59 protein-coding genes and 1 pseudogene (2 of these 60 running past the window's edge) are annotated in these 54,515 nt (G+C 63.0%); 21 read left to right on the top strand and 39 right to left on the bottom strand.

What is annotated here, in order from left to right; translation table 11 throughout:
• The 5 genes from KVP10_RS02225 to KVP10_RS02245 all read right to left on the bottom strand — a co-directional run.
• On the bottom strand, positions 1-752 hold the 5' end (the start) of the coding sequence (locus KVP10_RS02225; RefSeq protein ID WP_217962827.1) for an ABC-F family ATPase. The gene continues 847 nt to the left of window position 1, outside the view; 752 of the gene's 1,599 nt are visible here — the first part of the coding sequence; it begins with the start codon at positions 750-752; its stop codon lies beyond the left edge, outside the window.
• Between the two features lie 523 nt (positions 753-1,275).
• Positions 1,276-2,232: an LD-carboxypeptidase gene (locus KVP10_RS02230; RefSeq protein WP_217962828.1), complete on the bottom strand. Its 957-nt coding sequence runs from the start codon at positions 2,230-2,232 to the stop codon at positions 1,276-1,278.
• A 77-nt stretch (positions 2,233-2,309) separates the two neighbouring features.
• Positions 2,310-2,867 (bottom strand): tRNA adenosine(34) deaminase TadA, encoded by a 558-nt coding sequence (gene tadA, locus KVP10_RS02235; RefSeq protein WP_376810917.1) that lies wholly within the window; start codon positions 2,865-2,867, stop codon positions 2,310-2,312.
• Between the two features lie 50 nt (positions 2,868-2,917).
• The gene (locus KVP10_RS02240) at positions 2,918-3,766 is read right to left on the bottom strand and encodes an HAD family hydrolase (protein ID WP_217962829.1); all 849 of its coding nucleotides are present in this window, start codon (positions 3,764-3,766) and stop codon (positions 2,918-2,920) included.
• A gap of 73 nt (positions 3,767-3,839) precedes the next feature.
• Positions 3,840-5,333 (bottom strand): NAD(P)H-hydrate dehydratase, encoded by a 1,494-nt coding sequence (locus tag KVP10_RS02245; protein WP_217962830.1) that lies wholly within the window; start codon positions 5,331-5,333, stop codon positions 3,840-3,842.
• 321 nt (positions 5,334-5,654) lie between these two features.
• On the opposite strand from KVP10_RS02245, the gene KVP10_RS02250 reads away from it, so the two are divergent.
• The 3 genes from KVP10_RS02250 (at position 5,655) to KVP10_RS02260 (ending at position 8,796) form a co-directional block, all read left to right on the top strand.
• Positions 5,655-7,001 (top strand): MFS transporter, encoded by a 1,347-nt coding sequence (locus KVP10_RS02250; protein WP_217962831.1) that lies wholly within the window; start codon positions 5,655-5,657, stop codon positions 6,999-7,001.
• 110 nt (positions 7,002-7,111) lie between these two features.
• Positions 7,112-8,038 carry an ABC transporter ATP-binding protein gene (locus KVP10_RS02255; protein WP_217962832.1) on the top strand — a complete coding sequence of 309 codons (927 nt, stop codon included), beginning with the start codon at positions 7,112-7,114 and terminating at the stop codon, positions 8,036-8,038.
• A complete protein-coding gene (locus KVP10_RS02260; protein WP_217962833.1) occupies positions 8,035-8,796 on the top strand; it encodes an ABC transporter permease in 762 nt (253 codons plus the stop codon). The genes KVP10_RS02255 and KVP10_RS02260 overlap by 4 nt, the downstream gene beginning before the upstream one ends.
• Before the next feature lie 108 nt (positions 8,797-8,904).
• Here the strand turns inward: KVP10_RS02260 and KVP10_RS02265 are convergent, their stop codons facing one another.
• On the bottom strand, positions 8,905-9,387 hold the full coding sequence (locus KVP10_RS02265) for a YajQ family cyclic di-GMP-binding protein (RefSeq protein WP_217962834.1): 483 nt from the start codon (positions 9,385-9,387) through the stop codon (positions 8,905-8,907).
• Positions 9,388-9,488: 101 nt separating this feature from the next.
• Positions 9,489-10,319: an oxidoreductase gene (locus KVP10_RS02270; RefSeq protein WP_217962835.1), complete on the bottom strand. Its 831-nt coding sequence runs from the start codon at positions 10,317-10,319 to the stop codon at positions 9,489-9,491.
• A gap of 77 nt (positions 10,320-10,396) precedes the next feature.
• Here KVP10_RS02270 and KVP10_RS02275 point away from each other — a divergent pair, with 77 nt between their 5' ends.
• Both KVP10_RS02275 and KVP10_RS02280 read left to right on the top strand, forming a co-directional pair.
• Complete coding sequence (locus KVP10_RS02275) at positions 10,397-11,080, top strand: FadR/GntR family transcriptional regulator (RefSeq protein ID WP_217962836.1); 684 nt, start codon at positions 10,397-10,399, stop codon at positions 11,078-11,080.
• A 71-nt stretch (positions 11,081-11,151) separates the two neighbouring features.
• Entirely contained in the window at positions 11,152-12,408 is a 1,257-nt protein-coding gene (locus KVP10_RS02280) for a CynX/NimT family MFS transporter (RefSeq protein WP_217962837.1), read from the top strand.
• On the opposite strand, the gene KVP10_RS02285 is transcribed toward KVP10_RS02280, so the two are convergent.
• Entirely contained in the window at positions 12,405-13,028 is a 624-nt protein-coding gene (locus KVP10_RS02285) for a TetR/AcrR family transcriptional regulator (RefSeq protein WP_217962838.1), read from the bottom strand. The genes KVP10_RS02280 and KVP10_RS02285 overlap by 4 nt on opposite strands.
• 370 nt (positions 13,029-13,398) lie before the next feature.
• On the opposite strand from KVP10_RS02285, the gene soxC reads away from it, so the two are divergent.
• The 3 genes from soxC (at position 13,399) to KVP10_RS02300 (ending at position 16,017) form a co-directional block, all read left to right on the top strand.
• Positions 13,399-14,622 (top strand): sulfite dehydrogenase, encoded by a 1,224-nt coding sequence (soxC, locus tag KVP10_RS02290; RefSeq protein WP_246600290.1) that lies wholly within the window; start codon positions 13,399-13,401, stop codon positions 14,620-14,622.
• Positions 14,609-15,214 (top strand): c-type cytochrome, encoded by a 606-nt coding sequence (locus KVP10_RS02295; RefSeq protein WP_217962840.1) that lies wholly within the window; start codon positions 14,609-14,611, stop codon positions 15,212-15,214. Before soxC ends, KVP10_RS02295 begins: the two co-directional genes overlap by 14 nt.
• A 122-nt stretch (positions 15,215-15,336) precedes the next feature.
• Positions 15,337-16,017, top strand: coding sequence for a cytochrome b/b6 domain-containing protein (locus tag KVP10_RS02300; RefSeq protein ID WP_217962841.1), 681 nt, complete (start codon positions 15,337-15,339; stop codon positions 16,015-16,017).
• Positions 16,018-16,045: 28 nt separating this feature from the next.
• On the opposite strand, the gene KVP10_RS02305 is transcribed toward KVP10_RS02300, so the two are convergent.
• The 3 genes from KVP10_RS02305 to fabG all read right to left on the bottom strand — a co-directional run bounded on the left by KVP10_RS02305 (position 16,046) and on the right by fabG (position 18,352).
• The gene (locus tag KVP10_RS02305) at positions 16,046-16,507 is read right to left on the bottom strand and encodes a CHRD domain-containing protein (RefSeq protein WP_217962842.1); all 462 of its coding nucleotides are present in this window, start codon (positions 16,505-16,507) and stop codon (positions 16,046-16,048) included.
• Positions 16,508-16,812: 305 nt separating this feature from the next.
• Positions 16,813-17,559 (bottom strand): SDR family NAD(P)-dependent oxidoreductase, encoded by a 747-nt coding sequence (locus KVP10_RS02310; protein WP_217962843.1) that lies wholly within the window; start codon positions 17,557-17,559, stop codon positions 16,813-16,815.
• A 52-nt stretch (positions 17,560-17,611) separates the two neighbouring features.
• Positions 17,612-18,352, bottom strand: a complete 741-nt coding sequence (gene fabG, locus KVP10_RS02315) for a 3-oxoacyl-ACP reductase FabG (protein ID WP_217963069.1) — start codon at positions 18,350-18,352, stop codon at positions 17,612-17,614.
• A gap of 33 nt (positions 18,353-18,385) precedes the next feature.
• Here fabG and KVP10_RS02320 point away from each other — a divergent pair, with 33 nt between their 5' ends.
• Positions 18,386-18,625, top strand: a complete 240-nt coding sequence (locus KVP10_RS02320) for a hypothetical protein (RefSeq protein WP_217962844.1) — start codon at positions 18,386-18,388, stop codon at positions 18,623-18,625.
• A gap of 83 nt (positions 18,626-18,708) precedes the next feature.
• On the opposite strand, the gene KVP10_RS02325 is transcribed toward KVP10_RS02320, so the two are convergent.
• From KVP10_RS02325 to KVP10_RS02335, 3 genes are all read right to left on the bottom strand, one after another.
• The gene (locus KVP10_RS02325) at positions 18,709-20,073 is read right to left on the bottom strand and encodes an aspartate aminotransferase family protein (protein ID WP_217962845.1); all 1,365 of its coding nucleotides are present in this window, start codon (positions 20,071-20,073) and stop codon (positions 18,709-18,711) included.
• A 47-nt stretch (positions 20,074-20,120) separates the two neighbouring features.
• Positions 20,121-21,668 (bottom strand): acetolactate synthase large subunit, encoded by a 1,548-nt coding sequence (locus tag KVP10_RS02330; RefSeq protein ID WP_217962846.1) that lies wholly within the window; start codon positions 21,666-21,668, stop codon positions 20,121-20,123.
• A gap of 176 nt (positions 21,669-21,844) precedes the next feature.
• Positions 21,845-22,813 carry a Bug family tripartite tricarboxylate transporter substrate binding protein gene (locus KVP10_RS02335; RefSeq protein WP_217962847.1) on the bottom strand — a complete coding sequence of 323 codons (969 nt, stop codon included), beginning with the start codon at positions 22,811-22,813 and terminating at the stop codon, positions 21,845-21,847.
• A 107-nt stretch (positions 22,814-22,920) separates the two neighbouring features.
• On the opposite strand from KVP10_RS02335, the gene KVP10_RS02340 reads away from it, so the two are divergent.
• A complete protein-coding gene (locus tag KVP10_RS02340; protein ID WP_217962848.1) occupies positions 22,921-23,760 on the top strand; it encodes an IclR family transcriptional regulator in 840 nt (279 codons plus the stop codon).
• Positions 23,761-23,764: 4 nt separating this feature from the next.
• Here the strand turns inward: KVP10_RS02340 and KVP10_RS02345 are convergent, their stop codons facing one another.
• The gene (locus KVP10_RS02345) at positions 23,765-24,973 is read right to left on the bottom strand and encodes a diaminopropionate ammonia-lyase (RefSeq protein ID WP_217962849.1); all 1,209 of its coding nucleotides are present in this window, start codon (positions 24,971-24,973) and stop codon (positions 23,765-23,767) included.
• Positions 24,967-26,241, bottom strand: coding sequence for a Zn-dependent hydrolase (locus KVP10_RS02350; RefSeq protein WP_217962850.1), 1,275 nt, complete (start codon positions 26,239-26,241; stop codon positions 24,967-24,969). The genes KVP10_RS02345 and KVP10_RS02350 overlap by 7 nt, the downstream gene beginning before the upstream one ends.
• Before the next feature lie 202 nt (positions 26,242-26,443).
• Here KVP10_RS02350 and KVP10_RS02355 point away from each other — a divergent pair, with 202 nt between their 5' ends.
• Positions 26,444-26,926, top strand: a complete 483-nt coding sequence (locus tag KVP10_RS02355) for an Lrp/AsnC family transcriptional regulator (RefSeq protein ID WP_217962851.1) — start codon at positions 26,444-26,446, stop codon at positions 26,924-26,926.
• Positions 26,927-26,968: 42 nt separating this feature from the next.
• Here the strand turns inward: KVP10_RS02355 and alkB are convergent, their stop codons facing one another.
• Both alkB and KVP10_RS02365 read right to left on the bottom strand, forming a co-directional pair.
• Entirely contained in the window at positions 26,969-27,619 is a 651-nt protein-coding gene (gene alkB, locus KVP10_RS02360; protein WP_217962852.1) for a DNA oxidative demethylase AlkB, read from the bottom strand.
• On the bottom strand, positions 27,606-29,306 hold the full coding sequence (locus KVP10_RS02365; RefSeq protein WP_217962853.1) for an FUSC family protein: 1,701 nt from the start codon (positions 29,304-29,306) through the stop codon (positions 27,606-27,608). Before KVP10_RS02365 ends, alkB begins: the two co-directional genes overlap by 14 nt.
• A 443-nt stretch (positions 29,307-29,749) precedes the next feature.
• On the opposite strand from KVP10_RS02365, the gene KVP10_RS02370 reads away from it, so the two are divergent.
• A complete protein-coding gene (locus KVP10_RS02370; RefSeq protein ID WP_217962854.1) occupies positions 29,750-30,661 on the top strand; it encodes a ketopantoate reductase family protein in 912 nt (303 codons plus the stop codon).
• Positions 30,662-30,786: 125 nt separating this feature from the next.
• Here KVP10_RS02370 and KVP10_RS02375 read toward each other — a convergent pair whose 3' ends face one another.
• Complete coding sequence (locus tag KVP10_RS02375; RefSeq protein WP_246600246.1) at positions 30,787-31,485, bottom strand: CDGSH iron-sulfur domain-containing protein; 699 nt, start codon at positions 31,483-31,485, stop codon at positions 30,787-30,789.
• Positions 31,486-31,876: 391 nt separating this feature from the next.
• Here KVP10_RS02375 and KVP10_RS02380 point away from each other — a divergent pair, with 391 nt between their 5' ends.
• Complete coding sequence (locus KVP10_RS02380) at positions 31,877-32,455, top strand: HdeD family acid-resistance protein (RefSeq protein ID WP_217962855.1); 579 nt, start codon at positions 31,877-31,879, stop codon at positions 32,453-32,455.
• A gap of 56 nt (positions 32,456-32,511) precedes the next feature.
• On the opposite strand, the gene KVP10_RS02385 is transcribed toward KVP10_RS02380, so the two are convergent.
• Both KVP10_RS02385 and KVP10_RS02390 read right to left on the bottom strand, forming a co-directional pair.
• Entirely contained in the window at positions 32,512-32,925 is a 414-nt protein-coding gene (locus KVP10_RS02385; RefSeq protein ID WP_217962856.1) for an OsmC family protein, read from the bottom strand.
• 280 nt (positions 32,926-33,205) lie between these two features.
• Positions 33,206-33,922 carry an SDR family oxidoreductase gene (locus tag KVP10_RS02390; protein WP_217962857.1) on the bottom strand — a complete coding sequence of 239 codons (717 nt, stop codon included), beginning with the start codon at positions 33,920-33,922 and terminating at the stop codon, positions 33,206-33,208.
• Between the two features lie 224 nt (positions 33,923-34,146).
• Here KVP10_RS02390 and KVP10_RS02395 point away from each other — a divergent pair, with 224 nt between their 5' ends.
• On the top strand, positions 34,147-35,388 hold the full coding sequence (locus tag KVP10_RS02395) for an MFS transporter (RefSeq protein ID WP_217962858.1): 1,242 nt from the start codon (positions 34,147-34,149) through the stop codon (positions 35,386-35,388).
• Between the two features lie 417 nt (positions 35,389-35,805).
• Here the strand turns inward: KVP10_RS02395 and KVP10_RS02400 are convergent, their stop codons facing one another.
• From KVP10_RS02400 to KVP10_RS02420, 5 genes and pseudogenes are all read right to left on the bottom strand, one after another.
• On the bottom strand, positions 35,806-36,117 hold the full coding sequence (locus KVP10_RS02400; RefSeq protein WP_217962859.1) for a DUF1634 domain-containing protein: 312 nt from the start codon (positions 36,115-36,117) through the stop codon (positions 35,806-35,808).
• A gap of 11 nt (positions 36,118-36,128) precedes the next feature.
• Positions 36,129-36,998 (bottom strand): sulfite exporter TauE/SafE family protein, encoded by an 870-nt coding sequence (locus KVP10_RS02405; RefSeq protein ID WP_217962860.1) that lies wholly within the window; start codon positions 36,996-36,998, stop codon positions 36,129-36,131.
• Complete coding sequence (locus tag KVP10_RS02410) at positions 36,995-37,741, bottom strand: GntR family transcriptional regulator (RefSeq protein ID WP_246600247.1); 747 nt, start codon at positions 37,739-37,741, stop codon at positions 36,995-36,997. Before KVP10_RS02410 ends, KVP10_RS02405 begins: the two co-directional genes overlap by 4 nt.
• A 97-nt stretch (positions 37,742-37,838) precedes the next feature.
• Positions 37,839-38,120, bottom strand: a pseudogene (locus KVP10_RS02415) (aldo/keto reductase); the annotation flags it as partial.
• Positions 38,121-38,134: 14 nt separating this feature from the next.
• Positions 38,135-39,025: an EamA family transporter gene (locus KVP10_RS02420; RefSeq protein WP_217962862.1), complete on the bottom strand. Its 891-nt coding sequence runs from the start codon at positions 39,023-39,025 to the stop codon at positions 38,135-38,137.
• A gap of 125 nt (positions 39,026-39,150) precedes the next feature.
• Between KVP10_RS02420 and KVP10_RS02425 the strand changes: the two genes are divergently transcribed.
• Positions 39,151-39,591, top strand: a complete 441-nt coding sequence (locus KVP10_RS02425) for an Lrp/AsnC family transcriptional regulator (protein WP_217962863.1) — start codon at positions 39,151-39,153, stop codon at positions 39,589-39,591.
• Between the two features lie 628 nt (positions 39,592-40,219).
• Here the strand turns inward: KVP10_RS02425 and KVP10_RS02430 are convergent.
• Both KVP10_RS02430 and KVP10_RS02435 read right to left on the bottom strand, forming a co-directional pair.
• The gene (locus KVP10_RS02430; RefSeq protein ID WP_217962864.1) at positions 40,220-40,444 is read right to left on the bottom strand and encodes a hypothetical protein; all 225 of its coding nucleotides are present in this window, start codon (positions 40,442-40,444) and stop codon (positions 40,220-40,222) included.
• Positions 40,441-41,178: a recombinase family protein gene (locus tag KVP10_RS02435; protein ID WP_217962865.1), complete on the bottom strand. Its 738-nt coding sequence runs from the start codon at positions 41,176-41,178 to the stop codon at positions 40,441-40,443. The genes KVP10_RS02430 and KVP10_RS02435 overlap by 4 nt, the downstream gene beginning before the upstream one ends.
• Positions 41,179-41,325: 147 nt before the next feature.
• Here KVP10_RS02435 and KVP10_RS02440 point away from each other — a divergent pair, with 147 nt between their 5' ends.
• From KVP10_RS02440 to KVP10_RS02460, 5 genes are all read left to right on the top strand, one after another.
• The gene (locus tag KVP10_RS02440) at positions 41,326-41,658 is read left to right on the top strand and encodes an ArsR/SmtB family transcription factor (protein WP_000447876.1); all 333 of its coding nucleotides are present in this window, start codon (positions 41,326-41,328) and stop codon (positions 41,656-41,658) included.
• Positions 41,655-42,422 (top strand): arsenical resistance protein ArsH, encoded by a 768-nt coding sequence (gene arsH / locus KVP10_RS02445; RefSeq protein ID WP_001239389.1) that lies wholly within the window; start codon positions 41,655-41,657, stop codon positions 42,420-42,422. Before KVP10_RS02440 ends, arsH begins: the two co-directional genes overlap by 4 nt.
• A complete protein-coding gene (locus tag KVP10_RS02450; RefSeq protein WP_000140066.1) occupies positions 42,419-42,925 on the top strand; it encodes an arsenate reductase ArsC in 507 nt (168 codons plus the stop codon). Before arsH ends, KVP10_RS02450 begins: the two co-directional genes overlap by 4 nt.
• On the top strand, positions 42,922-43,989 hold the full coding sequence (arsB, locus tag KVP10_RS02455) for an ACR3 family arsenite efflux transporter (RefSeq protein ID WP_001272375.1): 1,068 nt from the start codon (positions 42,922-42,924) through the stop codon (positions 43,987-43,989). Before KVP10_RS02450 ends, arsB begins: the two co-directional genes overlap by 4 nt.
• Positions 43,990-44,103: 114 nt before the next feature.
• A complete protein-coding gene (locus KVP10_RS02460) occupies positions 44,104-44,307 on the top strand; it encodes a hypothetical protein (RefSeq protein ID WP_000131871.1) in 204 nt (67 codons plus the stop codon).
• 36 nt (positions 44,308-44,343) lie between these two features.
• Here the strand turns inward: KVP10_RS02460 and KVP10_RS02465 are convergent, their stop codons facing one another.
• The 11 genes from KVP10_RS02465 to guaA form a co-directional block, all read right to left on the bottom strand.
• Positions 44,344-44,568, bottom strand: coding sequence for a type I toxin-antitoxin system ptaRNA1 family toxin (locus KVP10_RS02465; protein ID WP_000211355.1), 225 nt, complete (start codon positions 44,566-44,568; stop codon positions 44,344-44,346).
• 63 nt (positions 44,569-44,631) lie between these two features.
• Positions 44,632-44,880, bottom strand: coding sequence for a hypothetical protein (locus KVP10_RS02470; protein WP_000213809.1), 249 nt, complete (start codon positions 44,878-44,880; stop codon positions 44,632-44,634).
• Positions 44,881-44,884: 4 nt separating this feature from the next.
• Positions 44,885-46,312, bottom strand: a complete 1,428-nt coding sequence (trbL, locus tag KVP10_RS02475) for a P-type conjugative transfer protein TrbL (protein ID WP_001405816.1) — start codon at positions 46,310-46,312, stop codon at positions 44,885-44,887.
• Positions 46,313-46,322: 10 nt separating this feature from the next.
• Complete coding sequence (gene trbK, locus KVP10_RS02480; RefSeq protein WP_000718002.1) at positions 46,323-46,559, bottom strand: entry exclusion lipoprotein TrbK; 237 nt, start codon at positions 46,557-46,559, stop codon at positions 46,323-46,325.
• Positions 46,560-46,571: 12 nt separating this feature from the next.
• Positions 46,572-47,351, bottom strand: coding sequence for a P-type conjugative transfer protein TrbJ (gene trbJ / locus KVP10_RS02485; protein WP_000836966.1), 780 nt, complete (start codon positions 47,349-47,351; stop codon positions 46,572-46,574).
• Positions 47,352-47,491: 140 nt separating this feature from the next.
• Positions 47,492-47,680 (bottom strand): FitA-like ribbon-helix-helix domain-containing protein, encoded by a 189-nt coding sequence (locus KVP10_RS02490; RefSeq protein ID WP_000024442.1) that lies wholly within the window; start codon positions 47,678-47,680, stop codon positions 47,492-47,494.
• Positions 47,681-48,712: 1,032 nt separating this feature from the next.
• Positions 48,713-49,594: a replication protein C, IncQ-type gene (gene repC / locus KVP10_RS02495; RefSeq protein WP_000743064.1), complete on the bottom strand. Its 882-nt coding sequence runs from the start codon at positions 49,592-49,594 to the stop codon at positions 48,713-48,715.
• Positions 49,581-50,408, bottom strand: a complete 828-nt coding sequence (locus KVP10_RS02500) for a helicase RepA family protein (RefSeq protein ID WP_001162384.1) — start codon at positions 50,406-50,408, stop codon at positions 49,581-49,583. The genes repC and KVP10_RS02500 overlap by 14 nt, the downstream gene beginning before the upstream one ends.
• Positions 50,409-50,412: 4 nt before the next feature.
• Entirely contained in the window at positions 50,413-50,634 is a 222-nt protein-coding gene (locus KVP10_RS02505) for a helix-turn-helix transcriptional regulator (protein ID WP_001179606.1), read from the bottom strand.
• Between the two features lie 147 nt (positions 50,635-50,781).
• Positions 50,782-51,984 carry a tyrosine-type recombinase/integrase gene (locus tag KVP10_RS02510; RefSeq protein WP_000954590.1) on the bottom strand — a complete coding sequence of 401 codons (1,203 nt, stop codon included), beginning with the start codon at positions 51,982-51,984 and terminating at the stop codon, positions 50,782-50,784.
• Positions 51,985-52,287: 303 nt separating this feature from the next.
• The gene (guaA, locus tag KVP10_RS02515) at positions 52,288-53,874 is read right to left on the bottom strand and encodes a glutamine-hydrolyzing GMP synthase (protein WP_217962866.1); all 1,587 of its coding nucleotides are present in this window, start codon (positions 53,872-53,874) and stop codon (positions 52,288-52,290) included.
• A 149-nt stretch (positions 53,875-54,023) separates the two neighbouring features.
• On the opposite strand from guaA, the gene KVP10_RS02520 reads away from it, so the two are divergent.
• Positions 54,024-54,515, top strand: partial view of an alpha/beta fold hydrolase gene (locus tag KVP10_RS02520; protein ID WP_217962867.1) — the 5' portion only. 237 nt of this gene lie beyond the right edge of the window; 492 of the gene's 729 nt are visible here — the first part of the coding sequence; its start codon is at positions 54,024-54,026; the stop codon falls past the right edge of the window.

Consider the following 54,515-nt stretch of genomic DNA (forward strand, 5'->3'; position numbering starts at 1 on the left):
ACGCGCTCGCGCGCCTGTGTGGAGGCCAGCATATAGTCGTCGTAATTGCCCGGATAAATGCGCAGTTCGCCGTAATCCATGTCGGCCATGTGAGTGCAGACCTGGTTCAGGAAGTGGCGGTCGTGGCTGATGATGATCATGGTGCTCTGGTAGCCGTTGAGCACATCCTCCAGCCAGCGGATGGTATTGATGTCCAGGTTGTTGGTGGGCTCGTCCAGCAGCAGCACATCGGGGTTGGAGAACAGCGCCTGCGCCAGCAGCACCCGCAGCTTCCAGCCCGGGGCGACCTCGCTCATCTGCAACTGGTGCTGCTCCACGCCGATTTCCAGCCCCAGCAAAAGTTCGCCGGCACGCGCTTCGGCCGTGTAGCCGCCGAATTCGGCGAACCTGGCCTCGAGGTCGGCGGCATGCATGTAGTCTTCTTCCGTCGCGTCCGGGTTGGCATAGATGGCATCGCGGTCGGTCATCGCCTGCCACATTTCCGCATGGCCCATCATCACCACGTCCAGCACGCGCAGATCCTCGAACGCGAACTGGTCCTGGCGCAGCTTGCCCAGGCGCACGCCCGGCTCCAGCGTCACATTGCCGCTGGTGGGCTCCAGGTCTCCGCCTATGATCTTCATGAAAGTAGTCTTGCCCGAGCCGTTGGCCCCGATCAGACCATACCGGTTGCCCTCGCCGAACTTGGCGTTGACATTCTCGAACAAAGGCTTGGGGCCGAACTGGATCGTTAGATTGGAGGTGGAAATCACTGGGAAAGTCGCAAGAAAAAATAGATAAGGGAAATACTGGAAAACTTGTTAGTTTAACAAGCGCCCATTCCTAGGCTTGCAGGCTCATATATAGATTCATATATAGGTAGGCTTGCAGGCTCATAATAGGCTTGCAGGCACATATATAAGAGCTTACAGGCTCATGTACATACAGCTGCACTCTCGGACCAGAGACGTAGACAAGACACTCCCGACAGAAACCAGCACGTCCGCCCCACACGCCACCGTCCAGCGCCGCGGGCGGCTGGGGCTGGTCAGGCTCGTCCGAGCCCGCCGCCACCGCAGGGCGTTTTGGGGGATGCAAGGGAGGCACTGTTTGAGCCCGACGGGTGCGCACCAGCTGGGGGCTGGTGCGCCGGGCGAGTTTGCCGACCGCCCCCAAAACGTCCGGAGGTCAAGGGCAGCCCCGGCTCAGCCGGGGCCGGGCGAGCGAGCCTGACCAGCCCCAGCCGCCCGCGGCGCGGGTAAAGAACCCCAAAAACTCAATACTCAAGCTCAAAGCTCAATGCTCATGCTCATCCAGCACCAGATGCGCCATGCCGTCCTCGGTAGCGATACCCACCTTCCTTCCTACCGGCAAAGTCGCCTTGACCTTGACATGCCCATACGGCAGCCCCGTAATCACCGGCACCTTCACCGTAGCCCGCAGCCAGCGCAGCACCGAAGGCATGTCGAAGCCATTGTCATGAGGCGCCAGCCTGTAGTCCGTGAAACTCCCCAGCACAATCGCCTTCTGGCGCCCCAGCACGCCCGCCTGCCACAACTGCGCCAGCATGCGCTCGACGCGGAAAGGATGCTCGCCCACATCCTCCAGAAACAATATGCCGCCGCGGATACGCGGCATATAAGGCGTCCCCAGCAGCGAAACCACTATCGCCAGATTGCCGCCCCACAGTATGCCGCGCGCATCGACCGCGTCGGAACCGGGCGACTCGAAACTCAAGATCTCCAGCTCGCCGCGCATCGCCTCCGCGAACAAATCCGCCGTGAGATCATCCATCGACTCGCCGCCGAAATCGAAGACCGCCGTCGGCCCCGCATAACTGCATGCCCCGGTGCGCGCCAGCAGCGCCAGGCTGAACGCCGTGAAATCGCTCTGGCCGATGAAAACCTTGCCGCTGTCGGCCACCGCCTGCCAGTCTATGGCCGGCAGCAGGCGGCTCAGCCCATAACTGCCGCGCGTGGCCATCACGATGGGCTGCTTCTGCTTCAACGCACGGGAAATCGCCGCCAGGCGCTGCTTGTCCGTGCCGGCGAAACGCTCGTGCACCGCCAGCGCGGCGCGATCGACCACGGTCTTGAAACCCAAAGCCCCCAAGCGGGCAGCGGCCCTTTCCAGGGAGCCGGGATCGGCCACCGCGCCCGAGGGCGAAATCAGATAAATGCCGCCGGCTTCGTGGCGATGGTGGTGGTGATGTCCGGTATGGCTCATGGCGTCAAGGTCTGTAGGGTTGGGCATATAAGGCCGGGTGCAGGCCGTAGTATAAAAGCGCCGGGCGCCGGCGGCAGGCCGCCTTCGGCCCGTAAAGCAGGCCGCTAGCCTGCCGCGGGCTTGGGCCGCGCGCGGCGCTCGCGGAAAAAAGCGCGCAGCAACTCGCCGCATTCATCCTGCAGCACGCCCCCCAGCACCTGCGTCTGGTGGTTGATGCGCGGATGCGTATGAAAATCCAGCACACTGCCGCAGGCGCCGGTCTTGGGATCGCTGGCGCCGTACACCACCCGCGCCAGCCGCGCGTGCAGCATCGCCCCCAGGCACATGGCGCAGGGCTCCAGCGTCACGTACAGGCTCATGCCAGGCAAACGATAATTGCCCACGGCGGCAGCCGCCGCGCGCAAGGCCACGATTTCGGCATGCGCAGTAGGGTCGCTGCCGGAAATGGTGCGATTGAAACCGCTGCCCAGCACCCGGCCCGAGGCGTCCAACACCACCGCGCCCACCGGCACCTCGCCCTCCGCGCGCGCCAACAGGGCTTGCTGCAGCGCCAGCCGCATCGCGGCGGCATCGTCGGGCAATGCCGCGCCGGCCGCCCCTGCGGCCTCGCCCCCGGCACGCTCGGGCGTATCGGCACCCGCGGGCGTTCCTTGCCCGGGCATATCCGCCTGCCTGGGCATATCAGCATCCATGGGCTTTCCCGGCATGGCGATCAGCCCCGATAAATACGGGCTTGCAGGGCAATGCGGCCGGCCAGGCTTTCCACCGCCTCTTCCAGCCACTGGTACAGTTCCGCGTCCTCGCCGTAGCGCGCCTGGTTCAGGTTCGAGACGCGGCCCTCCTGGATAAAGCCCCAGGCCCGGCTGCGCATTTCGCGGTGCTTGGGATTCCACACGCCGAAAGCCACCCCGCCCGACTTGCGTATCAGCGAGAAGCACGGAATATCGGTATAGCCGTCTCCGACGAAGATCATCTGCTCGAACGGCACGCGCAGCTTGTCCTCGGGAACCTTGCGGTTGACCTCGAAAGGCTTGTTGCGCGAGCTTGTCCCGACGATGCCCTTCTGGATGTGGAACAGGTAGCGGGTCTTGTCGGTGAAGCTGACGATGCGGCGCGGGAAGTGGATGCCGCCCTGCTCGTCGTAGATGAATTCGGACGCCCAGATATCGGTGAACTCCTTGGCGATGGGCGTGCTGCGCACCACGTCGCCTATGCCGCTGGTGATCAGGTAGAACTCCAGTTGCACCCTGGGGTGCTTCTCGCGCACCAGCGCCCGCAAGCGCCCGAAGAAAGATTCCACCCCCTCGTGCAGCGGCAGCCGCGCGCCCCATTCGGTCAGGCGCTCGCGCGTGATCAGGCCGTGGCGCCGCGACTTGGAGAGTTCGATCATGCAATACAGATAGGCCGGCACCGGGTCCCAGTCCTGCTCGGACAATAGCGGGCCGACGCGCCGCGACCAGAAATCGCCGATATCGACGCCGATATCGGCCAGGAAACCCGAAGTGCTGTCCGGAGCCAGCGTATCGTCGAAATCGAAAACCAGTGCGATGACATCGGACATAGGCGACCTTAGCAATACTGTCTGTTCCCGCCGGGAACGAGGCTGCCAGTGTAACGCGGGCGCCGGGGCCGGCTCAGGCGTCCGGCCCGGCGGCTGGAGCCTGCATGGCGGACTTGAGCGCGCGCAGCACCGGCGGCAGCGTGTGCACCAGGTCTTCGGCGATCAGGCCGGGGCCGAAAGCGCGCGCCGTCTCGCCGTGCAGCCAGGCCGCAGCGGCAGCGGCGAGAAACGCGTCCATGCCCTGGGCCATGAGGCCCGCGATGAGCCCGGACAAAACATCGCCCGTACCGGCGGTGGCCAGGTCGGCGACGCCATTGGTGTTGATCACGGCGCGGCCGTCCGGCGCGGCGATGACGGTGTCGGCCCCCTTGAGCAGCACCACCGCGCCGCTTTCGCGGGCGGCATAGCGCGCCCGCATCAGCTTGCTGCCCTCGCAGGGAAAAATGCGCGAGAACTCGCCCTCGTGCGGGGTAAGCACGCAAGGGCCGGTGATCGCCGAGAACAACAACTGCGGATCGCGCGCGAAACAAGTGATCGCGTCCGCGTCCAGCACCGTCTTGCGCTGCGTGGCCAGCACCTCCAGTACATTCTTGCGGGTGGTGTCGGACACGCCCGCGCCGGGCCCTGCGACGATGGCGTTCTTGCGCGCATCGGCCAATAATTGCACCAGGCTGTCCGGCCCCTGCAGGGGCTGCACCATGACGCTGGTCAATGCCGCCGCGTATACCGCCCATACCGGCTGCGGCGCGGCCACCGTGACCAGCCCCGCCCCGACCCGAGCGGCGGCTGTCGCGGCCAGGCGCGCCGCGCCGGTCAGCGCCGCCCCGCCCAGCACCAGCACATGGCCCCGATGGTATTTATTGGCTTGCGCCCCCGGCCAGGGATACTGCGCCTGCCACAGCCGCGGCGCATTCTCGTGGCAGCGTGGCGGGGCCTGCCGCAGCACTGCGCCGGGTATGCCGATATCGGCCACCAGCACTTCGCCGCAGAGCCTGCGGCCCGGCATCAGGCAGTGCCCGGGTTTCTTGCGGAAAAACGTGACGGTGAGCGCGGCGGGCACGGCGGCCCCGAGCACTTCGCCGGTCTCGCCGTCCAGCCCGCTGGGCACGTCCACGGCGCAGACCGGCAGGCCGCTGTGCGCCACGGCCTCCAGCACGGCACGCGCCTGCCCCTGGATCGGCCGCGACAGGCCGGCGCCGAACAAGGCGTCCACCACCAGCCCGGCGCCTTCGAGCAGCCCGGGGCTCCAGGCCTCGACCGGGCCGGTCCATAAAGCCGCGTGCTGCGCGGCATCGCCGGCGGGACTGCGTCCGCCCAGCAGCACCAGCCGGACGGGCCACCCGGCGTCAGCGAGGTGGCGTGCGGCAACGAAGCCGTCGCCGCCATTGTTGCCGGGCCCGCACAGCACCAGCACCGGCATGCGCGGCCAGCGCGCGAGCACGCCGTCGGCCACCGCCTTGCCGGCAGCTTCCATCAGGGCCGCACCCTCGATGCCGCCGCGAATGGCCGCTGCATCGGCCGCAGCCATTTCCTTGGGTGTGAGTAATGCGTTGTCGTTGGGATCCATGCCTTTTGCCCAGCCTGCGATTCGAGCGACGCGGTCGCGCGCCGGATGCCGCACGCAGGCCGCACGGCCGGCGGCCTGCACGCACTGACTGCATCATAAACTAAACATGCAAAACCCCGGACATGCGCGCCATGCCCGCCCAATAGCCCACGGGCCATGCGCTACGGGCCATGCTCCTCGGGCCTGGCGCTGCGCCTTGCACCATATGGCTTGATGGGGCCGTTCGCCGCCCTGCTCATCGAGCATTACGGCCCACGCGCGCATCAAATAAAATTGGGCCGATAATTACGCCTCCAGCCCAAATCCTGCGCCGCCCATTCCATGCTTGCCCAAGCCCTCTCGGACACCCTGAAACGACGTGGCATCCATTACGCCTGGTTCGTAGCCTTCATTTGCTTCCTGACCATGCTCACGTCGTCGGCGGCGCTGGGACTGCCGGGCGTGCTGCTCAGGCCCCTGGGCAAGGAATACGGCTGGGACGTCGAGCAGATTTCCTCCGCCCTGGCGCTGCGCTTTGCGCTATACGGGCTGATGGGGCCGTTCGCCGCGCTGTTCATCGAACGCTACGGCCTGCGCAAAGTGATTTCCACGGCCCTGGCGCTGGTCACCGCGGGTATGCTGCTGGCCCTGCCTATGACCTCGCTATGGCAACTGGTGGTGCTGTGGGGCCTGGTGCTGGGACTGGGCTCCGGCCTGACGGCGCTGGTGCTGGGCGCCATCGTGGCCAGCCGCTGGTTCGAGGCGCGCCGCGGGCTCGTGATCGGCATGCTGACGGCCAGTACCGCTACCGGCCAGCTCGTGTTCCTGCCGGGCGCCGCCTGGCTGGTGGAAAACTACGGGTGGCGCGCATCCGTCATCCCCGTCTGCCTGTTTGCCGCCCTGGTCATTACCCTGGCCCTGCTGTTCATGCGCGACCGGCCCGAGGACCTGGGGCTTGTCGCCTACGGCGCCGACCCTCGCAGCGCCGTGGCGGCGCCGGCCGCGGCCAGCCCCGGCGCGCCACGGCACGCTCCGCTGACCGCCCCTTTGCGGATCTTGCGCGACATGCGCGCCAACCGCACGTTCTGGATACTGTTCGCCACCTTCTTCATCTGCGGCTTGAGCACCAACGGGCTGATACAGACCCATTTCATCACGCTCTGCGGCGACTTCGGCCTGTCGCCCGTGCCGGCGGCCTCGGTGCTGGCCATGATGGGCGCCTTCGACCTGTGCGGCACGATATTTTCCGGCTGGCTGTCCGACCGCTACGACAGCCGCAAACTGCTGTTCTGGTATTACGGGCTGCGCGGGCTGTCGCTGTTCTGGCTGCCCCATTCACAATTCACTTTCTATGGCCTGTCGATCTTCGCCCTGTTCTACGGCCTGGACTGGGTAGCCACCGTGCCACCCACCGTGCGGCTGGCGAGCACCGCCTTCGGCAAGGAGCGCGCCGGCATGGCCTTCGGCTGGATCTTCGCCGGACACCAATTGGGAGCCGCCACGGCGGCATACGGCGCGGGCGCCACGCGCAGCCTGCTGCTCACCTATGTTCCGGCCCTGTACGCGGCGGGCACGGCCTGCCTGATCGCCGCCATCCTCGCCATGCTGATACGCCGGCCCGGGGCGAGCGCCCCGGTGCCGACGGCGCCCGCGGGGCCGGCCGGCGCCGCGGCGGCCCAAAGCTCCTGAGGCCGAACCGGCGCGAATCGCGCTCCTGGCCCAGCAGGTACACTACCAAGCTGTCCCATATGGCGATGCGCAGCCGCCCCGCAAGGGCGGGCCGCAAGCCCATGCCACCCATGACACCTATTCTTTCGATTTCGTCGGTTTCCAAGACCTACGCCGGCGGCTTCCAGGCGCTGAAGAACATCAGCCTCGAGATCAACAAGGGCGAGATCTTCGCGCTGCTCGGGCCCAACGGCGCGGGCAAGACCACGCTGATCAGCATCGTCTGCGGCCTGGTCACCCCCAGCACCGGCACCGTCCTGGCCGGCGGCCACGACATCCTGCGCGACTATCGCAAGGCCCGCGCGCTGATCGGCCTGGTGCCCCAGGAACTCACCAGCGACGCCTTCGAATCGGTATGGAACACGGTCAGCTTCAGCCGCGGCCTGTTCGGCAAGCCGGCCGATCCGGCCTATATCGAGAAAGTGCTGCGCTCGCTGTCGCTCTGGAACAAGAAGGACAACCGGCTCATGACCCTGTCCGGGGGCATGAAGCGCCGCGTGCTGATCGCCAAGGCCCTGGCCCACGAGCCGCAGATCCTGTTCCTGGACGAACCCACCGCCGGCGTGGACGTGGCGCTGCGCAAGGACATGTGGGAACTGGTGAATTCGCTGCGCGCCACCGGCGTGACCATCATCCTCACTACCCACTACATCGAGGAAGCCGAAGAGATGGCCGACCGCGTCGGCGTCATCAACAGGGGCGAGATCATCCTGGTGGAAGAAAAGACCGAGCTGATGCGCAAGCTCGGCAGCAAGCGCCTGATCCTGGACCTGCAGGCGCCGCTGGCCGGCATTCCGCCCGAACTGGCCGAACAGCCGCTGAGCCTCGGGCCGCAGGGCACGGAGCTCATCTACACCTACGATGCGCGGCGCGAACACAGCGGCATCGCGACGCTGCTCAAGGGCCTGCACGACGCGGGCATCACGTTCAAGGACTTGCGCACCGAACAGAGTTCGCTGGAGGACATATTCGTGGGCCTGCTCAAGGAAAAATCATGAACTGGTACGCCATGCGCGCCATATACCGATTCGAGATGGCGCGGGCCTGGCGCACGGTGATGCAGAGCATCGTGGCGCCGGTCATTTCCACCTCGCTGTATTTCATCGTGTTCGGCACCGCCATAGGCGGGCGCATCAACCAGATCGACGGCGTCAGCTACGGCGCCTTCATCGTGCCCGGCCTGGTAATGCTGTCGCTGCTTACGCAAAGCATCGCCAACGCATCGTTCGGCATTTATTTTCCGAAATTCACCGGCACCATCTACGAAGTGCTCTCGGCGCCCGTATCGTATTTCGAGATCGTGCTGAGCTATGTGGGCGCGGCGGCGTCCAAGTCCATCATCCTGGGCGTCATCATGCTGATCACCGCGGCCTTCTTCGTGCCGCTGCGCGTCGATCACCCCGCCTGGATGCTGCTGTTCCTGGTGCTGACCGCCTTCACCTTCAGCTTGTTCGGCTTCATCATAGGCCTATGGGCCGACAATTTCGAAAAGCTGCAGTTCGTGCCCATGCTGATCGTCACGCCGCTGGCCTTCCTGGGCGGCAGCTTCTATTCCGTGAACATGCTGCCGCCCTTCTGGCAGACGGTGACCCTGTTCAACCCCGTGGTCTACCTGATCAGCGGCTTTCGCTGGAGCTTCTACGGCATCGCCGACGTCAACGTCTACGTGAGCCTGGGCATGACCCTGGTCTTCCTGGCGCTCTGCCTGGGGCTGGTGGGCTGGATCTTCCGCACGGGCTATCGGCTCAAGCCCTAGGGCCCGTTGATACTACATGGGATGCCGCACCGGCGCCCATTTGCCTGCCAGCCCGCAGCGCCCGTTTGTCGCCCGAGGCGCCCGGAGGGCGCCCCGACACGGCCGGGTTCAGTCGCGGAAATTATTGAACTGCAGCGGCAGGTCGACTTCGGTCTTGCGCAGCAGCGCCATGGCCGCCTGCAAGTCGTCGCGCTTCTTGCCGGTGACGCGCAGCTTGTCGCCGTTGATCTGCGCCTCGACCTTGAGCTTGGCGCCCTTGATCGCGGCGATCAATTTCTTGGACACGGCCTGCTCTATGCCCTGCTTGACCGTGATGCGCCGGCGGGCACCCGCCACGTTCTCTTGCGGCTCGGCTATGTCCAGGCAGCGCACATCGATGTTGCGCGCCGACAGGCGTCCGCGCAAGATGTCGAGCATCTGGTTGAGCTGGAAGACGCTGGGCGCGGACTGCGTCACGACATACCCCTCCAGCTCGTAGCGGGCATCGGTGCCCTTGAAATCGAAACGCGTCGCCAGCTCGCGGCTGGCCTGGTCCACCGCGTTGGCGAGTTCATGCTTGTCTACTTCGGAGACGACGTCGAAAGAAGGCATAGGACTGTTCCTGTGGAAGTGAAAAGTGTACTGCGACCATCGGCAGCCGCCCAAGGCGGAGATGGCGCGGTGCCCGCATTTACGCCGGGCCGCGGGCGCCCCTACTCGTCGAAATCGGTGCTCTGCGCAAGCGATGCCCAGCGCTCGAATTCGGTGCCCAGTTCCTCGAGCCTGGTGCGTGCGCGCTTCAGCGCATCCGACCCCAGCAGCAGGTGCGCGGGCGGGTCGTCGCTGGCGACGATCTGCAAGATCGCGGCCGCCGCCTTGGCGGGGTCGCCGCGCTGGTGGCCCGAACGCGTGCTGCGCGCCTCGCTGATCGGTTCGCACACGGCCGTATATTCCGCAATGCTGCGAGTGCTGCGCTTGAGCGAGCGCCCTGCCCAGTCGGTACGGAAAGCCCCCGGCTCTACCGCGGTGACCTTGACGCCGAAACCCGCCGTCTCCTTGCCCAGCGATTCGCTGATGGCCTCGAGCGCGAACTTGCTGGCGTTGTAGATGCCTATGCCCGGGCCCGTAGTCAGCCCGCCTATGGAAGTGATATTGATGATGCGCCCGCCGCGGCGCCCGCGCATATGCGGCAGCACCGCCTTGATGAGGCCGAGCGCCCCGAACACATTCACTTCGAACTGGTGCCGGATATCGGCCATGCTCGCCTCTTCGATGGTGCTTTCGAAGCCGTATCCGGCATTGTTCACCAGCACGTCGATGGCGCCCACGCGGCTTTCCACCTCGTCGACGACACGGCGTATATCGGCTTCGTGCGTCACATCCAGCAGCACGCCGTGCGACCGGCCTGGGGTCACGGCGTCGAATTCGGCGCGCTGGGCTTCGTTGCGCAGCGTACCCACCACCATGTCGCCCTGCGCCAGCGCGGCCAGAGCCAGCGCACGGCCCAGGCCGGTGCTGGTTCCCGTGATCAGCCATGTATTCATTGCTTGTTCTCCTTGATACGCTTGATTTCTTCCGTATTTTGCCTCACAATCAAATCATCCGATGATTTAATCATTTAATGATCTCCTTAGCCTCCAAGACCAGTCTGGCCGAAACCGCCGCCCAGGGCATCCAGCGCGAAATCCTGGACGGCCGCTGGGCCGTCGGCTCACGCATCCCCAACGAGCCCACGCTCGCATCCCTGCTCGGCGTCAGCCGAGGCACCGTGCGCGAAGCCGTCAGGATGCTGGCAACGCAGGGGCTGCTGGAAGCGCGCCAGGGTTCCGGCACCTATGTGCGTGCCTGCTACGACCCGGGCCGCACGCTGCAGCAGATGCGCCGCGCCACCTTGCGCGACCAGGTCGAAACCCGCTGTGCCCTCGAAGTCGCCGCGGCCAGGCTGGCCGCCGTGCGCCGCACGCCCGAAGATCTGCTCCGTCTCGAAAAGCTGGTGCAGGCCCGCGGCGAATACCGCGACGGCGAGACGGAACCAGGGTTTGCCGCGCGCGATTTCGCCTTTCACAGCGAATTCGTGCGGGCCTCGCACAATCAGGCCTTGATCGAGACTTATGTGTTCTTCGCCACCTCGGTGCAGGAAATCATCCAGGCCACGGTCGAGCAGTGCATCCCGGAGCCCGGACAGCAAGCCCATGAAAACCTGGTGCACGGCATAGCCAGCGGCGACCCCGACCAGGCCGAGGCGGCAGTGCGCAGCTTCATGGCTCCCATACTGAATGCGCTGGAACCAGCCGCCCCAGGCTGACGCTCCTCGATCCCGCCGCTTGCACGCCGCAATCTCATACATACGCCATATCCGCCACATCGAACTGAATCATGTCCTCGGCCCCCGATAAATCCGCCACGTCTCCATCCCTGGCCCAAGCTCATGCGTCGCGCGGCGCGGCCTTGGTTCTGCTCGGCATCAGCCTGATGCTGATCGCCTTCAACCTGCGACCGGTATTTTCCAGTCTGTCGGTGCTGCTGCCCGAAATCATTCGCCACACCGGCCTGTCCTCGGCCAATGCCGGCTACCTGACCACGCTGCCGGTGCTGTGCCTGGGCCTGTTCGCCCCCCTGGCTCCCGGCCTTGCGCAACGCTACGGCATGGAACGCACGCTGCTGGGCATGCTGGTGCTGCTGGCCGCCGGCACCGCGCTGCGCGGCCAGGGCAGCATCTCGGGCCTGTTCATCGGTTCGGCGCTTGCCGGCGCCGGCATCGCCGTGGGCAATGTGCTGCTGCCGGCCCTGGTCAAGCGGGACTTCGCCGGACATACCGCCGGCATGATGGGGCTCTATACCATGGCATTGTGCGGCGGCGCCGCGGCGGCGGCCGCTTTCACGCTGCCGCTGGCGCATGCCATGGGCGATTCCTGGACGGCCGCGCTGGCCGTCTGGGCCCTGCCCGCGGCCGTGGTGGCACTGGTCTGGGCGCCGCAGTCGCTGGGCAGCCGCGGCACCCGTCCGCGCGCTCCCGCCCGGCGAGTACGCGGCCTGACGCGCGATCCGCTCGCCTGGCAAGTCACCCTGTTCATGGGCCTGCAGTCCGCCCTGGCCTATTGCGTCATGGGCTGGCTTGCGCCCATCCTGCGCGACCGCGGCCTGAGCGGCGTCACGGCCGGCCTGGTGGTTTCCGTGTCGATATTGATCCAGGTGGTGGTGAGCCTGCTGGTGCCGCCGCTGGCCGTGCGCTGCAAGGATCAGCGCCTGTTCAATGCCGCCCTGTCCGCCATCGCCGGACTCGCGCTGCTGGGCCTGCTGTTCGCGCCCCTGTCCATGGTCTGGATGTGGGCCGTGATACAGGGCGTGGGCCAGGGCGGCCTGTTCGCAGCGGCGCTCACGGTGATCGTCCTGCGCTCGCCCGACTCGCACGTCGCCGCGCATCTTTCGGGCATGGCGCAAAGCGTGGGCTATGTCCTGGCCGCCATCGGCCCCTTGCTGGTGGGCCTGCTGCACGGCTGGACGGGCAGCTACAGCGCGACTTCGTGGCTATTCATCGCGTTGAGCATAGGGTCGGGCGTCAACGGCTGGTTCGCAGGCCGCAACCGGCATGTGCGGATCGCTGCTGCCGCGCCCAAGCCTACCGCACCCTAGCCGGCCCGCACGCCGGTAGCCACGATATCGTTGAACACCGCCGCGACCGCGGCGGGGTCGTCGACCTCGGGGCGCATCCACAGGTAGCTGTAATAGTGCATGCCCAGCAGGCCCTTGAGCCTGTAGCGGGAATAAGGCTTGAACCGGCCCGCCCGCTCTCCGTCCTCCAGGACCATGCGCCAGATATTCTCGTATGCGGCATGCAGGCCCAGCACTTCGGCGCGCCGCTCGCCGGTCAGTGAGTGGCTTTCGCGGAAACACACGGTAAGTTCGGCGCGATGCCGGGCGATCACATCCAGCAGGTGGGCGCCCAGCATGTCCAGGCGCCGCCCGGGATCGGACTCCTGTTCCAGCAGCTCGCGTCCGTATCGCAGCAGCTCCAGCATGTAGCGGCAGCAGATGTCGTGCAGGATTTCTTCTTTGCTGCCGATATGGTGGTACAAGGCGCCGCGGCTCAGCTTGACCGCCTCGCCCAGCTCGGCCATGCCGATGGCGTGGTAGCCCTTTTCGGCAAAAAGACGGGCCGCGGTGGCAAATATGGCCTGCCGCGTGGACGCGCCGCGTCCGCCCTTCTCGGCCGTCACGGCCGCCTGGACCGTCTTTGCCGCTCGTGTGCCCATCGGATGATTTCCTCGCCTGGTATGGCCAAACCCCGCCCGGCGGCGAGGCAATCGATTTTAGCAAGCGGCCGGACGTGGCCAGGCGCACCCGGGCCGCCGCGCCTGCGAAACGCGCCGCCAGGCCGGGAAATGCTGGAAACCCTTGCGTGATTTCTATATACTGCCAGCACAAATAGACCGATCGGTCGGTATGTTTATTTTCCCGGCAGGCAAGCCAACGAGCGAAGCCGGCAACAGGAGGGTCTACCGCATGAGCAAACACCTGAAAAACACCGATGACTTCAGCCTGGAGCCGCTTACGGGCGGCCCCGGCGGGCCGCGTTCGGACGCGCCCTCGCGGCGCAAATTCCTGGCGCGCGGCGGCGCCGTGATGAGCAGCGTGGCAACGCTGGGCCTGGCGGGCAAAGCACTGGCCGAGACCGCCGCGGCCGCTCCAGCCGCGGCCCCCGGCGCTGATCTGCCGCCGAACATCCCTCCCTGGACCCGCAGCCTCGGGGCTCCCACGGCCAAGCCCTACGGCACTCCGTCCAAATACGAATCCTCCGTCATTCGCCATCTCTATCCGGGCCTGACCGAACCGATGTCGGCCTATAGCACCTCTCCGCTGCAAGACCTGGACGGCATCATCACGCCCAACGGGCTTTTCTATGAACGGCACCATGCGGGCGTGCCGCAGATAGACCCCGCCCAGCACCGGCTCATGGTGCACGGCCTGGTCGACACCCCGCTGCTCTTCACGGTCGACGAGCTGCGCCAGTTCCCGTCGCAGTCGCGCATCCACTTCCTGGAATGCTCCGGCAACCCCTCGTTCACTCCGCCGTGGGGCAAGACCGCGGCCGAAGTCTGCGGCCTGCTCAGCTGTGCGCAATGGACCGGAGTGCCGCTGAAGACGGTGCTGGAAGAATGCGGCCTGAAGCCGCAAGCGAAATGGGTGATCGCCGAAGGCGCCGACGGCGCCGCCATGGACCGCAGCATCCCCATCGAGAAATGCCTGGACGACGCCATGCTGGTATACAGCCAGAACGGCGAGCGCCTGCGCCCCGAGCAGGGCTATCCGCTGCGCCTGCTGGTGCCCGGCTTCGAGGGCAATATGAACGTCAAGTGGCTGCGCCGCCTGCACGTCACCGACGCGCCCGCCTACACCCGCGAAGAAACCGCCAAATACACCGACTTGCTGGCCAACGGCAAGGCGCGCAAGTTTTCTTTCGTGATGGAATGCAAGTCGCTCATCACCGCGCCGTCCGGCACCCACAAGCTCACCCGCAAGGGCAAGCACGAAATGCGCGGCATCGCCTGGAGCGGCCACGGCAAGATCACCAATGTCGACGTCTCGGTCGACGGCGGCGACAACTGGTATCCGGCCACGCTGGATGCCCCCGTGCTGGACAAGGCCCTCACGGCTTTTCGCGCACCCTTCGACTGGCATGGCGAAGAGCTCATGATCATGAGCCGCGCCATCGACGAGACGGGCTATGTGCAGCCCACGCTGCAACAGCTCATCGACGTGCGCGGCAAGGTTTCCTTCTACCACAACAACGCTATCCAGCCCTGGAAGATCGACGCCAACGGAGAGGTGACAAATGGCCGCGCATAAATCATTGATACTGGCCGGCGCAGCGGCGCTCTGCCTGGCCGCGGGCGGATCGCACGCGGAATCCCCGGCTCACGGCAAGTACGGCCTGGGCACGCCCGCCACGCCGCAACAGATCGCCGGCTGGAACATAGATGTCGCGCCCGACGGCAAGAACCTGCCTCCCGGCAGCGGCACCGTGCAGATGGGCGAGAAAATCTTCCAGAGCACCTGCGCGGCCTGTCATGGCGCCAAGCTGCAAGGCGGCATGGGCCCGGCGCTGGTGGGCGGACAAGGCAGCCTGGCGACCGCCAAGCCCTTGAAGACCGTGGGCAGCTATTGGCCCTACGCCACCACGGTGTTCGACTACGTACGCCGCGCCATGCCTTTCCAGGCGCCCCAGTCCCTGAGCAACGACCAGGTGTATGCCGTGGTAGGCTACATACTCAGCCAGAACAAGCTGATGAGCCCCGATGCCAAGGTGGATGCCAAGACACTGATGGCGGTGAAGATGCCCAACCGCGATGGTTTCATCGTCGACGACAGGCCCGACATCATCGTCGCCGCGTGCTATCACGACTGCCTGAAAAAAGGCGTGTCCGACGTCAAGCCTTAGCCTGGTTCCGGCGCATCCCGGCCGGCATATCCGGCCGGGCCCGAGTACGCTGCACCTCGCATCCCCGCTCGCAAGCTTGGCCGGCTGCCCGGCCGACATAGGCGCCGATCTCAAGGAGAGGCATGATGCGGGATTCTGACCATAGCCCGGGCCTGCGCCCGGTGCGCGTCTGGGATCTTCCCACGCGGCTGTTCCATTGGCTGGTGGTGATCCTGGTCGCCGCCGCCTACGCCAGCGAAAAGCTGAACTGGATGGGCTGGCATGCCCGCATCGGCGAGGCGCTGCTCGCGCTGCTGATCTTCCGGCTGCTGTGGGGGTGCTGGGGCAGCGCAAGCTCGCGCTTCCGCAATTTCGTGACCACGCCCGGCGCCGCGCTGCGCCACTTGCGGCATGTTTTCGTACACGAGCCCGACCTGCAGATCGGGCACAACCCCGCCGGCGGTTGGATGGTGCTGTTACTGCTCGCCCTGCTGCTGGGCGAAACACTGAGCGGCCTCTACGTGAACAACGATGTCGCCGACGACGGGCCCTTCACCGCCTGGATGCCCGCATGGGCCGCCAATGCGATCACGGCACTGCACTCGATACTCTGGTATGCCTTGCTGGCCGCGGTGGCGCTGCATGTGCTGGCCATCGCGATATACGCCATGGCCAAGGGGCAGAATCTGTTGCGCCCCATGATTACGGGCCGCAAGCAATTGCCGCCGAATATCGCCGCGCCGCGCATGGCGCCCGCGGTGCCGGCCTGGCTCGCGCTGCTGGCCGGCATCGCGGTCGCGATACTGCTGGCCACTTATCTCTGAGCCAGCCTGTTGCGGCGGGTGGCGATGCTTACTTGCCCTTGGGCGGCATCACCTGGCCGCGGATCTCGCCCGAGGGATGATCCTTGGTATGCACATTGATGTAGAACTGCCCGGCGGCGAATTCCTGCGCGTCCTGGGTCGACAAGGTAGCCTCGCCCTTCACGGGGCTGGTGACCGCCGAGCCCTTGTGGGACAGCCAGACTTTCACCCCGGCATTCTTGCCCTCGGCGGCGGGACCATGGAAATGCGCCATCGTCGCCGGGCTGGACAGGCCGCTGAAGGTGATCGTCCAGGTGACGACGCGGGTGGAAGGATCGTAGGTGAGGTCGGCCTTGCCGCTGCCCTGGGTCTGCACCGGAGGCACTTGTTGCGCACCGGTCAGGGGGACGGAGAAGGAAACCGGGGCGGCCTGGGCCGACACCATGAAGCCGGCCAGCACGGCGCCGGCAAATGCCAGCGCGGGCCGCCGCAATATCGGAGAAACGCTCATTTGATCATCTCCTGTGGTACGCCACGCCCGCAAGGCAGCCACTTGCGCCCCATGCGGACGAACGTGCCCGACCGGCCCGCATCCAGGATGGATGCAGGTAGCAGATCGGGCATGACTGCTCGTCAATTCTAGCACCGGGCGTCAGCCAGCCGACCGCGCGACACGACCGGCGGTAGGGCCTGCCGAGCGCCGGGCAAAGATGTGTCCAAGCCTTGCGTATGCAAGATCCAGGCTGCATCGTGATGCCTTTCGAACGCGCGTGGCTTCGCCTTGATCCGCCGTCGGCGCGTCCCCCCGGGGGCGCTTCAGGTGAGGTTCAAGCCCCCGTCCATGAGCAGGATTTCGCCCGTCATGTAATCGGATGCGGCGATCATGGAAACGGCCTGGGCAATGTCATCGGGGCTGGCGGCGCGGCGCATGGGCGAGCGCTCTTTCCAGAGCTGCCGGGCCTCGGCCCAATCGGCGGTAAGCGGCGTGTCCACCAATCCGGGCGCCACGGCGTTGACGCGAATGCCGGGCGCCAGCGACAGCGCCAGCAGGCGTGTCGTATGGTTCAGCGCGGCCTTGCTGGCCGCGTAGGGGATGGAAGCCCCCTTGGGACGCACGCCCGCATGCGAGCTGACATTGACCACGCAGCCCGCCCTGCCCCGCGCCGCGGCCTGCAGCAGAGCCGGCTGCGCCTCGGCGATTAACTGGAAGGGGGCAATCACATTCACTTCGTGCAGTTCCCGCCAGACCTCGGGCGTGGCCGCGGCAAGATCGGCATGGGGTATGACGCGGCTGATGCCCGCGTTATTGACCAGCACATCGAGCCGCCCCCAGGCCGCCACGGCGTCGCGCACCAGCCGCTGGCGGTCAGCCTCGTCGGCCAGATCGGCCTGGACGTATACGGCGCGGTCCAGTTCCTTGGCCAGCGCTGCCCCCGCCGCTGCGGAACGGCGCGAATGCAGGACGACGGCATAGCCGTCCCCGGACAGCCGCCTGGCTACGGCGGCGCCGATTCCCGAAGTCGAACCGGTGACGAGCGCAACAGGAGCGGAAGTCGATTCCATGTCTATCCAAGCAAGGAAAATACGGCAGGCGGCGGACGACGCGCCCCGCGCTTCAGAGCGAAATCCCGCCCGACACTTCGATCGCCGCGCCATTGATATAGCTTGCGTCGTCCGAAGCCAGGAAGGCATAGACATTGGCAATCTCGGCGGGCGTGCCCAGACGCCGCTGCCAGCACGCATCGCGCAGGCCGTCCAGCACCTTGGGCGGCATGGTCTTGAGAATATCGGTCTCGATGAAGCCCGGGCAGACCGCGTTGACGCGGATGCCCTTGGGCCCCAGTTCGCGCGCCCAGGTCTTGGTGAAACCGATGACGCCGAATTTGCTGGCCGCGTAATTCGTCTGCCCGAAATTGCCGTAGATGCCCACGACGCTGGACGCATTCAGTATGACGCCCCTTTGCTGCTCGAGCATCGTGTCGGCAACGGCCTGACTGCAATGGAAGACGCCCTTCAGGTTGACATCGATGACCGCATCGAATTGATCTTCCGTCATGCGCGCCAGCCTCGCATCCTGCGTGATGCCGGCGTTGTTGACCAGGATGTCGATACGGCCGAACCGCCCTTTCACGTCCTGCACCACCGCATCGATGCCCGCCCGGTCCGTGACGTCCAGCGTATACGCCGCCGCCCGATGGCCCTCGGCCGTGAGAGAGCTCGCTTCACGTTGCACCGCCTCGGCCGAACGATCGCACAGAATCAGCGTGGCGCCCTCGCTGGCGAATTTCCTGGCGGTGGCCTGCCCTATACCCGCGGCAGCCCCCGTTATCAAAGCAACTCGTTCCTTGAGCTTCACTGGCATCAACCTCGCAAAGGGTAAACTGGATGCATGGATGATACAGCCTCCGCAGCCTCGTCCGCCCCGTCTTGGGCAGACGCCCCCGAGGGATGGAACTGGCTTGCGCAAGATCAGGACGGCAAGTGGTTCTGGTATGCGGTGCCGCCCCAGCTCGGCATGGCGGGGGGCATATGGCGCTCGCCACGCAGGGCGCAGCAGTTCGCCGCGCAGGGCGAGCCCAATCCGAAGTGGTACGAGACTTGCCTGCGTCGCCCCGACGCGGAGCGCTGAGCCCTCCGCCGCCATGGCCGCGCATGTTCTGGGCGGGCCGATAGCCCGGCCCGTGCTTGTTTCAGTCTCCCAGTCTTTCGGCCTCAATCCGCCAGACTTCGCACGTCCTCCAGCGTATCCACATAGCGGCCCACCATGTCGTGGACCTGCTGCTCGTCGATGATGAGCGGCGGGCAAAAGGCGATGCTGTCCTGGATGCCGCGCACGATCAGCCCATGCTCGTGGGCCTTCTCGAAAATGGCCGCACCCATCTTGCCGAGGGGATCGAAGGGCCTGCGGGTATTCTTGTCGGCCACCAGTTCCACGGCGGCGATCAGGCCCGTGCCGCGCACTTCGCCCACCAGTGGATGATCGTTCAGGGCGCGCAGCGACGACTGCAGTACTTCGCCCATCCGGGCGGCATTCTCGACCAGGCCTCTTTCTTCGATGATGCGGATATTTTCCAGCGCGACCGCCGTGGCAACCGGATGGCCGCTGGCGGTGTAGCCGTGTCCGAATGTGCCCAGCTCGCCCGAATACCTGGCGATGACGGAATGCACTTTGTCGCCCAGCAGCACCGCGGCCAGCGGCAGGTAGGAAGACGTGATCTGCTTGGACAGCACCATGATGTCCGGCTCGATGCCGAACTTCTGCGAGCCGAACATGGTGCCCAGCCGGCCGAAGCCGGTAATGACTTCGTCGGCAACGACCAGCACGTCGTACTTGCGGCAGACGGCCTGGATCTTGTCCCAATAAGTGGCCGGCGGCACAATGACGCCGCCCGCGCCCATGACGGGTTCGCCGATGAAGGCCGCGACTGTATCGGGGCCTTCTTCCAGGATCAGGGTTTCCAGTTCCGCGGCCATGCGGGTGGCAAAGGCCTCTTCGGTTTCGCCCGGTTGGCCTTCGCGATACCAGTGCGGGCAGCTCACGTGCTTCATCTGCGCCAGCGGCAGGTCGAAGCCGCGATGGTTGGGCGCCAGGCCGGTGAGGCTGGCCGAAGCCACGGTCACGCCGTGGTAGCCCTTGTTGCGCGCGATGATTTTCTTTTTGTTGGTGCGGCCCAGGGCATTGTTGTAGTACCACACCATCTTGATGACGGTGTCGTTCGCCTCCGAGCCCGAATTGGTGAAGAAGGCGCTGCGCATGCGGCCTTTGGTCAACTGCACGAGTTTTTCTGCCAGCTCGACCGAGGGCGTATGCGTCTTGTGGCTGAAGGTGTGATAGAACGGCAGCTTGCCCATCTGGTCCGCAGCCGCGCGCACCAGCCTGGGTTCGTTGAAACCCACCGCGACGCTCCATAGCCCCGACATGCCTTCGATGTATTCGCGGCCTTGATCGTCGTACACGTATATGCCCTGGCCGCGCTCGATGACGCGCGGGCCGACCTGCGCGTGCTTGACGGCATTGGTGTAAGGGTGCAGGTGATAAGAGATATCACGGTTCTGGATGGGGCTCAGTGCGCTCATGCTATGGCTCGATGTATAAGGACGGGAATTGCCGTGTGTGGGGCCGATCAGATGACGGCCTCGATCAGGAAAGGGCCTTTGCGCGCCAGCGCGGCGCGCAGCAGGTCGATGAAAGCGGCCGAATCCGAGGCGCGGGCCGCCTCGACGCCGGCAGCCTGCGCCATGTGCACCCAGTCGATCGAAGGCTCGTCCAGGTTCAGCATGCGGCGGGCGTTGCGCCCCGGTTCGCCCGCGCCCACCATCTTCAGCTCGTTGTGCAGGATGGCGTAGCGGCGGTTCGCGAAGACGACGGTGACCACGTCCAGTTGCTCGCGCGCCTGCGTCCACAGGCCCTGTACGGTATACATGCCGCTGCCGTCGGCCTGCATCAGGATGACCTTGCGGTCGGGACAAGCCACTGCCGCGCCGGTTGCCAGGGGAATGCCGATGCCAATGGCGCCGCCCGTGATCTGCAGGAAATCATGCGGCGCGGCGTTCCAGGTCCATTTGAAAGAATCGCGGCCCGAGCTGACCGACTCGTCGCAGATGATGGCGTTTTCCGGGCTCAGGGCGCCTATGGCCTGGATGACGGAGCTGGCGGTCAGGGGCCCCGTGGGCAATTCCAGGCGGCCGCCCTCGGCGACCTGGATGGGAGTGGCGCCGTTGGCGCCCACGGCGTCGGCGAGCCGTTCCAGGGTTTGCGGCAGATCGTCGGCGGGGCTGGCCAGGGTAATGACTTCGCAAGCCTCGGGGATCAATACGCTAGGCTTGCCCGGGTACGCGAAAAATGCCACGGGCGTGCGGGCGCCGATCAGTATCAATTGTTCGGTGCCTTCCAGCGCCTTGACGGCCGCGTCCACGGGATACGGCACGCGTTCGATGGGCACCCGGCCCGCCCCGCGCTCCATGCGGCCATTGGCTTGTTGTGCCATCAGCCGTGCGCCGCTGCGGGCCGCGATGCGGGCAGCGGTTTCCAGCGGGCCCGCGCGCAGGGCCTTGCCCGAAAGCAGGATGATGGTTCTGCGCCCGTTGAGCAGCGCCTCGCGGGCTTGCTGCAAGGTCGCTTCGTCGACACTGCCCGGTGCGGGCGGCTGCGCCCGGGACACCGGCGCCGAGGCCTGCCCCCATGCGGCGTCCGCGGGCAGGATCAAGGTCGCAATGCGGCCCGGCTCGGTGCGGGCCGCGGCAACGGCCGCCGCGGCGGCTTCCGACACGTCGTCGGACGACTTTATGCGGCGCACCCAGTTGGACATGGGGCGCGCCAGGCTCTCGATGTCGGTGGTCAATGGCGCGTCGTACTGGATGTGGTAGCTGGCATGCTCGCCCACGATGTTGACGACGGGCGTCTGGGCCCGGCGCGCATTGTGCAGATTGGCCAGGCCATTGGCCAGCCCTGGCCCCAGGTGCAGCAGCGTCGCGGCAGGCTTGTCCGCCATGCGTCCGTAGCCGTCGGCGGCGCCGGTGACCACACCCTCGAACAGCCCCAGGACGCAGCGCATCTGCGGCTTGCGGTCGAGCGCGGCGACGAAATGCATCTCGGACGTGCCCGGATTGGCGAAACACACGTCTACATCATTGGCCAAAAGCGTGTCGCAAAGACTATCTGCACCATTCATTATTCAAACCTCGGTCATCGGTATGCCCGCCTCGCGGACAGGGAAAACGAAAAGCCGGAATACTGCCCGGTTCCATGCTCGCGCCCTGCCCGGGGCCGGCGCCTCGGCGGCCCGGCCCGCACCTTGCGGCGGCAAAGAGCGCGATCCCCGTATCCTACCGCGTAGACGGCACGACACTACTGGACGGCGATATTCGCGCGTTTCACCAGCGACTGGATAACAGGAATTTCCTGCTTGATCTGCGTGAGCAGGGCCTGGGGCGTGCCGTCAGAGGGCTCGATGCCCATGGCCAGCATGCGCTTGCGCACGGTCTCGTCGGCCAGCGCCACCTTCAGCGCATTGTCCAGCACATGGGTATGGGACTCGGGCGTGCCCGGCGGAGCGACCAGGGTGAACCAGGCCAGCATCTCGAAGCCGGGATAGCCCGACTCGCTTATGGTCGGCAGCTTGGGCAGCGAAGACATGCGCTGTTTGCTGGTGATCGCCAGCACACCCACCTTGCCCGAATCGACCTGCGGCATGCCCGTAGACACCATGTCGAAGAACAAATCGACCTCGCCGCTGATCAGTTGCGGCATGGCCTGGGCCGAGCCCTTGTAAGGCACATGCAGCAGCTTTATGCCGGCCATCTTCTGGAAATATTCCGCCGCCAGGTGCGAAGACGTGCCCGTCCCGAACGAAGCGATGGTCAGAGAGCCGGGCTTGGCCTTGGCGGCTTTCACCACATCGGCCAGGGACTTGAAATGGTCTTTCTTGGCCGTCAGCAGCACCATGGGCCCGATGCCTATCATGCCGATCGGCGCAAAGGCATCGGGGTCGTATGGCAGTTTCTTGAAGAGAAAGCGATTGGTGACCAGGGTCGAATTGGTCGCCAGCAGGATGGTATAGCCATCGGGCGTGGACCGGGCGACGTGCGAAGCGCCTATGGTCGTAGCCGCCCCCGCGCGATTTTCCACCACGATCGATTGGCCCAGCGCCCGGCCCATGCGCTCGGCCAATATGCGAGCCAGGCCATCGGTAGCGCCGCCCGCGGGAAAAGGCGTGATCATGGTGATGGGCCGATCGGGAAAGCCTGCAGCCGCCGCGACGCTCGTAACGAGGCCGAGAACCGCGGCGGCCAAAAATCGGATTCCGGTACGGAACATGGTTTATCTCCTGGATTTGTCGAAATGAGGTGCTTTTTTATTTTGAATTCCGTAGAATGGGATTCAATTCCTTTTTTTCTGATCAATATAAAGCGCTTGCACACCAAATGCAAACTTTTCCCCCGCCTCCCGGCGCCCCGCCCGAATCGCGCGGGGCTGCTCGCCGCCCCGCGCGCCGCAAGCGGACGCCCGGCCAGGGCGATACCTCGTCGCCCGACTTCGTCGATGCGCTGGCGCGCGGCCTGAACGTCTTGCGCTGCTTCGAGCCCGGCATCAAGTCGCTGGGCAACCTGGAACTGGCCGAGCGCACGGGCCTGGCCAAATCGACGGTCAGCCGCATCGTGTACACGCTGACGACCTTGGGCTACCTGCGCTACGACGCGGAAACGGGGCGCTATGCGCCCGGCTACGGCACGCTGGCGCTGGGCTTCGGTTGCCTGGCCAGCCTGGAGGTGCGCGAAGTGGCGCGCCCGCTCATGGAAACGCTGGCGCGGGCCACCGGAGGCGCCGTGGCGCTGGGCGCCTTCGACGGGCAGTCCATGGTCTATGTCGAGGCCGTGCACGGTTCGTCGGCGCTCTATCTGCGCCTGCCCGTCGGCTATCGGGTCAGCATGGACAGCACCATGGGCCGCACTTATCTTGCCAGCCTGCCCCGGGCGGAACGAGACGCCCTGCTGCCGAAGCTGGAACTGCCTTCCGGCATGTCCGCCATCATGCGCAAGGCCTGCGCCGACTTCGCCGACGGCGGCTGCTGCTACGGCATAGGCGACTGGCAGCCCGGCATCAACGCCGCGGCGGCCGCATTCACCGCCATTACCGGCGAAGGCACCTACGTGCTGAGCTGCGGCGGCCCCGAAACCATCCTGCCCGAATCCCGCCTGCGCGGCGAAATCGCCGCCAGGCTGGCCGATGTGGTTGGCAGCCTGTCGCTGCCCTGCGGCCGCTAGCGCCTCAAGGACGCGCCAAGCAAGCTTCTTGGCGCGACAACACCGACGAAGCTGTCATCCCCACGCACTGCTCATATACCGACGGCGCGGTTGCGCCTTCGGTGTTGATGACCAGTACCCTCGAATCTGCGTCCAGGCCCAGGGCTCCGGCCAGGGTCTCGTCGCGCATGGACACCAGCAAACCAGCCAGGCCCGCCGCCCCCGATTCCCCCGCAACAATGGGGATGTCGCCATGGCCGCCCGCCGCAAGCACGCGCATGGCCTGGATCGCAGCATCGTCCGCAATAGTCATGAAGTGATCGACGCTGTTGCGCAGGAAACGCCATGCAAGCGGAGAAACCTCTCCGCAAGCCAGGCCGGCCATGATGGAATCCACCGAGCCCGACGCGCAGGCGGGACTTTGCGCCAGCGCGCTCTGGTAGAGGCAATCGGCCTGGTCGGGTTCGACCACGATGAAGCGCGGGCGCCGCGCCCCATAGGTTTCCCACAAATAGCCGATGACGCCGGCCGCCAGGCCCCCTACTCCGCCCTGCAGGAACACGTGCGTGCAGGGCGGCCGCCCGCCGGACTGTTCGACGAGCTCGGAAGCGATCACGCCATAGCCCTGCATCACATCCCTGGGGATATCCTCGTAGCCGTCGTAGGAAGTGTCGGAGACCACCTGCCAGCCGTGCTCGGCAGCCAGCCTCGCCGCTTCCGTGACAGAGGCATCGTAGTTGCCCGCAATGCGCACGATCCGGGCCCCGCAGGCGGCAATGGCGCGCTCGCGTTCGGCACTGACCCGGGCATGCAGCACGATCACGCAGCGGCAACCGGCATCGCGCGCCGCCGCGGCCAGCGCGCGGCCATGGTTGCCATCCGTGGCGCTGATGACGGTGTAGTCTTTCAAAGCCTCGGCATGGCGGCCCGCGAGCACCGACTCCGGGTCGAAACCGGGATGCAGCCTCAAGACCTGGCGCAGCAACGCGACCGGTGCGCCCAAGGCCTTGAAGCTGCCCAGGGGCGAGCGCAGCGACTCGTCCTTGATGCCTAGCCAGGCAAGTTTCAAGCGCGCAGCCAGGCCGGGCAGCTCATGCAGCGGCGTCGCGGCACGCGCAATGCCGGACCAGCCGGACAGCCAGCGCCGGCTTTGCTCTGCACGTTCGATGCTCATGATCGACCGCAGCTCGTCGGGGTACGGAATGCGCGCAGCATGTTTGTTGGCGATCAGCATAGCCGGCCCTCCCCCTGGACATTCGCGAGACGACGCCGCACCACCTCCAGCAGCACCTGTGCGCCCTGCACCAGTTGGGCATCGTCGGTATGCTCGCGCGGGTTGTGGCTGATCCCCGCGCGGCTGGGCACGAAAATCATCGCCGCCGGGGCGATGCGCGCCATCATCTGCGCATCATGGCCGGCCCCTGACGTCATGCGCCGCGAAGCGTAGCCCAGGCGCACGGCCGCGGCTTCGATCTCGGCGGCCAATCCGGCATCGAAGACCACCGGCTCGTAGCGCGCCAGGCGCTCGGTCTCGATTTCCACCCCTTCGCGCTGCGCGAGTTCGACGAGAAAATCGCCCAGGCGCCTTTCCGCCGCCTGCAGGCGCTGTTCGTCGGGGTCGCGCAGGTCCACGGTGAAGGTCGCCTTGCGCGCAATGACGTTGATGACGTCGGGCTCGAAGCGCAGCGAGCCCACCGTCGCCAGGGTAGTCCCGCCGGATGGCGCCGCCACGTGTTCGCGCAGGAAGGCCACGACGGCGGCAGCCGCGTAGCCTGCGTCATGGCGCAGCCGCAAGGGCGTGGTGCCGGCGTGATTGGCCGTGCCATGCACCGTAATTTTCTGCCAGGAAATTCCCTGCAGGTTCTCGACCACGCCGATGGACTGCCCTTCGGCCTCCAGGATCGGGCCTTGCTCGATATGCAGTTCCAGGTATTCGAGCGGCGCGATTGCGCCCGGTTCGAGCTCGCCCGCATAAGCGATGCGCGCCAGCTCGTCGCCCAGGCGCACGCCGTCGATGCCGACGACGTCGAGCGCAGCCTGCAGCGCCATGCCGCCCGCGTACACCAGCGAACCCATCATGTCCGGCTGAAAGCGCACGCCCTCTTCATTGGTAAAGGCCGCCACCACGATCGCCCGCGACGGCGCCAGGCCTGCAGCGCGCCAGGCGCGCGCGACCGCCAGGCCGGAGAGCACGCCATAGCAGCCATCCAGTGCACCCGCATTGCGCACGGTATCGATATGCGAGCCTATCATCAGGGGCTGCCGGTCGCCTTCATGCGTGGCGGCATGCAGGACGCCGAAGATATTGCCGATGCGATCGACGCGCACGTCCAGGCCCAGTTCGCGCATCCATTGCACGAGCAGATCGCGGCCGGCCCGGTCCGCATCGGTAAGCGCGATGCGGGTTCGCCCGTCGCCTGGGGCGCCGCTGCCGACCTCGCCCAAGGCGCGGACCTGTGCAAGCAGCGCCTGCGCATCCAGAGTGGGAATTGAAGAAGACATGCAACCATCCTGTAGAAATGGGCCGAGGGCCGGGCCGCCCCATCAGCCAGGCTTGCAGTGGCCGGCATCGGTTCGGGCGCCGGCCTTGGCATCGTGCTTATGTGAAATAATATTCCCCATACAGGCGTTTATCTTACGAATTCATGCCTATACAATTGAATTATTTATCGATAAACAGGCAAAATTTGCAGAGGAATCCGTCATGGCGCCCAAGCTCGACAAGCATGACCATGTGCTGCTGGCCGCGATCCAGGAAAACGCGCGCTTGGCCCAAAGCGAATTGGGCGAACGCGCGAATCTTTCCACCGCCGCGGTGAACCGCAGGCTGCGGCTGCTGGCGGATGCGGGCGTCATCGAGAAATACACCGCGCGCCTCAACCCGAAGGCCCTGGGCTATGGCCTGACCATCATCGTCGAGGTCAAGGTCGAGAGCGAGCGCGCCGACCTGCTGCAGGAAATGCAGCGCGGCTTCAAGGCCTGCCCCGAGATCCAGCAGTGCTATTACGTGGCCGGGGAATGCGATTTCGTGTTGATCTTCTTGGTGCGCGACATGGAACAATACGTGGGCCTGACGCGCAGCCTGTTCCACGAGAACGGCAACGTCAAGGCATTCAAGACGCTGGTTGCCATGGACAGGGTCAAGACCGGCATGGATGTGCCCCTGCACGGCGTCGGCGAAGCCTGACGCTTCGGCTTTCTGGCGTTGGCATCCGGCCCATCGGGCGTCTCAACCCGCCTTGCGGAACGTGAGATTGATCCTGCAGTCTCCCAGCAGAGGATGCGTGGCCCCTTCCGGCGCCAGCACGCCGTGATAGCGCAGCCGGTCTTCGCCGCCCCAGACCACGACGTCGCCATGATGCAGCAGTAGCTTCATTACTCTGTCGGACCGTGCCAGGCCGCCGAACAGGAAAGTCGCGGACATGCCCAGCGACACCGAGACTATAGGCGCGCCGAAGTCCCGCTCGTTCTTGTCCTGGTGCAGAGACATCCGGGCGCCGGACGCATAGCGGTTCATCAGGCACGCGTCGGGCTCGAAATCCCGAAAGCCCGCAGCCGCCGCAGCGGTGCGCGCCAGCATTGCAAACGCCTGCGGCATATCCGGCCAGGGACGGCCGCTATCCGGATCCGCCGCAGTGTAGAGGTAGCCGCGCCTGTCGGTCGTCCAACCCAGCGCGCCGCAATTCGTCAATGCGGCCGACATCGTGAGGCCGCCCGGCGTCACCATCCGCCGGAAGGGGGCGCGATCCTCGATGCCGGCAATGGCGGACAGCAAGGCCTGCTCCTGGGATAAAGCGTATCCGTGCAAGACGAAAGCGCACGGCCCGATGCGTTCGGGTTCGCCGGGCGCTGCACTATGAAAGAGGTCAAGCGTACTCATTGCCGTTGCGCTCGGCATACACCAGAGAGTCGTGCAGGTTGTGCATCTCGGTATCGAGGAATCCGGGCAAATGCCCAAGCGGCGCGGGCTTCGAGCCTAGGCGAATAGCATGGGCCAAAGCGACCAGCGCGCGCCCGACTTCTTTTGCGCCGTCCGGGCCGAACAGCGTGCGGGCGCTTGCGGCGGCTTGCGGGCCTGCCTCTTCCAGCGACCAGCACGTCGAAAGCGTGCGATAAGCCAGACGTTGGGCGGCCATCACCGCGGGCCAGGAGCGCACCGCAGCGTCGCGATGCCAGGGCTTGGAGCCTGCGCCGGAATCATAGGCTTCCAGCACGACTATGGTGCGATGCTGAAGATCGCGGCGCGCCTGCCGGGCCGAGGGGCTGACGACGTCTCCCGCGGCGACATGGCCCAATACGTTTTTCAGCGCCACCAGCATCTTGACGAGTTCACGGGGAATGCGCGTCGCAGCCGAACGCGATGTCGTCAAGGTCAGTATCACGAGCCCCGTCACGCAACCGATGAAGGTATCGACGCCGCGCACCCATAGCAAATGCCCTATGTCAGAGGTCGGATGGCCGCCGGAGGCGATGGTCAGCGCCGCGGCAGTGATGAACACCACAGCCAGCGCGTAGTTGCGGATCACCGTCATCTCGATGATGAACTGCAGCAGCATGAGCGTCGCCACCAGCCACAGGCCTTCGGGGTGGCCCGCCAGCACAGCCCCGGCCAGGGCCAGGCCGACTAGCGTGCCTCCCATGCGTTCGACGCCGCGTTGCAGGCTGCGCATCCAGTCCAGCCCCTGATGCAGGATCAGGACCGCCGCCGCCATGGTCCAATAGGCGCGCTCCAGGCCCAGCAGCGCGCCTATCGTTCCGGCAATGGCCGTCGAGACACCGACGCGGGCAGCCGCCAAGAGCGCCGGCGACCATGGCCGGAAATTCTCGCGCAGCGATTCCGACCAGCCATAATGGCCCAGCGGGACATGAGCGGGCTCCGTGCGTTCCGCCTGGTCCGTGGGATGCGCGGCCTGGATCTCGATCCGGCGCGCATGCTCGGCAGCATCCGCAATCGGCGCGTTGCCTGTGCCGGAGGCATTCATGACGCTTGCAAACAGCAAGTGCAATTCCCGGTTGAGCGCGCGCAAGTGGCTCAGGGCCCCGTCGGGGCGCGGCCGGGCAGGCTGGCGCGTAACCAGCGTCGCCCAGGCATGATGCATGGCCAGCGCCGCCGCATGGCGGGTGCCGTCTTCGCCGGGCGAGCCGACGGCCTTCGCGTAGCGCCCGACGGCTTGCGCGGCGGCCACGACGGCCGCCCGTTCCGGCCCCCTGGGCCGGACAAAGGCTCCTGCCATATGCACCAGCCATGCGAACGTGCCTCCGGCCAATACGAGCAGGCCCACCTGCGCGACAGACAAATGGCTTATCGGCATGCCTGTGCCAGCGGCGCAGGCAAGCGCGAACATGTAGGCGCCCGGCGGCCCGACGCTTAGCGCATTGCACAGGAAAGTCGCGGCCACGGCAATCAGCACGACCACGGGCACCACCAATAGCGGTACCTCGGCCGCCCAGACACCGAGCGCCACCGCCAGGGCAAAAGACACGGCAATGACAGCGAGATGAATGGCGCGATTCAAATACGGACGGCCGCTGCCGTAAAGCGCGGTAAAAGCCCCGATCGTGGCCATGAGCCCCGCCGAGACATCGCCGGCCAGCCATCCGGCCAAGACCGGCACCCCCATGCAACAGGAAGCACGCACCGCAAACGGCCAACGCCGGCCGGCCGGCCGCAATTTGAATAGCGCGGACAAACGGAAGCTAGGCGGTGGCGGGGCTGATGGAGTCGATGTCATGGGGGCTCGAATGATTTCCGGATAACTTTCCAGTATCCCTGGCCGGGGCGCCAGGCCGCGGCGCAGCAGGCCATAGCTGTAAATATATTACGGCGCGGCCAGGCAGCGCTAAGCCATTCTTGCGTCGCGCGTCGAATCCGCAGCCGTCAATATCCCCGATCGACACATAGGCATAGGCGGCATTTCCCGCAAGAGCCGGGCAGGCAATGCGAGTACAGTATATTGATATGCATCGCAACGAGCTACGCGGCCATGAGGGCCGGCAAAAGGAATCCGACATGAATATCGCCGTCATGGGTGCGGGCGCGGTGGGCTGCTACTACGGCGCCATGCTTGCGCGCGCAGGGCACGAAGTCGTGCTGATCGGGCGCGAACAGCACGTCCAGGCTATCGAGCGCGACGGGCTGCGCCTGGAAGCCCAGCAATTCGACGAACATATAGGCCGGCCACACCTGTCGGCCAGCACCGACCCTGCCGCTGTAAGCGGCGCGCAGTTCGTGCTGTTCTGCGTGAAATCGCCGGACACGGAAAGCGCGGGCGCGTCCATCGGGCCGCACCTGGCCGCCGGCACGCTCGTGCTCACGCTGCAAAACGGCGTGGACAACGCCGAGCGCCTGCGCGGCGTCATCGCACGAGAAGTCGCCGCCGCCGTGGTGTATGTCGCCACCGAAATGGCTGGGCCCGGCCACGTGCGCCACCACGGCCGGGGCGAGCTCGTCATCGAGCCCTCCACGCAAAGCGAGGCTATTGCGCGCATGTTCATCGAGGCGGGGGTGCCCACCGAGATTTCGCCTAATGTACGCGGCGCGCTCTGGACCAAGCTGATCCTGAACTGCGCCTATAACGCCCTGTCGGCCATCTCGCAGCTACCCTATGGCCGGCTTGTCGCCGGCACCGGCGTGCCTGCTTCGATATCCGACGTGGTTGCCGAATGCGCCGCCGTCGCACAAGCCGACGGTGTAAGCCTGCCGCCCGACATCGAACAGGCCGTGCGCCGCATCGCCGAGACCATGCCGGGCCAGTACTCGTCCACGGCCCAGGACGTAGCACGCGGCAAGCCCAGCGAGATCGATCATCTCAACGGCTACATCGTAAAGCGCGGCGAGGTGCTCGGCGTCCCCACCCCGGCAAACCGGCTGCTGCATACGCTCGTAAAGCTGATCGAAGACAAGGCCAGCGGCGCGATCTGAAGCCGCCGCCCGGGAATACCACGACGGCTTGCCCGGATCGCTAAACCCCTAGACCGGCAAGCGCCACCGCGCGGCGGTGCGCGAACCGGAGATTCATATTCGCGGATCTCCGGCTCGCGCCCACATCATTCGTCGCGGAATCCCACGCTCGCATGGGTGCCGTCGCAGAACGGCTTGTTGCCCGACTGGCCGCAACGACAGAGCGTCATCCGGTTTCGAGTCTCGTAGGCGACACCGTCGGCTGCGATCAGCTTGATGCCGCCGCGCACCCACAAAGGGCCGCTCACTCCTTGCTGGGGGTCTTCCACCACGGCGATCGAAGGAGGAAGCTCGGGCTCGATCGGCTTGCGGGTGGCCAGATCCCACGCCACCAGCCGCCCGGACGGGCACTGGCCTACCTGGCGGACATAGGCCTCGCGGGCGGGCTCGGACCGCACCCGCGACACCGTATTCCATACATTGCCGTCCCGGTCGCAGAACCGGGCAAAAGCACAGAGCGGCTCGGCGTCAGTCAAGGCGAGCACGGGCCCATTGATTTCTTGCGCTTGTGCCGCATAGGACTCCCGGCTGGCGGTTTCCGCGCCGTCGAAACCGACCTTGGCATGAGTGCCGTCGCAAAAGGGCTTTTTCGATGAATGGCCGCAGCGGCAAAGAAAGTAAGACTCGCCGACGGCATAGGCCTCGCCCGGCAGCCATTGCGTAGACTCGCCCGCGGCATTGGTGCCGATTGTTTGCTTCGACAACGGCGGACCGCCGGTGACTGCATAAGGCCCGTTTTTCATGACGCTTATCGTCATGGCATCGGCAGACTGGCTTGTATCCATTTGGGAACCCCTGGCAAAAATAGATTGCTTCGAGTCTTCCAGATACCCGGCCCCGTGTGAGGCAAGAGTTATACGAGCCGCCGCGTCTTGAAGATTTCCGGAGAGGTGTATTCGTCGAAGGCCTCGACAATTCGAGAAGCAAGGACTTAGCTCAGTCGTCGCCGATAGCGGAGTCACGCAGGCCACCCTTGAGCCATGCTAGCGCAGTCGCGGGTGAATAGTAAAGAGCCGCCTGGCCGGCCCCACCGGGCCTCGCGAGCCGGCCTCTATCCTATGGTGGAACAGCGCTCCATTGCTATAATCGGCAACGCCAGTATGTGTCGCTTATTTGTTTTGCATATCGAATGGTGCGCATCGCTGCGACACGAGTCGTGCCAAGGAGCCAACCCTCATGACTGAAAACTCGGTAGACACTGCCCGCAACCCGCTGGCAGCGATTGGCGGCGCGTGGTGGCTGCTCCTGCTCAGGGGCATCGTCGCCATATTGTTCGGCATTCTCGCGTTTCTATGGCCAGGCAAGAGCCTGCTTGCGCTGATACTGGTCTACGGCATCTACACGATCGCAGACGGAATATTTTCACTGGGCGGCGCCATCCGCGGCGGCGGACTCGTACCGCGCTGGTGGCTGGCGCTGGCAGGCGTGGCCAGCCTCGCCGCGGGTGTCATCGCATTCGGATGGCCCGGCCTTACCGTGGTAGTCATGGTTACCCTCATCGGCGTCTGGTCGATCGTGCGCGGCGTCCTGGAAATCATAGGCGCCATCAAGCTGCGCAAAGTCATCAATAACGAATGGCTGCTCGCGCTCGCAGGCGTGGTGTCTGTCCTGTTCGGCCTTGCCCTCGTCGCCATGCCGGGTTTCGGCGCACTGGTCCTGCTGTGGATTATCGGCTCGTGGGCGATTGTGTTCGGTGTCCTGTTCATCTCCCTGGCCTTCCGTCTAAAGAAGCTTCACGGGTCCGCCCAGGGCTAAGACGATCCTGCCGCCATGAACATATGGCGGCAAGCCCTCCCCGCGCGTAGCTTGTGTCAGGCCACTGTTTCGATATCTATGGTGACTTGGGTCATCAATTTATGAATCGGGCACTTGGCGGCGACTTGCCGCAGCGTTTCGCGCTGCGCGTCGGTCAACGGCCCCTGGAAATCTAGATGGACGCGCAAATGGTATTTGCCTAAGCGCTCTTCGTGGCTGTCGCGTTCCACGCGGGTTGCGACCCGCTCCAGCGGGATGTCGTGCCTCTTCGCATACCACGTTGCCGTAAGCGCCTTGCAAGACGCCAAGGCAGCGTCGAAATAATCGTGGGGGCTGGGAGCGGAATCGACACTTCCGGCTTCGGGGCCGACATCGGCGTGCAGCGTGTGCGCGCGCACACGCAATGTCTGTGGATATTCGCCCGCAGTGGTCGTGGCGCAATCGATTTCGTTGGTGTAGGTCTCGGACATAATGGTGTGGTTCCCTGCCATAGCGTTGCTCGATCCGCGCGAGGCTCTCCGCAGGGGCGCGAAGAGCATGGCGCATTAAAGGCCTGCCGAAGCCGATGCCGTGCGCAGACTCGGGCATCGCGGGCGAAGTCGACCAGCTCCGTGTCGACTCCATCATGTTACTGCACTCGCTTCAGGAAACCCCGAGGCGATATTGCCCTTGCATGACGCAGGCCTCGCCATGGGCAAGCCCGAATTCGAGCGCGAATGCCAGGGCCGAGCCACCGCACCTTGCCTGCGCTCACCAGGCAAGCGTGCGACCCATGCGATCCAGATATTCCAGGCCGGGCCTGCCCCGCTTCGCAAGCAGCGTATCGACGATATCTGGAACGGTTTCCTCCAGGCCGAATGGCGCGCTGGGGCCGCCCAGGGCGGTACGAATCCAGCCGGGAGCCAACAACAGCAAGGCACGCGACTCTCCAGCATGGCGGGCTGCATAGCTGCGCATGTACTGATTCAGGGCTGACTTGCTGCCGCGATAGACCTCGTGCCCGCCCTTCTCGTTGCCTGCGATGCTGCCCTGCCCCGACGACATGATGCCTATCAGGCCATCGGCCGATACCAGGTCTTGCAGAGCTTCGATGACGCGCATCGGGCCCAGGGCATTCGTGACCATCACGCGCACGAACTCTTCCGTGGAGATCTCCGCGATGGTTTCGTCCTGATTGCCGTTCGCGATGCCGGCGTTCACGAACAGAATATCGAAGCACCGCCCCGACAGCCTATCGCGAAGCGCCGCGATCTGGCCCGGTTCGGTGATGTCGAGGTTTTCCACCTGGACACGGCCAGCATATTCGTCAGCCAGGCTGTGCAATTCGGTTCGGGCGCTCCCGCGCACTGTGCCGACGACGTCCCACCCCCTTTTCAGGCATTCCGCCGCCATGGCGCACCCCAAGCCGCGCGAGGCGCCGACAAGCAGAATACTGGGGCGAGTTTTATGGATAGCCGGTTGCGTCATATTCGTAGTCCTTGCTTGAAATCCAGACGACAGCGATTTTGGCGGAGAATCATCATTTGCACCAGATACATGAAATGCAATAATCATATGCATCAAACACAAAGAATCCACTTTCGGAAGGCAAGCTTCCACGCCGGCCAAGGGCTTGAAAGAGAAAACGGAAGCTGACGGTTGGCAAAGCCCGCTCCGCCGCCCGCCCCAACAAAAACGACCCACTAGACTCGATGACGCGCACGGTACCTGTCTGGCTCATGCCCGTAACGGCAATTTTTACACTGCAGACCATTTCAGCATTCCTGAGCCGGCTCATCCCCATCATTGCACCGGCCATGGCCGTAGAGTTCAACTGGAGCGGCAGTTCCGTCGGCTATCTGAGCGCGAGCAATTCCTTGGGAGGGCTGGCCATCCTGGCTGCGGGCTCCGCGGTGCTCAAACAAATAGGAGGGATGCGCACACTGCAGCTCACCTTGCTGCTGGGTGCGGCCTGCATGGCGTTCTTCCTGTATCCGAGCATCGGCGTCGCCTTGGCGGTGTGCTTCATGATGGGCCTGAGCAATGGCGCCGCGAATCCTGCCGGCAGCGAAATCCTGCAGCGCTTTTCGCCTCCGGGCATGCGCAATCTCATGTTCTCCATCAAGCAAGCCGGAGTCCCCCTGGGCGGCGTGATAGCTGGGCTCCTGGTTCCCCTGCTAGTGACGACGACGGGGTGGCGCACCGCCCTGCTTGCCTGTGCACTTATCGTGCTGTTGCCCACTATTCTTACTTGGCGACTCAGTGCCAGCCTCGACATAAAGCCCGCGCGCAAAGGCGGCGCCCGCCCTTGGCTGTCGCTGCAGTCGCTGCGCGCACTCAGCGCGCCCCTGGCATCGTTGATGCTCGAGCCCGGCCTGCTGAAGATGTCCGTCGTGGGTAGCCTGTTCGGCGTGTCCCAAAGTTGCTGGTTCACCTTCACCGTAATCTATCTGGTGGACGAACTAGGCTATTCACTCGGCCTGGCCGGGATAGTGTTCGCAGTCATGCAGGCCGGCGGCGTGATCGGCCGCATTGTATTGGGGTGGCTGTCCGATTATTTGCATTCGGCCACCACGGTATTGTCTATCGCCGCGATTCTCTCGGCCGCGACGACGGCGCTTCTTGGGCTGACCAGCCCGCTATGGCCGCTCTGGGCCGTCATCGTCCTGGCGTTTATCGCGGGCAGCTCGGCGGCAAGCTGGAACGGCGTACAAATGGCGGAAGTAGCGCGGCGCTCTTCCCCCCAATTGATCTCGGAAACCGCCGCCGGGTCCAGCATACTGGTCAACCTGACAAACATATTGGCGCCGACGGCTTTCGCCGCATTCATTGCGATCGGCGGCCGCTACGAGCAGGCCTACTTCTGCCTGGGCGCATGCACACTGCTCGTGCTTGTTTTCCTGCCGCGTGACCGAAGTGACAACTCGGGCATGCCGACTGCCTCCGGTTCCTGAAGCCGAGAGCTTCAGCCACCCATGTGCTTCTTGTAGAACGGCACCAACTGCTCCAGCGTCTTGATGGCGGCATCGGACTTATCGTGCAGATCACAATGGCTCATGCCGGCGACGATCTGGATGCTTGGTGCATTTGATGCTGGTTCCAGTCCCGCAGTTGTTCCCGGCATACCTCAACGAGCTACCCAAAGGCTGATTCCTGGCGCTGGCCACCCGGCAGATCAGCCCCGCCATCGCCCTCGTCCATGCGGAACCTGCTCACTGCTGAACACAGGAACAACTGGCCCGCGCGGCAGGTATTTCACGCACAGTATTCGGGCAACGATACGAATCTCTGATGGGCAGCACCGCAATCGACCATTTCGCGCGCTGGCGCATACTGGTCGCCGCGGATCGCCCGCACGCCGGCAGCGGATGTCATAGGCCAGCCAGAAAGCCAGCCCCGATGATCATGAGGACTAGCGCTGAAATCGCCGTGTAGGCGGTATCCCGCGCCTGCGCAAACTGGATGAGCATAAGCCCCACACGCGCGACCGGCAGAAAGATGAACAGGGCGACGCCGGCTTTCATCAAGCCGCCTCCGCTCAAGCCAAAAGCCCTAGTCGAGGGATACAACCATTCAGCGACCAGCCCGGCCGCGATGATGCATGAGGCCAGTCTCGTGCCACAATGCAGCAACTTGGCGATGGCCTGCTCCTGGCCCACACCCCTGGTTAAGTATTCGCTCATGGCTGTCCCGATCATGTTTTAAGATGCACGCCGAAACCGCTCATGGCCATGGCGACGGCGAGCAGCACGAGCACGATCACGAAGAAGATGCGGAGCTTGTCGCCGGAAAGACCCATCAGCATCCGCGCGCCCGCAATCGCGCCGATGACGGAGCCGAGCGCGACGGGGCCGGCGAGGGCTGTATCGATATCGCCGCGCACGAAATAGGCACCAGCGCTCGCGGCGGCCGTCACCCCGATCATGAAGTTCGATGTTGCGGAAGATACCTTGATCGGCAGCCGTAGGGCCGTATCCATCGCCGGGATTTTCAGCACGCCGCTGCCGATCCCCAACAGCGCCGAGACCAGCCCCGCCCCGTACATCAGCAACAAACCGAGCGGCACCGAACCGACAGTGTAAGGCGTGGCGGCCCCGCCTGTCCGATCCGGAACGGTCGAGTGCAGGCGCAGCACCGTCGCCCAGCTTCGCGAGCCTGGTACGCTCACTTGCACTGCTTCGCGGCGGCGCGTGAGCATTTGCTGTGCCGACACAGCAAGGATGGCCGCAAACAGCAAATAGAGATAGGAGGTCGGAATAATCCCGATCAGGAAAACTCCTGTCAGCGCGCCGAGCGTCGTCGCCGTCTCAAGAACAACCGCCAGCCGGATATTGGTCAATCGCTCTTTCAGAAGCGGCGCAGCACTGCCACAGGAACAAGCGATCACCGACACCAGGCTGGCAGCGATCGCCGCATGGATATCGACACCGAACAGGAACGCGAGGATCGGGACAATGAAGATGCCGCTTGCCATGCCCAGCACACCACCTAGCGCGCTTGCGCCGAAGGCCGCGACGAATAGCCACAAAGCATTGCTTACCCCTCCGTCAAGCGCCCCGATCATGGCTTCGTCCTCGGCCGGCGTGACAGACGTGTGCTGAACTTGATGAGGTCGCCCCGGTAATAGAGCTTCTCGTAATCTATTGGCTTCGGCCCCTCGCAATAGGAGGTCCGCTCGATCAGGAATATCGGGCTGCCGGGTGCAACCTCTAGCGCCTGGGCGACGTGTTCATCTGCCGTCACAGCTTCGAGCCGATACTCTGCCTCGACAAGTGGCAGGCCATACTTGTTTTCGAGCAAGGAAAAGATCGGCTCCGCTTCAAGATCGTTGCTGACTATCTTTTCGCCAATGTCCAGGGGCAGATAGGTTTCATCGAAAGACATGGCGACGCCATTGGCCAAGCGCACCCGCTCGATGCGATAGACCTGCACCCCAACGGCAATACCCAATTGCGTCGCAACCGTATCGCTGGCGGGCACGAGGCGTTTGTCAAGCAGCCTTGCGGTCGGTTTCCTGCCCAAGGCAATCATGTCTTCCACGAAACCGCTCAATTCGGTCAATTCCTGCCGAACCTTCGGCTCGGTGACAAACGTGCCCTTCCCGCGCCGAATCTCGACAAGCCCGCGCGAAACCAGATTTTCAATGGCTTTGCGCACTGTGGTCCGGCTGACGCCGAACCTCTCAATCAAGCTATCTTCTGGCGGGAGCTGAGAACCGCAAGCTATGGCGCCTCCGGCAATTTCAGAGGCCAAGGTGGACTCGACCTTGGCGTATAGCGGTGCGTGATCTGCTTCCATACGAAACATAGTGACATCATTATGTCACTATGTCAACCATCTCGTAGAAGGCTTGCATGATATATAAGACAGCAATGCCAGATTATGCCTCCCGTCTACCGAACCCACTGTGTCCGGTGGAACGCACCTTGCCGGCGCGCACGACGTCGCCCAACGCCGCCATGTTCCCTGCGATCGGCGTTTCGTAATCGAAACGGTGGATTTGGTAGAGAGCGACGTAATCGGTTCCGAGCCGTCGCAACGATGCCTCGATCGCGGCACGCACGATGGGTTCGGCTTCCATCTCGTCCAGCTGCCAGGCACGCTCGACACGATCGCCGTAGCTCATCATGCCGAGGCAGACTCGCGAGACCGTCAGCCCGGACCGGCCCAGATGCACGTATTTCATATCGCTGTCTCCATTCACTGACGCTGGTGGATGGCGATCCCAACGACCACGAGACTGACTCCCATCAGCTCCCGTAGATTCGGAATCTGGCGCAGTACCACGGCACCTATCATCAGCGCGAAGACCGGGAGCAATGCCAGCATCAGCGCAAAACTCGCACGTGGAAGTCTGGCCATCGCGAGCTGGTCGCATACATAGGGAATCACCGATGAGCACAAACCGACACCCATGCCGGCCAGAAGCAACACAGGATCAGTAAATGCGGGCAGCGCTCCCTTGAGACCTACGGGCGTCACGACGATCGCCGCGATCAGCATCGCCGCGCCCAGACGTTCGATGCTGGATGTCTCCTGGCCAGCAGCCTCGCCGTCCGCGTTCGCTACGCGATGCCCCAGAACGACGTACAGCACGAAGAGCCCGCAATTGCCGAATGCACAGGCGAAACCCAGCGGCGCGCCGGCAAGCTGGAACTCGGTGAGGGCCACCATGCCCAGCACGGTCACCAGCAGGGCCGCCGCATTACGACGCGTCCTGATTCCGTAGGCGGCAAGCGCAATGGGTCCAAGAAATTCGATTGCGCCAACCGTGGCGAGGGGCAAGCGGTCAATGGCGAGATAGAACAATGTATTCATCGCCGCGAGTACAACGCCAAAGAGAATCAGTGTGCGTCGTGTCGCGCGATCAAGCCGGCGGAAAATAAGCCACGGGCGCCGCCACAGGGCGAAGATCACCGCTGCACTCACAATGCGCAGCCAGGTGACGCCCAGCACCGCCACGTGGGCGAACAGCAACACGGCCAGCGCCGGTCCCAGATAGTGAAAGACCGCACTGATCAGGAAAAAGGTATGCGGCGGGAGTCGCTCCGCGGCCCGCTTGGCCACGCGTTCCTGGGGAAGAGCCTGCATTTGCGCTTTCGTTTGCATACGCGCAGTATGTGAGGCCAAGGCAGGCTATTGAATGCCTAATCATCGGAGTTGAAAATCTGGCACCTTCGAATCCAAGGAAAATGGGCCATAAAACTTTCCCCCCATTGGACAACCTCGACCGCAGGCTGATTGCCGCGCTCCAGGCCAGCCGGAGGCTTTCCATCGCACGGCTTGGGCGCGAGGTCGGCCTGTCAGCACCGGCCGTCGCGGAACGCATGAAACGGCTGGAAGAATCCGGCGCCTTGACCTATCGCGTTGATGTCAATCCACGTGCGTTGGGCTACGTCATTTGCGCGATCGTTCGCGTGAGTCCGCAAACGAATGATTTGCACGTAATTCCCAAGATCGCCTGTGACATCCCACAAATCACCGAGTGTTACCGGATCACTGGAGAGGACTGCTACTTCATGAAGCTCTATTTGCGCAGCATGGACGAGCTCGAACCGATTCTCGACAACTTCACGCCGCATGGTCGCACGACGACGTCGATCGTCCATTCGGCGCCCGTTCCGCCGAGACCTTTGCCGTTCGAAGAGAACCGCTAGTTGAGCACCGCCTCCTGGCTTGGACACATCGCCTCGGAGCTTGGCGCGCATGCGCGCAGCGAACCTCGGACAGCCTGTTGCTATGCGGCTGATCACACGCACCACGCGCAGCGTGACGGTACCGGCGGTCGATACCGTCACGTACATCCCATCGCGATCAAAAACCTTGTAAATCTTGGACTTAGGCTTGAGATTGCGCAGCGCAGTGTCGGTCAGCATCGAGGTTTCCTCCGGCTTTTGACGGCTTTACCGTCCGGTTTTACCGTCAAGGACCAGGAAACCTGTTGAGGCTCTGAAAGCCGCATAGCGCCAACATTCCAGAGAGAACTTTTACCGTCAAAGACGGTAAAAGTCTGAATAGTCAACGAACGGGTCTTAATTCGGCCTCGATTTTTACCGTCAGCGCTACCGCCAACTTGTTTTGCTGGCCGGCGATAGCCACCGAAAGGTGCCGCGACGTATTTTATTGAAAATCAATATGCTACAGCAGTTTTTCGATAACTGGCGATAGTCCTCGAAGGACGTCAATTCACTCCCACTCGATTGTAAACAAGCACATAAAACCCTTTAATAATAATAGCTTGCAGATGCAAACGGCACCAGTGCCATGAAAAATGCCATGAGCAAATCATGGGGTTGAACACGGCTTGCACCGTCGACATCCACGCTCCTGGTCGGCGATCTCGCCCGGCTGCAATGCTAGCTCGGCATCGGTCATGCGCTCCAGCACGTCGCGTAGGCGGATGGTGCAGGGGATGGGCGGCGGCCCGAACTCGTAGCCGCCGGCGGTCATTTCGGCCGCAATTTCCTCGGTGATGAAAAACGGCTCAGCGTCTTGGTGCAGCTTCGTCATGCCCTTTCCTCCTGGCGTTCATCCTGCCCGACAGCGGCCAGGGCATCGGCTTCCGTCAATGCATCCTCCACGAACGCGCCGCGTTGCTTCGCTTCGGCCTGGCTGACTTCGGCCCATATCCGTTTCACCTGGGCCGGACTGTACCCGGCCAGTTCGGCGGTCTTACTGATGCTGTGGCCGGACTTGCGCAGCGCAACAACCTGGGCGCGGCGCTTCAGATCAGCGCGGCGGCCCTTGTAGCGCCCGGTCTGGCGGGCCAGCTCAATGCCTTGGCGCTGCCGCTCGCGCCTGTCCTCGTAGTCGTCGCGGGCCATCTGTAGAGCCAGCTTCAAAAGCATGTCCTGGACGGATTCCAGGACGATCCTGGCAACGCCCTGAGCCTCGGCCGCCACATCGGATAGATCGACCACGCCAGGAACAGCCAGGCGCGCGCCCTTGCCCCGGATCGAGGCCACCAGGCGCTCGGCCTCGGGCAAGGGTAGACGGCTGATCCGGTCAATTTTTTCGGCAATGACCACTTCGCCCGGTTGCAGATCGGCCACCATGCGCAGCAGTTCGGGCCGGTCGGCGCGTGCGCCGGATGCCTTCTCGCGGTAGATGCCAGCGACGTAGTACCCGGCGGCCTTCGCGGCCGTGATGATCCCCTCCTGGCGTTCAAGGTCTTGCACTTCGGTGCTGACGCGCAGATAGACCCGCGCCACCATCGGCGCGGCTGCTGGCTTCGTCCTGCTCATACTGGCCGGCTCCTTTAGGCATACTCAAATGCACCCATCTTAAACTGGCAGGCCAATTTATCACATATCGATCTAAATGCGCCTAGCTCATTTTTACAGCTTAAATGAGCTATTGAGCACACTCCATATTTCGACTATTATTGAAACATGGAAACGATAAATGCTGTAGCCGCCCTGGCGGCCATCGCTCAAGAATCGCGCCTCGCGGTGTTCCGGCTTCTCGTCCAGGCCGGCCCCGCCGGCATGGCCGCCGGAAAAATCAGCGAAGCGGCCGGCATCCCGCCGTCTTCGCTATCCTTCCACCTGAAAGAGCTGGCACACGCCGGCATGGTCACGTCGCGGCAAGAAGGCCGATTTGTGATCTACGAGGCGAACTTTTCGACGGCCACTAACCTGGTGGCCTTTCTCACGGAAAACTGCTGCGGCGGCCAGGTGTGCAACCTGTCTTGCACCACGGAAGCCGGGAAGGTGTTGGCATGAGACTTCGCCATCTTTCCGACCCCGATTCTTTGCCCGCTTTGGACAAATCCTTTGCCATCGAGCGCCCGGCGCTCGGGCTGGCACCCGACGCCCCGCCGGTGCGTATCCTGCTGCTGTATGGCTCGCTGCGCGCCCGCTCGTTCTCACGGCTGGCCGTCGAGGAAGCGGCCCGGCTGCTGCAATTCTTTGGCGCAGAAACACGCATCTTCGACCCGTCCGATTTGCCGTTGCCCGATCAAGTGCAAAGCGACGATCACCCGGCCGTCAAGGAGCTGCGCGCCCTGTCCGAGTGGTCAGAGGGACAAGTCTGGTGCAGCCCGGAACGCCACGGTCAGATTACCAGTGTCATGAAGGCGCAGATTGACCATCTGCCGCTTGAAATGGCCGGCATCCGGCCGACCCAAGGCCGCACCCTGGCCGTGATGCAGGTATCCGGCGGCTCGCAGAGCTTCAACGCCGTGAACACCTTGCGTCTGCTCGGCCGCTGGATGCGAATGTTCACCATTCCGAACCAGTCGAGTATCGCCAAAGCGTTCCAAGAGTTCGACGCGGCGGGCCGCATGAAGCCCTCGCCGTACTACGACCGAATAGCCGATGTGATGGAAGAACTGGTGCGCTTCACGGCGCTGGTACGGCCGCACCGTGAAGCACTGACAGACCGCTATTCCGAACGGAAAGCGGCCGGCCACGTCATCGACGAGGCCACCGATCTTTCATCCATCGCCATTGCTCCCCAGCCACTACCAGAAAGCGAAACATCATGACCGAAAGAATCTATAACGTCCTCATCCTCTGCACCGGCAATTCGGCGCGCAGCATCATGGCCGAAGCTCTCATCAACACGATGGGGCAAGGGCGCTTCCGCGCCTACAGCGCCGGCAGTCACCCAACCGGCAAGGTCAATCCCTTCGCCGTCGAAAAGGTGGAGTCGGTGAATTACCCGACCGAGAATCTGCGCAGCAAGAGCTGGGACGAGTACGCCACGCCCGACGCACCGAAGATGGACTTCATCATCACCGTCTGCGACAACGCCGCCGGCGAAATGTGTCCGGTGTGGCCTGGTCAGCCGATCTCGGCGCATTGGGGATTTGAAGACCCGGCCGCCGTCGAAGGCACTGACGCCGAGAAGCGCCGGGCCTTCGAACAAACCTTCCGGCACATGATGAACCGCGTCCGCCTGTTCGTGAATCTGCCTCTCAAAATGCTTGACCAGACGGCCATCAAGCGCGAGCTGGCGAACATCGGCAAGACCGAGCAGGAAGCATGAGCGCCGGCGCACAGGCCATCGCCGCGAAGCCGCGCCAGGCCCCGATGAGCGGCTTCGAGCGTTACCTGACGCTGTGGGTGGCCCTGTGCATCGTCGCCGGTGTTGCGCTCGGCCAGGGCCTTCCTGACGTGTTCCAGGCCATAGGCCGCATGGAAGTGGCCCAGGTCAATTTGCCGGTGGGCCTGCTGATTTGGGTAATGATCGTCCCGATGCTGGTCAAGATCGACTTCGGGGCGCTGCACCAGGTCAAAGAGCATTGGCGCGGCATCGGCGTCACGCTGTTCGTGAATTGGGCCGTCAAGCCATTCTCGATGGCCCTGCTGGGGTGGCTGTTCATCCGACAAGTGTTCGCTCCGTTCCTGCCGGCCGATCAACTGGACAGCTACATCGCGGGCTTGATCTTGCTGGCCGCCGCGCCCTGCACGGCAATGGTGTTCGTGTGGAGCCGCCTTACCAACGGCGACCCGCTTTTCACGCTCTCGCAAGTGGCTCTGAACGACGCCATCATGATCGTGGCCTTCGCGCCCATCGTCGGCCTGCTGCTGGGCATGTCCTCGATCTCGGTGCCTTGGGACACGCTGCTGATTTCGGTCGTGCTCTACATCATCGTGCCGGTGATCCTGGCGCAGCTCTTGCGGCGGCATCTGCTCAAGCAAGGACAGGCCGCCTTTGAACGGGCCATGCAGAAGATCGGGCCGTGGTCGATGGCCGCGCTGCTGCTGACGTTGGTTCTACTGTTCGCCTTCCAGGGCGAGGCCATCATCCGGCAGCCGTTAGTGATCGCCATGCTAGCCGTGCCGATCTTGATTCAAGTGTTCTTCAATTCCGGGTTAGCCTACTGGCTGAACAAGCGGGCGGGGGAAAAGCACTCTGTCGCCTGTCCTTCGGCCCTGATCGGTGCCAGCAACTTCTTCGAGCTGGCCGTGGCGGCCGCCATCAGCTTGTTCGGTCTGCACTCCGGCGCTGCATTGGCAACCGTGGTCGGCGTCCTGGTCGAAGTGCCGGTGATGCTGCTGGTCGTGCGCGTGGTGAATCGCTCGAAGAGCTGGTACGAACGAGGTTGAACATGAGTAGGAAAAAACTGAGGAAATGATTGCAGATTGCCGCGCCGGCCGCTTCCTGGCGCATTCGATCACTGACCTGGAACACCTAGTATCCATGCTTGCTGAGGTCGCCCGATGACAGACCCAAAGAACCTAGAGAACAGGCTGCATGAGAAGGCCGACCCGGCCCGCGCCGTTTCCACTGGTCGGGTGCGCTACACACTGGCCGAACTACTGGCCGACGCGGAAGCATCCGGGGCTTACCCGCTGCCGCCGGAGGAACGCGAATGGATGGATGCGCCGTCTGTGGGTCGGGAATGGCCAAACAGTGAAGATTGAAAAAGGCGGCCAGTTCGAGTGGCCGCCCTTTCGTCATTAGCTGCACGCTTGGCGCAAGGCGTTCATTGCTTCTTGAAAATCAGCCTGTGTCGCCCGGCCCGTTTCAGCTTGGTAGTACACCACCATAAAAGCATTAGCGACGGCTTCGGCCAATGGCCCAAGGCTCCGCGCTTCCGCTTGGTTGATGTACTCCAAAGAAGAAAGAATAGCCGCTGCTTGATGCACTGCTTGCCCTGGTTCGATAATATGTTGTGTTGTCATAATTCACCTCTCCAGTAGGTGTTGATTGAAAGTGCCGGGCTGGTTGTGGCCAGCCCGGTGCGCCTACAGGTACAGCCCCGCCGCCTCCGCGAATGCTGACCGCTCATTCCTGCCGCCATTAACCTCAATACTTATCGGCTTAGTTTCGCTCTCTCTCATAGGGTCTGGCCGTGATACAAAAGCGGCTGTTTCTGTCTCTGCATCGACCTCGGTCGATTGATCACCCAGCGGCGAAATAAATACCTGGCTGACTTCTTCCCTTGGCGCTTCATCCAGGGCCGCCAATGCGGCCATGTATGTTGATGTCGTCATCGTGCTAACTCCTGACTTCGTTACTATCTGGGCCAGAATCGGCGCCCAAGCTATTGCCCTCGAACTGGCCAGATTGGCTTGCTTCTTTCGGCTCCATGCTTTCGCGTATCGAAGCAGCCAGTTTTCCGCCTGTGGTTTCGCTCACTCGCTCCTGGAATCCCTGCTTCACTTGAGAGCCGACACCCTTGGCTAACTCGGAGGCCGTGCCTGTGGCCAGCTTCGCGGCCTTGGCAAAGCCGCCACCGCTTGAGCTACTGCCGCTGTCACCAAAGCCAGCCGCTTGGGCGAATGGGCTACTGCCAGCAGTACCCGCTTCACCACCACCGTTTCCGCCACTGCTGACAACTGACCCCATGCTGGACATGTCACCGCCGGTTTCCATACTCGCTGATGCTTTCTGAAAAGCCGCTTGGAGTGCACTTGCACCTCCGGCTGCACCGGCTGCGGCACCCATAACCGCTTTACCTGCCAGGGCAGCGCCGCCAGTTGCCATACTGGCCGCCGTCACCGCCGCCCCAACTGCCGCACCCGCACCGAAGTTTCCAATTCCACCGGCTGCGCCAATACCACCACCAGACACAAGACCAGAAATCATCGGCGGAACTTTGTTGACCAAGAAAAGCAAGATGACCGATATAACCAACATCACGGCCAGTTCCTGGGATGCCATGTTCTCGCTGATTTGCGTGTAGTAGTGATTGATGAACTCTTTGCCAATCGCAACCAGAAGCACCATTGCCATAAGCTGTGCGGCCAGGCCCAGCACGGTCTTGTAGTAATTGATCGCCATGTCGGAAGTCCAACGACTTCCACCAAAGCCAAGGAAGAACACACCGGCATACAACAGAATCCAGGCTGATGCGAGCAACAGCAACAGGTTGACCGCAATCAACGCCAGGACAAACAAAACAGCCAGGGCCATTAGCTCCATGACCAGAGCAGTTGCCATCTGCCGCCATCCCAGCTCCGAGGTGGCCTGTACTGTGCGGTTGTATAACTCGAAACCAAGATCAAGGATGCTGGAGGGCCCAAGATTGCTATTGGAAAGTCCCCCCGCCTGCGCGCCCAGAGTTTGCAATGACTGAACAATCGTACCGGCGATATTCATGCCCTGGTTCGCATTCGTCAGCAACCACCAGAAAAAGCCGGTGAAGATCGTGAAGCGAACGAACTCCGCGAAGAACTCGCCAATGTCGGCCTTGCGCAAAGCCATCATGCCGAATGTCCAGACCATCGAAATCACAACCAGCGTCCAGAACAAACGCGATGCAGCGGACTCAATAGCTGGCCCCCATGTTGCGGCAGCATCATGAAAACGCTTGAGCACATCATTCATAACACCGCTGCTACTTAGCTCCTGCGCCATTGCAGGTTCAGCCAGCACCATTGTGGCGACCATCATCAAGCCACCTAGAGCAATTTTCTTTCTCATGGCGACCACCTCAATAATCATCTTTAGGGCTGGGCTTGAACTCCCACTGACGCATCTGCTTGGCCTTCTGGAATGCTCTGCATTCCTCGGTAAAGGCCTCTCGGTTCGCTTCGCTGCGCATTTCATTCAGTGCTGCCTGGAACGCATCGGGGGCACACGTCGCCGCATTTGGTTCGGGCATCCTTTCCTGTTCACATCCAGCCAACAACAGCAACGTAGCCGCGGTAGTAAAAAAGATTTTTTTCATCTCACCGCCTCCCTAGTAGTTGTCTGCCGGACTCGGGCGAAACGTCCAGGTACGCATTTGCTCGGCCCTGGCATCACCTCGCGCCTCGGCATCGAGTTCTGCTGCAATCCGGGCTGCCTCCGCGTTGTGTTGGGCGGTCAACATGGTGCGAATCTGCAAGAGCTGATTGGCCTGCTGGCTGGCGAGCTGGTTGGCGTAGCCGATGGCCTGTAGCTGGCCAGTTGCACCCTGGGCCGCGCCTTGCAGCCGCTCCAGGGTACGGGCGTCATCCTTCAAAGCCTTTTGCTGGTCGGCAACGGTCTGGAACAGGGCATCGTTGGCCTTCTTTTGCGACTCTGACGCCAGGCGGCGGTTCTCTTCCATCGCTGCCTTTTCGGCCGGCGTGCATCCGCCGCTGCCGTTGAAGCATGGCGAGCTGCGGTAATAGGCCACGTCCTGAAACTTGGCCAGGTAACGATCCAGGCTGCCTAGCTGGTTCTCGTAATAGGCCAGCGTGTTTTGCGCGGCAATCAGCCGGTTGATCGTAGTCTGCGCCTGATCCCAGATATACGCGGCTGGGGCCATCGTGTTCTGGAGCTGATTTTCGTACTGCTGCAACTGGGTCTGGTACTGCTCAATCTGCTTGAGCGTCTGCGCCACCGACTCGATGGCCGTCATGATGTTCTGGGCCAGGTTGCCGCCGTCGATGACGGGGATACCAGCTTGCACAGGGGCGGTGGTAGTGGTGATAAAGCCGGTTGCGAGTGCAACGGCTAGAGCGGTTTTTTTAGCCGCTAAAATTTTGGACTTCATGGTCGTACTCCGTCGATGAAAAGAAGGCATTGCCTTGACCAAGCGTTGTGCTTGTTCTCGGCAACGTTTCATCGAAGAGCTACGCCACTAGCTGATCGGTATTGCCCTTGGCGCTGAGGCCCGGACTTACAAACGTAAAACTACTCTGTTTTTTTATCGCTTTCGGACAAGCCAACTTCCCGGCCAATCTCTTCAAGCTCTAGCGGCTGTACTGCCGCCGTCAGTATTTCGCGTATTTCCGCGTCGGTGCTCCTATCGTTGAGCGCTGCTCGAACTTTCAACGCACGGTGCACCTCGGCGGGTAAATTCCTGATAAGCACATTTGCCATATCAATACCCTTTTGGTGTACCCGACAACCATGCTATCAAAGATATTAAAAATAGCAAGACCTATACTCTTGCAACCGGCGGTAGCCGATCAGCCCCGCAGGGCAGGATTCCCGTTGAGTGCCCCCGGCGCGAATAAGGGACAGTGAAGATAGATAACCGGCTTGCCGGTTAGCTAACTTCACCCATCCTGCCCGCATTTCACCCACTATTGAAAATCTAGCGCATATCGAACGTAAAGCGTTTTATCGTCAAACAAACACCGATTCTTGGCAACATAACCGTAATCGTCACCAAATCGGCCTGCAATCGACATAGTCGCTTCAAAATCGCTGCTCAATCGGCTTTAAATCGGAACCTAAAATGCCAACAATCGACACAAACCATTCGCCCCGATGGGGCGAGTTGGACGCCAAAAAAGAAGGGCATAACCCGCCCCTCAAGTGTCAATGAACACAAGAAATTTGCCTCCCCTCCCGTCATACCACTAAGGCGACGTATTGATACTTGAGGGGCAACCTTTCCTGATGTTGACACCTTCACGCAGGTTACTGGTTATGGGCGTCCAACACACACGGCTCATTCCTGCTTGGTAATAATAAGAATAATAATCTTCTTATTATTCTTACCGAACGAATGGGCACTGCTTAGCCATTTCACGTTTCGAGCCAAGGTTTCAGTACAGATAACTACAAGTGCACACAGCGGCCCTCCAGCGCCGTTAGACGCAGATTCTGCTTCAGCTCATGGAATAAGGGACTCCGGGTTGTTTTCCCCTCTCACAAGGCGTTTCAGCGGCCACTGAAGCCGCCTTCTCTTCTTGGCGTTAAACCATCGGCCTATGGCCGATTGATAAAGCCCGCCAGGGCTTTATTGGCAAGGTCAGAACGCGCCCTCAAGGCGCGAGCTGCACCGCGCATGATGGATTATCTTTAGATAATCTTGGATGGATTTCCCAAACTGCCCGCAAAGCAGCGCACCGTCTGGGTTTTCCAAATTGGGACGGGGAACGTTACGACGGCAGAAGGGGAGCGTTACGACGGTAACAAGGGAACGTTACGACGGTAAACGGGTGCAGTTGCCGTGGGGCCAGGCCTCTTGATCTCCCATTTTCCCTTGGCGTATTCGTTCACTACCCAACCCACGGCGGCAAGTTCGGCCAGTGCCTTCCGGGCAGTCTGACGGCGTTTTTTCATAGCTTCGGCATTGGCTTCATCTGGCCAGACATAGCCGCAAAGCGTGTCCAGTTCCACGCGCCCGGATTTGCCGGGGTCGATCCAGCCGCATAGCCGTTGGTGCATCAGCCGTGCCGGATCAGTCTGTAGCACCCGCACTTCCGCCATGTCGATACGGGCATATGGACGATGCCCCAGGATCGCTTCGGCAATACGCGGATTCAGGGCAACCCATAGCCTGCCGTCCGTCTCGTCAAAAGCATGACTCATCAGGTGGAACGCGGCTTGCCGCCGTCCCTTCGTCACAAGGATGGTGACGTTCGACATGCGCAGCAGGCTGGCTTTGAGCGCCTTGATGTTGTCGCCGCTATCCGTCATGCCCGTTTCTGAGAGCAGTTTGGTCAGGCTCTCACGAACCACCAAGCCGTCTTGCTCAATGGCTTCGAAACGGGGTTCAAGGAATAGCCGTAGCTGTCGCCCCGTCTCACTGGTCGGTTCCGGGGTTAGCAAGATGCCGTTCGGGCCGCCAAGGGCCACGATGCCTTGCAAAAGACGCATATCATCGGCCCCGAGAGGTTCGAATCCGACGAAACGCATGGATTCGTCCTCGCCAAAGGTGTAGGTCACGTCCAGCTTGCAGCGTTTGCGATCGCCACGCTTGAGGCTGCGGAACAGGCCAGGTGCCAAACAGTGCGCGGGATCATGTCGGACGTGGGTCAGGTCATGCTTAGGCTTCTTCACGCTGTCTCCTTTTCACCTTGCACTGCCGCTCCAGTACAGCAGGCTTCAACACGCCGCCGTCGTGCCGTCTAAACCAGAGTTCTTGAAAAGGTGCGCCATAGTTGGCCTTGCTGACGCCAAAGCGGACAAAATACCCACGCTGACAATCATCGACCCCCAGTATCTCGGCCTCGCCTTGCGTCATGCCGGATAGGTACGATTGCCAACGGATGTTATCAACCAGTACGGACGATCCACGACTGGCCTGCTGTTGATCGCCCGACCCCATCATGGCTGCGCTTTTACTCGCGTGGTGCAGAAACACAATGGAGCAGCCTGTATCAGCGGCTATGGCCTCCATGTGCCCAACAACCTGCGCCATCGGCCCGCTAGCGTTCTCCTCCTCAATGTGGAAGCGCCGCAAAGTGTCCAAGATCATCAAGCGACGACCTTCAGCGGCTCGTTTGAGAGCATCGAACCAGCTAGCAGCCATGATGTTTGGGCATTTACCGATCAAGGGTTCAATGAGCAAACCATCAGCCACGGCTTGCCGTTCCGCTGCGCTGAGGTGTGCCCCAAGGGCGTGCAGACGATGGTGAATAGCGGCCGGTGGATCTTCAGCAGGCAGATAGACCACTTGCCCGGTGGGAAACTCGCCTATTTCAAGTAAATCAGGCCCGCCTGCAATCTGTGCAGCCAATTGAAGGGCCAACATGGATTTACCAGCCCCACCAGGCGACACAAGAGCACCAACAGTGCCAGCAACCATATTAGGCAGAACATAATCAATGGGTGGCGGCAATTCCGTGAAAGCCGCCATAAGATCAAGAGCCATATAACTAGCCCTCTATAGGGCCAGGTCGCGCAGCTTGATCACCCGATGATTTACGTGCCTCAATCCACTCTTCGACCTCTGACAAATCCCAGGCGACATTTCTACTGGTTAACGCGATACGGCGTGGAAAATCCCCTCGCTGCTCCAGGTTATAAATTGTTCGTGTCGAAAGCGGGATCATCTCCAGGAGCTTCTTCCTGTTGATGAGGGTCTTTATATTTTGCATGGGTCAATACCTCTCAAATGAATAGTTGCTATTCATCGAGTAGCTGCGCGAAGCAGCTAATCGGTAATTGACCTGCCCGATGCCAATGGCGGCCTTATTTATAAATTCACGGCATCAACTTCAATGCTATCAAAGATAGCAAAAACATCAACCCTTACTGCCTCCCGAAGTCCACTCATCAATCATATCGGCCCAATCCTGCAACATCGCCGCCCGCTGCTCGCGGTACTCAGCCTTGTTGTAGACAGCCCTCACGCCCTTCTGCTCGTGCGCCAGGCACTTCTCGATCCAGTCGGTGTTGTAGCCGGCCTCATGCAACAGCGTGCTGGCTGTGCGCCGCAAATCATGCGGTCCGAACTTGGTAAGTGACTTCCCATCTTTCTGCGCCGCCTTGTAAGTCAGCGTCAGCACCTGGTTAAGTGTGGCAGCGCTCATCGGCGCATCCGAGTCGTACCGTGATGGCAAAACGAAGTCGGAACCACCGGCAAAGGTTTTCATGGCAATGAAAATATCCAGAGCCTGCTGGGACAGAAATACCAGGTGCGGGTTACGGCGTTTCATCCGCTCCTTTGGAATCGTCCACAACGCTTCGCTGAAATTGATCTCGCTCCAGGTCGCATTGGTCAGCTCGCTCTTGCGCACCATCGTCAGCAATAACAGCTTGGCCGCCGCACGGTTTGTTGGGCTTGTGCCCACTCGCTCCATGTACTGGTACATCAGCCCAATTTCTTCTGGCGTCAACGCTCGGTCACGTGGCTCGAATCGAGCGATGCTTGTTGGGCGCACCAGTTCTGCCGGGTTTTCGACCTTCTGCCCACGCTCGATGGCCCAGCGAAATACCTGCAACACGATTTCACGCACATGAACGGCGGTGGCCGGTGCGCCTCGCTCAACAATGGCATCAGCCAGCGCCCGCAAGTCTTCGTGGGTGATCTCCACCAGCTTCTGATTGCTGAATTTCGGCTTCAGCTCACGCTCATAAACCGAGCGGCGCATATCGCGGGTGGAGTCGGCCATCTGGTAGCCACGCAGCCACTTCTCCGCCCAGGCACCGAACGTCTCTGCATCTTTCACCCGCGCCTTGTCTCGGGCTTTCTCCTTGGCCGGCGACTTGCCCGCCGCAACCATCTTCTTGGCGTCACCCAACAGCTCGCGGGCTTCGGCCAGGGTGATGCCACCGACACCATAACGCCCAAAGGTGATGGTCTCCTGCCGACCGTTGATTGAGTAGTTGTAACGGAACGAGATGGAGCCGGCTGGAGTCACTGCCACATAGAGACCTTCCCGGTCATTCACTTTGTAGAGTTTGTCCCTGGGCTTGAGATTGCGCAGCTTGGTATCGGTCAGCATGTACCTTGTCCTTCTTCGTCTCCGATACCATGCTGAAAAAATCTCGAATTTATCGTATTTTTTCTTACGAAACAGTAACTTATAGAATATTAATACCATGAACACACAAAAGAACGCAGCATGGTATCGGCATCAATCATGGCATCGCCAAACCATAATACCAGCTTTAATGCCATGCTCAAACGGTGCTTGGCGCTTCCTCCCGTTGCCAGATCGTGCCAAACACAAACAAAAAAAGCCCGCAATTACGCGGGCTTAGCGGCATTTCATGCCATCAGGTGCCTGGCTGTGCCAGACGCGGAATCATTCCCACTCAATCGTCGCGGGCGGCTTGCTCGATACATCGTACGTCACCCGGTTTATCCCCCGCACTTCATTGATAATCCTTCCCGATACTTTCTTCAACAGCGAGTACGGCAGCTCGGCCCAATCGGCTGTCATGAAGTCGGAGGTCTGCACGGCGCGCAGGGCGACGACGTAGTCGTAGGTGCGGCCGTCGCCCATGACGCCGACGGACTTGACGGGTAGGAAGACGGCGAAGGCCTGCGAGGTCAGGTCGTACCAGTTCTTGCCGCTGGTCTCGTCGGTGGTCTTGCGCAGTTCTTCGATGAAGATGGCGTCGGCGCGGCGCAGCAGGTCGGCGTATTCCTTCTTGACTTCGCCGAGTATGCGCACGCCCAGGCCGGGGCCCGGGAAGGGGTGGCGGTAGACCATGGCGGGCGGCAGGCCCAGGGCAATGCCGAGCTTGCGCACTTCGTCTTTGAAAAGCTCGCGCAAGGGTTCGAGCAGCTTGAGCTTGAGGGTATCGGGCAGGCCGCCGACGTTGTGGTGCGACTTGATGGCGACGGCCTTGCCGGTCTTGGCGCCGGCCGATTCGATCACGTCGGGATAAATGGTGCCCTGGGCGAGCCAGCGCGCGCGGGTCAGTTTGGCGGCTTCGACCTCGAAGACTTCGACGAACTCGCGGCCGATGATCTTGCGCTTGGCCTCGGGGTCGGCAACGCCTTTGAGCTTGGCGAGCAGGCTGTCGCCGACGTTGCAATGGATGACCTTGATGCCGAAGTGGTCGGCGAAGGTGGCCATGACCTGTTCGGCCTCGTTCAGGCGCAGCAGGCCGTGGTCGACGAATACGCAGGTGAGCTGGTCGCCGATGGCCTTGTGGATCAGGGCCGCGGCCACCGAGGAGTCGACGCCGCCGGACAGGCCGAGAATGACTTCTTCGTCGCCGACCTGGGCGCGGATGCGTTCCACGGCCTCGGAGACATAGTCGGGCATGTTCCAGTCGCCGCCGCAGCCGCAGATCTCGCGCACGAAGCGCGCCAGCATGGCCTCGCCCTGCACGGTGTGGGTGACTTCGGGGTGGAACTGCACGGCGTAGAAGCCGCGCTCTTCGTCGGCCATGCCGGCGATGGGGCAGGAATCGGTGGACGCCATGAGCTTGAAGCCGGGAGGCAGCGCCGTGACCTTGTCGCCGTGGCTCATCCACACCTTGAGCATGCCGTGGCCTTCGGTGGTGGTGAAGTCTTCCAGGCCTTCGAGCAGGCGGGTGTGGCCGCGGGCGCGCACTTCGGCATAGCCGAATTCGCGGTGATCGGACCACTCTACCTTGCCGCCGAGCTGCTGGGCCATGGACTGCATGCCGTAGCAGATACCGAGCACGGGCACGCCCGCCTGGAATACCTGGGGCGGCACCTTGAGCGAATCTTCCTGGTAGGCCGAAGCGTGGCTGCCGGACAGAATGATGCCCTTCAGGCCTTGCTGCGCGCGGATGAAGTCGTCATCGACGTCGCCGGGATGGATTTCGCAGTAGACACCGGCCTCGCGCACGCGGCGCGCGATGAGCTGGGTGACTTGTGAGCCGTAGTCTAGGATGAGGATACGCTGGTGCATGGCTGGAAGGGCAAAAAGGAAATTGGGAAAGCGCCGGCGCGATGCGCGCCAGGCGTTAATGTACCGTATCGGGGCGGCAAACGGCCCGGCCTGCGGGTATAGTGGCCCTTGCGCAGCGCAACCCGCGGCCGTTTTTGCAAGGAGCCATCATGACGGACAGCCAGGAATCCCAGACTTTCGTACTCGTGCACGGCGCCTGGCACGGCGGCTGGTGCTGGACGCGCGTGGCGCGGGCGCTGCGCGCGCTGGGCCATACGGTCTACACGCCGACCCAGACCGGCCTGGGCGAGCGCAGCCATTTGCTGGGCAAGCTGCCCATCGGCCTGGACACTTTCGTGCGCGACATCGAGAACGTGCTGCACTGGGAAGATCTGCACGACGTGGTGCTGGTAGGCCACAGTTTCGGCGGGCTGGCGATCACGGGGGTGGCGGAAAGCATGCCGCAGCGCCTGCGGCGCCTGGTGTACCTGGACGCTTTCATACTGGGCAACGGCGTCAGTACTTTCGATACTCTGCCGCCGGCGCTGGTGGAAAAGCTGCGCGCGGCAGCGCAGAGTTCCTGCCAGGGACTGGGCGTGCCGCCGCCGCGCCCGGCCTCGCTGGGCCTGGAACGCGAGGCCGATACACAATTCGTCGCCGCG

The sequence above is a fragment of the Candidimonas humi genome (assembly GCF_019166065.1).
Lineage (GTDB): Bacteria > Pseudomonadota > Gammaproteobacteria > Burkholderiales > Burkholderiaceae_B > Candidimonas > Candidimonas humi.

Excerpts from the sequence above, each read along its gene's own strand:
- KVP10_RS02230 (WP_217962828.1), bottom strand. The coding sequence starts at position 2,232 with ATGCCCAACCCTACAGACCTTGACGCCATGAGCCATACCGGACATCAC.
- tadA (WP_376810917.1), bottom strand. The coding sequence starts at position 2,867 with ATGCCCGGGCAAGGAACGCCCGCGGGTGCCGATACGCCCGAGCGTGCC.
- KVP10_RS02240 (WP_217962829.1), bottom strand. The coding sequence starts at position 3,766 with ATGTCCGATGTCATCGCACTGGTTTTCGATTTCGACGATACGCTGGCT.
- KVP10_RS02245 (WP_217962830.1), bottom strand. The coding sequence starts at position 5,333 with ATGGATCCCAACGACAACGCATTACTCACACCCAAGGAAATGGCTGCG.
- KVP10_RS02250 (WP_217962831.1), top strand. The coding sequence starts at position 5,655 with ATGCTTGCCCAAGCCCTCTCGGACACCCTGAAACGACGTGGCATCCAT.
- KVP10_RS02255 (WP_217962832.1), top strand. The coding sequence starts at position 7,112 with ATGACACCTATTCTTTCGATTTCGTCGGTTTCCAAGACCTACGCCGGC.
- KVP10_RS02260 (WP_217962833.1), top strand. The coding sequence starts at position 8,035 with ATGAACTGGTACGCCATGCGCGCCATATACCGATTCGAGATGGCGCGG.
- KVP10_RS02265 (WP_217962834.1), bottom strand. The coding sequence starts at position 9,387 with ATGCCTTCTTTCGACGTCGTCTCCGAAGTAGACAAGCATGAACTCGCC.
- KVP10_RS02270 (WP_217962835.1), bottom strand. The coding sequence starts at position 10,319 with ATGAATACATGGCTGATCACGGGAACCAGCACCGGCCTGGGCCGTGCG.
- KVP10_RS02275 (WP_217962836.1), top strand. The coding sequence starts at position 10,397 with ATGATCTCCTTAGCCTCCAAGACCAGTCTGGCCGAAACCGCCGCCCAG.
- KVP10_RS02280 (WP_217962837.1), top strand. The coding sequence starts at position 11,152 with ATGTCCTCGGCCCCCGATAAATCCGCCACGTCTCCATCCCTGGCCCAA.
- KVP10_RS02285 (WP_217962838.1), bottom strand. The coding sequence starts at position 13,028 with ATGGGCACACGAGCGGCAAAGACGGTCCAGGCGGCCGTGACGGCCGAG.
- soxC (WP_246600290.1), top strand. The coding sequence starts at position 13,399 with ATGAGCAGCGTGGCAACGCTGGGCCTGGCGGGCAAAGCACTGGCCGAG.
- KVP10_RS02295 (WP_217962840.1), top strand. The coding sequence starts at position 14,609 with ATGGCCGCGCATAAATCATTGATACTGGCCGGCGCAGCGGCGCTCTGC.
- KVP10_RS02300 (WP_217962841.1), top strand. The coding sequence starts at position 15,337 with ATGATGCGGGATTCTGACCATAGCCCGGGCCTGCGCCCGGTGCGCGTC.
- KVP10_RS02305 (WP_217962842.1), bottom strand. The coding sequence starts at position 16,507 with ATGAGCGTTTCTCCGATATTGCGGCGGCCCGCGCTGGCATTTGCCGGC.
- KVP10_RS02310 (WP_217962843.1), bottom strand. The coding sequence starts at position 17,559 with ATGGAATCGACTTCCGCTCCTGTTGCGCTCGTCACCGGTTCGACTTCG.
- KVP10_RS02320 (WP_217962844.1), top strand. The coding sequence starts at position 18,386 with ATGGATGATACAGCCTCCGCAGCCTCGTCCGCCCCGTCTTGGGCAGAC.
- KVP10_RS02325 (WP_217962845.1), bottom strand. The coding sequence starts at position 20,073 with ATGAGCGCACTGAGCCCCATCCAGAACCGTGATATCTCTTATCACCTG.
- KVP10_RS02330 (WP_217962846.1), bottom strand. The coding sequence starts at position 21,668 with ATGAATGGTGCAGATAGTCTTTGCGACACGCTTTTGGCCAATGATGTA.
- KVP10_RS02335 (WP_217962847.1), bottom strand. The coding sequence starts at position 22,813 with ATGTTCCGTACCGGAATCCGATTTTTGGCCGCCGCGGTTCTCGGCCTC.
- KVP10_RS02340 (WP_217962848.1), top strand. The coding sequence starts at position 22,921 with ATGCAAACTTTTCCCCCGCCTCCCGGCGCCCCGCCCGAATCGCGCGGG.
- KVP10_RS02345 (WP_217962849.1), bottom strand. The coding sequence starts at position 24,973 with ATGCTGATCGCCAACAAACATGCTGCGCGCATTCCGTACCCCGACGAG.
- KVP10_RS02350 (WP_217962850.1), bottom strand. The coding sequence starts at position 26,241 with ATGTCTTCTTCAATTCCCACTCTGGATGCGCAGGCGCTGCTTGCACAG.
- KVP10_RS02355 (WP_217962851.1), top strand. The coding sequence starts at position 26,444 with ATGGCGCCCAAGCTCGACAAGCATGACCATGTGCTGCTGGCCGCGATC.
- alkB (WP_217962852.1), bottom strand. The coding sequence starts at position 27,619 with ATGAGTACGCTTGACCTCTTTCATAGTGCAGCGCCCGGCGAACCCGAA.
- KVP10_RS02365 (WP_217962853.1), bottom strand. The coding sequence starts at position 29,306 with ATGGCCACGATCGGGGCTTTTACCGCGCTTTACGGCAGCGGCCGTCCG.
- KVP10_RS02370 (WP_217962854.1), top strand. The coding sequence starts at position 29,750 with ATGAATATCGCCGTCATGGGTGCGGGCGCGGTGGGCTGCTACTACGGC.
- KVP10_RS02375 (WP_246600246.1), bottom strand. The coding sequence starts at position 31,485 with ATGGATACAAGCCAGTCTGCCGATGCCATGACGATAAGCGTCATGAAA.
- KVP10_RS02380 (WP_217962855.1), top strand. The coding sequence starts at position 31,877 with ATGACTGAAAACTCGGTAGACACTGCCCGCAACCCGCTGGCAGCGATT.
- KVP10_RS02385 (WP_217962856.1), bottom strand. The coding sequence starts at position 32,925 with ATGTCCGAGACCTACACCAACGAAATCGATTGCGCCACGACCACTGCG.
- KVP10_RS02390 (WP_217962857.1), bottom strand. The coding sequence starts at position 33,922 with ATGACGCAACCGGCTATCCATAAAACTCGCCCCAGTATTCTGCTTGTC.
- KVP10_RS02395 (WP_217962858.1), top strand. The coding sequence starts at position 34,147 with ATGACGCGCACGGTACCTGTCTGGCTCATGCCCGTAACGGCAATTTTT.
- KVP10_RS02400 (WP_217962859.1), bottom strand. The coding sequence starts at position 36,117 with ATGAGCGAATACTTAACCAGGGGTGTGGGCCAGGAGCAGGCCATCGCC.
- KVP10_RS02405 (WP_217962860.1), bottom strand. The coding sequence starts at position 36,998 with ATGATCGGGGCGCTTGACGGAGGGGTAAGCAATGCTTTGTGGCTATTC.
- KVP10_RS02410 (WP_246600247.1), bottom strand. The coding sequence starts at position 37,741 with ATGTTTCGTATGGAAGCAGATCACGCACCGCTATACGCCAAGGTCGAG.
- KVP10_RS02420 (WP_217962862.1), bottom strand. The coding sequence starts at position 39,025 with ATGCAGGCTCTTCCCCAGGAACGCGTGGCCAAGCGGGCCGCGGAGCGA.
- KVP10_RS02430 (WP_217962864.1), bottom strand. The coding sequence starts at position 40,444 with ATGACGAAGCTGCACCAAGACGCTGAGCCGTTTTTCATCACCGAGGAA.
- KVP10_RS02435 (WP_217962865.1), bottom strand. The coding sequence starts at position 41,178 with ATGAGCAGGACGAAGCCAGCAGCCGCGCCGATGGTGGCGCGGGTCTAT.
- KVP10_RS02440 (WP_000447876.1), top strand. The coding sequence starts at position 41,326 with ATGGAAACGATAAATGCTGTAGCCGCCCTGGCGGCCATCGCTCAAGAA.
- arsH (WP_001239389.1), top strand. The coding sequence starts at position 41,655 with ATGAGACTTCGCCATCTTTCCGACCCCGATTCTTTGCCCGCTTTGGAC.
- KVP10_RS02450 (WP_000140066.1), top strand. The coding sequence starts at position 42,419 with ATGACCGAAAGAATCTATAACGTCCTCATCCTCTGCACCGGCAATTCG.
- arsB (WP_001272375.1), top strand. The coding sequence starts at position 42,922 with ATGAGCGCCGGCGCACAGGCCATCGCCGCGAAGCCGCGCCAGGCCCCG.
- KVP10_RS02460 (WP_000131871.1), top strand. The coding sequence starts at position 44,104 with ATGACAGACCCAAAGAACCTAGAGAACAGGCTGCATGAGAAGGCCGAC.
- KVP10_RS02465 (WP_000211355.1), bottom strand. The coding sequence starts at position 44,568 with ATGACAACACAACATATTATCGAACCAGGGCAAGCAGTGCATCAAGCA.
- KVP10_RS02470 (WP_000213809.1), bottom strand. The coding sequence starts at position 44,880 with ATGACGACATCAACATACATGGCCGCATTGGCGGCCCTGGATGAAGCG.
- trbL (WP_001405816.1), bottom strand. The coding sequence starts at position 46,312 with ATGAGAAAGAAAATTGCTCTAGGTGGCTTGATGATGGTCGCCACAATG.
- trbK (WP_000718002.1), bottom strand. The coding sequence starts at position 46,559 with ATGAAAAAAATCTTTTTTACTACCGCGGCTACGTTGCTGTTGTTGGCT.
- trbJ (WP_000836966.1), bottom strand. The coding sequence starts at position 47,351 with ATGAAGTCCAAAATTTTAGCGGCTAAAAAAACCGCTCTAGCCGTTGCA.
- KVP10_RS02490 (WP_000024442.1), bottom strand. The coding sequence starts at position 47,680 with ATGGCAAATGTGCTTATCAGGAATTTACCCGCCGAGGTGCACCGTGCG.
- KVP10_RS02500 (WP_001162384.1), bottom strand. The coding sequence starts at position 50,408 with ATGGCTCTTGATCTTATGGCGGCTTTCACGGAATTGCCGCCACCCATT.
- KVP10_RS02505 (WP_001179606.1), bottom strand. The coding sequence starts at position 50,634 with ATGCAAAATATAAAGACCCTCATCAACAGGAAGAAGCTCCTGGAGATG.
- KVP10_RS02510 (WP_000954590.1), bottom strand. The coding sequence starts at position 51,984 with ATGCTGACCGATACCAAGCTGCGCAATCTCAAGCCCAGGGACAAACTC.
- guaA (WP_217962866.1), bottom strand. The coding sequence starts at position 53,874 with ATGCACCAGCGTATCCTCATCCTAGACTACGGCTCACAAGTCACCCAG.